This is a genomic window from Nitrospiraceae bacterium, from assembly GCA_020632595.1.
In the GTDB taxonomy this organism is placed as follows: Bacteria; Nitrospirota; Nitrospiria; order Nitrospirales; family UBA8639; genus Nitrospira_E.
This window is the reverse complement of sequence record JACKFF010000009.1, coordinates 57,672-115,342: the sequence shown is the minus strand read 5'-3', so window position 1 is coordinate 115,342 and position 57,671 is coordinate 57,672. Positions and strand designations below refer to the sequence as shown.

Below are 57,671 nucleotides of genomic sequence, written 5' to 3'. Positions count from 1 at the left end.
TTGGAATACCTTCAGGGACCACTTGATATTGGAGTATGAAATCCCCAAGTACGATGGGGATGTCGGCACACCAAATTTTTTCTCTCCAATCGACGATTTAACCGCCAAGAAAAAAATATGCCATCTCCTTACGAACTTTAAAACACAACATTCCAAGCCTTGGTTTACTGTGGAAACCTTTCAGGCATTACTGTGTTTGCGGGGTTTAGAATCTGGCGGACAGGAAAGGTACGCTGAGGCGTTTTATTCTCGAAAACTGCTTTGCCAATGGTAACGCAGCATCAATCAATATTTGTGGTGTCAGCGTAGTAGGCAATGCTCCATCAGGAGGAACACGCATGAGAGTAATGGTCACTGGCCATAAAGGATTTATCGGGACGGTGATGGTGCCGATGTTAAGGTCCGCTGGTCATGAGGTGGTTGGCCTCGATAGTGATCTCTATCGAAACAGCACGTACGGTAGTGCTCCAGCCCCCGTTCCAGAGATTATCAAGGACATACGTGATGTTGAGAAGGAGGATCTTCAGGATTTGGACGCCGTTGTTCATCTCGCCGCATTATCCAATGACTTGCTTGGCGATATCGATCCTCAAATGACTTACGACATAAACCATCTCGCGAGTGTTCGTCTGGCTGAGATGGCTAGAGAGGTCGGTATTTCCCGATATGTTTTCGCTTCTTCTTGCAGTAGCTACGGAGCTGCGGGAGATAACATTCTTAATGAATCTGCAGAATTCAATCCAGTAACGCCTTATGCAATCTCAAAAGTCCGAGTCGAACAGGATGTCAAGCAACTCGCGGATTCCGATTTCAGTCCGACGTTCATGCGTAATGGAACGGCTTATGGAGTTTCACCACGAATTCGTTTTGATGTCGTGCTGAATAATCTTTTGGCCTGGGCGTTTACCACAGGGAAAGTACATCTCAAAAGCGATGGAACACCCTGGCGCCCTATTGTGCACATCGAAGATATCTCGCGTGCAGTTCTGGCTGCCTTATCGGCACCGCGCGAATTGGTTCATAACGAGGCTTTTAATGTCGGCTTAAATGCCGAAAACTATCAGATTAAGCAGCTCGCAGAAATAGTGCTAAAAACGATTCCTGACTGTCAATTAGGGTTTGCAGCGGATGCTGGAGGTGACAAGCGGAATTATCGTGTAGATTTTTCAAAGTACAAATCTACATTCCCGGATCATCCGTTGCAATGGAATGCACGAAGCGGTGCGGAAAATATCTATCAGTCTTTTCGAAGTATAGGCCTCAATGCTGACGATTACGAAGGCCCCAAATACAAACGAATTTCTCAGCTCAAACATCTACTCGAAACTGGTCAGTTAGATGACACTATGCGATGGAAGTTAGGATCAACGTGATTCCCCTGTGTCACCAGCAAATGGTTGCCTTGCTTATAACACTTTGTCGGAAATGTGGATCGGAGGCCTTGGTGGACAATTGCTTTAGTGCCATTATAATTGAAAGGCCTTTGTGTGTGTTATTGGCTAATCTGCCGGCTCACCTGACCGAAGTTTCTCTTTACAAACCTGAAATGCCATTGCAACGATGAACCCTCGACCGTCAGACAAACTTCTCGAGGGCGGACGCGGTGAACAGATGCACGCGCTGATGCGGGAATTGTTTCCTCTGCATCGTAGCCAAACAGGGACTGGTGTGCGGCAGACACTCCAGCTGTTACAAAGCATTGTTCCGCTGAAAGTACATGAAGTCGATTCGGGAACTCCCGTTTTCGGGTGGACTGTACCCAACGAGTGGACAATTCGAGACGCCTGGATTAGTAACGCACAAGGCAAACGTTTGGTCGATTATCAACGCAACAATTTGCACGTGGTGGCATACAGTCAGGGAATCCGAGAAACAATGACTTTCGCTAAGCTGCAACCTTTTTTGCACTCGCTGCCGGAGCATCCTGACTGGATTCCATACCGCACGAAGTATTTTCAAGAGGGCTGGGGATTTTGCTTGAGCGACTCTCAGCTTGATCAATTCCGTCAAGCAGGCCCAGATGCTGAGTATGAAGTATGCATTGACGCCGATTTGCGGCCCGGATCTCTTAGCTATGGTGAACTGTTTCTACCGGGCGAAACGGACGAGCAGGTGCTTTTCTCGACGCACACTTGCCACCCATCGCTGGCCAACGACAATCTGTCGGGAATCGTAGTGGCCGCGTTTTTTGCAGCTCAGCTGCATCAGACTCGGCAGCGGCTTTCATATCGATTCCTATTTCTCCCAGGGACGATCGGTCCGATCACTTGGCTAGCGATGAATCGGGAGACAATCCCTCGCATCCACCATGGGTTGGTGTTGGCCTGCCTTGGTGATGCGGGTCCTATGACGTATAAGCGGAGCCGGCAGGGTAAGGCTGCAATCGATCAGGCCGTCGAACTGGTGTTACGCGACCGAGGTGCCCAGCACGAGATTAGGGAATTTTCACCGACTGGCTTCGATGAGCGACAGTACTGCTCGCCCGGCTTCAACCTACCGGTCGGTCGGTTGACGCGAACAGCGGAGGGTGAATTCGCCGAGTATCATAGCTCGAGTGACAATCTAGAACTTGTCCGACCAGAATATCTGGAGAACTCGCTTGAATGCTGCATGGAGATCTTTGCGGCTTTAGAGGCAAACATCCTATACCAAAACCAACACCCTTGGTGCGAGCCGCGATTGGGGTCAGCCGGTTTGTACGATACGTACGGTAGCGAGAATCCTAAAAGGGCGGTAATGCAGGAGGCGGCGCAATGGATATTGAGTTTTTCCGATCAAAACCATTCGTTGCTTGATATTGCCCAACGAAGCGGTCTCCCGCTGGCTGAGATGCGCGAGGCTGCTGAGAAACTGGTAGCCTGCAATTTGATCCTCCCATGCAACAAGTCTCAAGTCTGATGCGAACCAAGAGATTATCCCAGTTTGACAGGTGCAATGATTGTCCGCAAAAAAGTCAACAACAAAAAAGCTTTTATTTGAGGAAGTTAAGTAAGGAATCCATCCATGGCTGAATTAATGACATCTTGCATAGAGAACTCTGGTGGGCCGGCCTCGGGACGGCTGCCCAAAATTGGAAAGGCTAAGGGGGACTGCATTTTCTGCGGCCACGCGCTGCGCTATACACTTGTCGATTTGGGTTTGTCTCCGCTCTGCGAGAACTGGCTCTCCGAGCCAGATCTTCACAAACCTGAGATTTTCTATCCGCTACACGCGTTTGTGTGCGAAAAGTGTTTTCTCGTACAGGTTGAAGAATACGTGCATGGTGAAGATATATTCGGTGGCGACTATGGCTACTTTTCTTCGTTTTCAACATCGTGGCTTGAGCACGCGGCGCGGTATGTCGAGATGATTACTAAACGGTTGAATCTGGACAGCTCGAGTCTGGTGGTGGAGTTGGCTTCGAACGATGGCTATTTGCTGAAAAACTTTGTGGCTCGGGGAATTCCAAACCTGGGGATCGAGCCGGCTGCCAACTGTGCCGCCGAGGCGACCAAGTTGGGCGTGAATTGTCTAGTGAAATTTTTCGGCGTCGAAACGGCACAAGAGCTGAGAGGTCAAGGGCGGCGGGCCAGTCTATTGATCGCCAACAACGTGTTGGCGCATGTGCCAGATCTAAATGATTTTGTCGCTGGCATGAAGATCTTGCTAGCCGATGATGGGGTGTTGACCGTAGAGTTTCCGCATCTGGTACGACAGATGGAAGAGAACCAGTTTGACACGATTTATCAAGAGCATTACTGCTACTACTCGCTGTATTCTGTGGAGCAGGTCTTCGCAGCACATGGCATCACATTGTTTGATGTAGAAACCCTGCCGACACATGGCGGATCGCTGAGAATCTACGGGAAACATATCGATAATGAAGCGCGGGCGGTGACCGAAGCCTATCGCCGGACAATGGAGGTGGAGTTAGAGGCCGGAATTAATGATTTGGCATTCTACGCAGGATTTTCCGATAGGGTAGCGGAGACCAAGCGAAAACTGTTGCATTTTCTGGTGGAGGCAAAACGGCAGGACAAAACGGTTGTTGGTTACGGCGCCCCAGGCAAAGCGTCGACGCTCTTGAATTACTGCGGCGTGCGGACCGACATGATCGATTACCTGGTCGACCGTAATCCATACAAACATGGTCGTTACATGCCGGGTGTGAGGATACCGATTCATAGACCAGAGCAGATCGATCACACGCGGCCCGACTACATTTTGATCCTGCCCTGGAATCTGAAAGATGAGATCAGTGAGCAATTGGCTTATACACGAAAGTGGGGAGCGCAGTTTGTGGTGCCGATACCAGAAGTAAAAGTTTTTTGAGCTCTGGTTGTGGTTGCCCCTAAATCAGGCGGTTTGGAACACCTGACCTTTGTCCTATGCTAGTTTCTGTCTCCTGATCTCACATTTCGATAACGGCCTGAACAGTGCCCATACTATAATGGCTAGGAGTTATAGTTGAAAGTGGTGTTTGGGTGCGTTGAAAAGACGCGGCGTCTCGGGTTGAAATGGGTGTTGCGAGACATCCTTAGATCAACCGCCAAAAAGGAGAGACGCCACGATGCCAGAGAGTAGCAAAACACCATCAAAAGAACCAGTGAGCCGAGATACGTTAACCGAGTTAATTCGAACCGGTGCCCGGCAGCTTCTAGCCCACGCCTTGGAGGCAGAGCGAGCCGAATTATTAGCGCAGTATGCGGATCAGCAGGATGAGCAGGGGCGAGCTATGGTTGTTGGCAGTGGGCATCATCCTGAGCGGGAGATTCAAACAGGCCTGGGCCCGGTGTCGGTCCAAGTCCCGACGGTGCGCAGTCGTCAAGGGTCGCCGGTCACCTTTCACTCCGCGTTGGTACCGCCGTATGTACGGAAATCGGCCACGCTGGAAGCGGCGATTCCGTGGCTCTATTTGAAAGGCATTTCGACCGGCGAGATGCAGACGGCCTTGGAAGCCTTAGTGGGTCCGGAGGCCAAAGGCCTCTCGGCCAGTACGGTGGCGCGGTTAAAGCAGACCTGGCGAACGGAGTACCAGACGTGGCGCCAGCAACGCCTTGATGAGGAGACTTGGGTGTATGTCTGGGTTGACGGGATTTACAGCGGGCTTCGAGCTGACGAACAACGGCTCTGTGCGTTAGTGGTCATCGGGGTCACGAGCCAGGGGGAGAAGCAGCTTTTAGCCATCGAAGATGGGGTGCGGGAGTCGACGCAAAGTTGGCGAGAGGTGTTGCTCCAACTCAAGGCCCGCGGCATGAAGGCCCCGACTGTCGTCATTGGCGATGGGGCCCTGGGATTCTGGGGCGCATTGGAGGAAGTCTACCCCACCACTCAGCCGCAGCGCTGTTGGGTGCATAAAACTCGGAATGTCCTCAATGCCTTGCCGAAGAGCGTGCAGCCCAAAGCGAAACAGGCGCTGCACGAGATCTGGCAGGCAGAGACCAAAGCCGATGCGAACCGAGCGTTCGGGGCGTTTCTGACGACCTATGAAGCGAAGTACCCGAAGGCGACGGCCTGCCTTGAGAAAGATCGAGAGGCCTTATTCACGTTCTATGCGTTTCCAGCGGCACACTGGCAAAGTCTGCGCACCACGAATCCCATTGAATCAATCTTTGGCACGATCCGGCACCGAACGAAGCGCACCAAAAGCTGTCTGACGCGGGATGGGATGTTACACATGATGTTCAAGCTCGGCCGCTGTGCGGAACAAACCTGGCGACGACTGAGAGGATTCCGGCAGTTGGCTTTGGTGATTAAGGGGGTGCAATTTACAGATGGAATAGAAGTCACAATGAACGAACCCGTCGCCGCGTAACTAACGCCCCAGACACCAGATTTAATGGTATGGACGCTCCTCTAAAAACAAGATGGCGAGTATACTGATGGCCATTACTCATCATTCAGGGGAGAGGCAAATGAACAACATCACCACCATTGGGCTGGACTTGGCAAAACGAGTCTTTCAAGTGCATGGCGTCGATCAAGATGGGGGCCCGGTCTTGAAAAAACAATTACGGCGCGGACAAGTCGTAAAGTTTTTTGCGACGCTTTCGCCGTGTTTGATTGGTATGGAAGCCTGCAGCAGTGCGCCCTATTGGGCGCGAGAGCTGCGAACCTACGGGCATGACGTGCGGTTGATTCCTCCACAATATGTCCGGCCCTTTCTGAAGACGAACAAACATGATGCCGCCGATGCCGAAGCCATTGCGGAAGCCGTGGTCCGGCCCAACATGCGCGTTGTTCCCATCAAGAGTCCTGACCAACAAGCGGTACTCATGCTCCATCGATCACGAGAACTCCTGGTGAAACAACGCACGATGCTCATCAATGCCCTGAGAGGGCATTGCAGTGAGTTTGGGATCACCGCCAGCCGAGGTGCGTCGCGTATCGACGATCTGTTGACAGTCATTACTGACCTAGCAGATATCAGACTGCCGGCTTGGGCTCGGGAAGCCTTACGCGTGCTCATGGCTCAGCTCCAGGGTGTGAAGGAGGCCATCCGACACGTGGAGCGCCAACTGCAGGTTTGGCATCGGTCTCAGCAAGGCAGCCAACGGTTAACGACCATCCCTGGCGTCGGCGTCATCACGGCTACTGCCCTCATTGCCACGATTGGCGATGGGAGGCAGTTCAAATCCGGTCGCCATCTGTCGGCCTGGCTGAGTCTTGTCCCTCGCCAACATTCATCGGGCGGTAAAAGCCGGTTAGGACGGATCTCGAAGCGTGGCGATGGATATGTCAGGCGTTTATTAGTTCACGGATCCCGAGCCGTGCTTCGCTGGCAGCGGGGAGCACCGAAGCAGCCCGTACCTTGGATCACAGCATTACTGAAGAGACGGCCGACGAATGTCGTCCTGGTGGCCATGGCCAATAAAACAGCCCGGACGGTCTGGGCGATGATGCGAGACCAGCAACACTTCAATCCAGTTTTCCGGTAAAACGGGAGGTTGCGACGAGAGGTACGTGACAGGACTTGCGAGGGTGACACAACAATGAAGGCGAGACAGGAAGCCAGGAGAGATTCAACCCGAGTTATTGTCAGAGCGATCAGCTCGCAGATTTGACTGGGCATCTCTCCTCCGCCAGGTCGGCGGATTCCATCAAGGCCAGCGGGCATGGTTCCCGCAGAAACAGGCCGGATACATGACGGCAAACCTCACGCCTTTCATTCGTTTCAGCATCCTTGCATTTGAAGGAGCGTCCATACATGACAATAGCTCAATGGCTAGCGGTCAGAACCAAGTTTACAACTAATTGTTGACTCCCATGGGTGGCGAGTTTACATATCAGTTGGGAAACATGGTTTTAGCTCTATCGGGTTACTATGCTCAACAGATAAATCCTGACGAGGCCATTGAGGGTCGGAAGGATGTGAGAATTCTCGATTTCGCTTGGGATGAGGACGGGCAAGAAAAGGTGCCATTTAAGGAGCCAAATCGAGCAAGAAGTAGGACTTGGCGGTATGATCGCACGAGACCGCAACACCTGCTGCTCTCATCATGACCGGAGCTTGGCGAAGCTCGGACCGTATATTCGGTATGATCATATTTGACTGTATAGAAATTTGATCAATGGGCATTTGCGAGCCAGGTACAGCTTGAATTCGGTCTCACCTTCATTCAGAGACACCAAATCGAAGTGATGCATTGAAATTTCCTTATGACTATCTCTGAACCAGTAATAACGGTGGGCATGCCAGTCTATAATGGCGAACGCTACATTGAAGAAGCGATTCGGTCGATACTAGGGCAAACTTTCGAGGATTTCGTCTTAATTATCTCGGATAATGCTTCTACGGATAGGACCGAAGAAATCTGCCGCGACTTTACCTTGGAAGACAAACGCATTACGTACTTACGTAATCAGGAAAATATGGGTGCTAGCAACAATTACAACCGACTTTTCCGGCTAGCTCAAAGCAAATATTTTCGATGGTTCAATGCAGATGATCTATGTGCACCTGAGTTACATGAGAAATGTGTTGCTGTATTAGAAAGTAACCCAGACGCAGTTCTCTGCTATGGAAAAACATGTCTGATCGATCAAGATGGTAAATATATCCAACATTATGATGACAATCTCAACTTGCAACAGTCAACGGCCTATGAGAGGCTTTCGAGATTTTTTCAGGCGGTTGGTCAAACGAATGTCATATACGGGCTCATGCGCACTTCAGCCGTCGCACACACCTCGCTAATGGGAAACGGCAGTTACCCTGCTGCAGATACAAATTTCATGGCAGAACTGACACTCTATGGCAAATTCATTGAGATTCCAGAGCAGCTGTTTTACCGACGAATGCATTTTGAGGCAAGTAGTTCTGAGCGAGGGGATGAAAGTAAACAGCAACTTTTTTGGACAGGCAATAGCCGTTCGAACTTTACAATGCCGACTTGGAAAAAGAATATCGCAATTGTTAAGGCTGTCCACTCTGCGCCGCTAGGCAAGTGGGATAAATGGAGGGTTCAATATTACAATCTACGCCGCTTGATAAGCTCTCGACATGACTTGATGAAAGACCTCGCAGGTTTTTTGCAAAATCTTTTTCAGAAAAAAGACCGAGCTGGCACTTTGCCGAATTGAAATGTTGACAAACTAGTGTTGTGAAGGCCGTCGTTTGCTTAGATTGTACCTTGAGCAAGGGAGATAGTCTCTTCATGGATTGAACCAGAAGGAATTGTCCTTCGAGTGGCATCAATCATGATAGTTGGTTATTCCACGCCTCGCTAGTTAATCGACCAGCGACAGGAGTTCGGATCACTTATGTCTTCAATGTTCATATTGAACTCGAAAGACTGACTTTTTCCTAAATTTCTTTGTTCTACACTTAGTAACCTTCCGGCCCAACTCGTATTTAAGCCTATAGGGTGCGTCGAAAAGAAGATGTCATCGTCAAAATTAACAGTGAAATAAATAGCATATCCATCTAATAGAGGCGGTCCCAAGAAACTGAACAGCGGGCTAAGTGGAGACGCTCCGCCAACTGTGGCATGATAGCGCCACTGCTGAAAGGAGTGTAGGCCATGGCAAGACGACCTCGACGGAATCATTCGCCTGCGTTTAAATCCAAAGTGGCCTTGGCCGCGATCAAGGGTGAGCGAACCCTAGCCGAACTGGCCCAACGATTTGATGTCCACCCGAATCAAACCACCCAATAGAAGACCTTGCTGCTGGAACGTGCGGCAGGGGTGTTTGAGGGAGGAGAGTCACCTCCAGCCCCGGTTGATGTGAAAAGCCTTCATGCAAGATTGGTGAGTTGACGTTGGAAAATGATTTTTTAGAAACTGCGCTCACCAAAGCGGGCGTGCTGAGCGCAAGCCGATTGACCGCCCGCACCAGTTATCCATTACGAAACAAGCTCACGCCTTGGGGGTAAGTCGTGGCAGTATGTATTATCAGCCTAAGCCGGTCTCTGAAGTGGACCAGCGGCTCATGAACCGGATTGACCAGTTACATCTGGCATGGCCCTTTGCCGGGGCCCGGATGCTCCGGGAGCTCTTGCGGGAGGAAGACTTGCTAGTTGGACGCAAGCATGTCGCCACGCTGATGCGACGGATGGGCGTAGAAGCACGCTATCGCAAGCCGCGGACGACACAGCGGCACCCAACCCACAAAGTGTATCCGTATTTGTTGCGGGATTTAGTGATCACTCGAGCCAATCAGGTGTGGGCCATGAATATCACGTACAGCCCACAGACCAAAGGCTTTGTCTATCTGGTGGCCGTGGTGGATTGGTCTACACGCCGCGTCTTAGCCTGGCGTGTATTGATCATTATGGACGTCCAGTTCTGCCTCGACGCCGTTGCGGACGCCCGGAGCCAGTATGAACCCCCAGATTTCATGAATACCGATCAAGGCAGTCAGTTTATGAGTCATGCATTTACCGAGCTTATCAAGGCGCAAGGGATTCGCCTGAGTAGGGATAGTCGAGGGGCGTGGCGGGACAATATTTTTGTCGAACGCCTCTGGCGATCGGTGAAATACGAAGAGGTGTACCTCCATGCCTATGAGTCAGTCGCTGCGGCACACGCAGGACTCACTCGCTATTTTCGGTTCTATAATAGCCGGCGCCCTCATTCGAGCCATGGAGGTAAGACGCCGGATCAGAAGTATGTTGATAACCCGCTGCCTATCAAAGCAGCTTAACTCAACCGGGAGCGATCCACTTATCGACAACCATTGCGTCGTTCAAAAAACTGGGGCCACCTCTCTCTGCCGGGGCGATGGGTCAAAGAGGCTCAAGCTAGAGAGGGCAAATCTTTCAAGGCAATGGTCGATTGACAGGCGAACAGGAAGAACTTCGTCGACTCAAGGCGAAAAATAAGGGCCTGAAGATGGAGAAAGAAATCTTAAAAAAAACGGCATTGAGTTCGACCCGTCATTGCGACATTGGTTTGTAGTGTCTCCACTGGTGTCTGAAGCGCTAATGTTTTACGAGGGCCCTGATTCACTCGTAGGGCCATTTTTTCTATGTCCGCTGTGCGTACCTCGCCAAACCCGTTCCCTTGGGAAAATACTGCCGAAGCAACCGGTTGGTATTTTCATTCGTGCCCCATGGCCAGGGACTGTGGAAATCGCAAATATAGTCTTTTCCTGCTAGACATTTTTCCCGCTAGTCATTGCGAAAGCCTAGTTCGACGAACATTTATTTGATGCCACTTTCACCTCCGCCCCAAAAAATTAGCCGATTGCGAAGGGAATCAAAAAGTCCGCACATCCAGCCCGCTGGGTGCGGCTGGGGGGGTAGTGTCTGTAGGATTAGGAATTTGCCCAGTTATCTGCTGAGCCACTTCGTTCAAATAGACTTCTATGTGAGCGTAACCGCTGGAATGAATTTGTCGGGAGTCTTGGGCGTTGCTCGAATTCAGTCCGTGAGAGGATTCCCATCCATCGGGGATACCGTCCCCGTCGGAGTCAGAAGGCGGGGCAGGGCCCGTGTTGGTATTCAACGGGTCATTCAATTTGCCAAGGGTGCCGGTGCCTGCCTTGGCCTCATTGATGGTGCGGGTTGTCATGGCGTCCCGGGGCCAGGAGCCGACCCAGGTGAACACATCGTCATAGGCCTTAAGAGCGGAGGTCGTAGTGATTGAAGGAAAGGAATGGGGCTTTGTGAGATAGGTGGGATTTGAGTAGACGGACATAATGGACTGACCCGGGTATAAGTTGTCGTTCATGTAAATCGTTCCATCCAATCCAAACATCATGGAGTTCGCGGGGGTGTTGGGCCCGCTCTTGGCATAGTTGCCAATCAAGTTATAGTTCACCCCTTCGGCAGGCGGAAGCTCCTGCCGATAAATCTGCTGAAACGCGCAGTTATAGAAAATGTTGTTGCGGATGTCGAGATTTGCACCACCCGCTGGCACAGACCCTCCGCCAGCCCAATGGATATTGGCGCCGCAGCGGTTAAAGTGGTGCGCACTGAAGTTGTGGTGAAACGAAATGTTGTTGGTCGGCCGGTACGCAAGGAGGATGCCGTAATTTTGGCTGTTGGCTCCACTCATGCTGTTCAGAATTGTCGACCATTGCACGGTATAATCGTGACTGGCGTCTATGTCGAACGTTTCGTCCGCCGCCCCCGAAAAGTCGGAATGATCGATAACCAGATTGTACACGGGATTAAAGGCGATGGTGTCCTCTGCCTGCGCGCGCATACGAATGAACCGGATGATTACGTCATGAACATTGGTTTGATAGTTTCCAATGGACCCATTAATGAAAGTGATGCCGCCAGGGCTACTCTGTCCCAAAACCGTCACGTTACTATGGGCCTCTGTCAACTGGATTGGGCCGCCTAAGTCAATTACACCTGAAACCCGAAAAACGATTATTCTCGGTCCGGTGGTCAACATGGCTTGCCGAAAAGAGCCGGGACCGGAAGAATTACGGTTGGTCACCACTAGGACTGGGCCTCCTCGCCCGCCTGGGGTTTGCGTGCCAAAGCCTTCTGCTCCAGGAAAAGACGGTAAAGCGTGGACGGATTCACCATTAAAAAAAGAAAGAGAAACCGCAAAAAAAAGTAGCCGAGCAACCATTGATCCATTTATTTTTTCCATAATAGAAGATTCTCCTGTTCTTATTGTAATTGAATCTGAAGACCTGTTGGTGGAGCGGGAGGGGTAGTGTCGGATGAATTAGTATCAGAATAGAGCGCAGGACGTTTACTGCCCACCCATGATGGATGATGACCCTTCCCGCTCTTATCTGAGATATCTGTCGGTGTCGGGTTCATGTTCAGATACCAAATAGTGTTGGCGCCAGCGGCAGTAGAAAGTGGGGCATTGGCTTCGCTCAACATCTCATTCTTGGTCAAGAGACTCGAGTAGACTTGTATGCCACGAAGGATACCGTTCCACACCTCGTTGCCGGGTTGCCACGGCGCATCCCCCCAGGTTAGCGCTGGAGCAGGAGGATTGACGTTACCCCAATCGGGTGGTGAGGTACGGGTAACCACATGACTGGAATCAATATTCGGGAGGTCCCAATAGAACTCATGGTGCTTGTTACCGTTCGCGTCTGCCCAGACGCGGAGCGCTTGGGTGTGCCAGCGGTTATACACCACCGCACCGTTTGTGAAATCCTGCTGTTCCACGGAAACTTCCCAATTGTGTGTATTGCCGTTTGGCGGATTTTGGGGATATGGGTGAGCCCCATAATAAGAATCGGCTCCGCCGTTACTTGTCCACAAGAATGTGCTGAGATCGCCACGCCCATCATCATTTCCCCAGAAAAACGCTGTATAGTACCCCGATTGTTGTCTTGGGTAGGCACGCCAGATGTAGGTAAGGCCATTCCCCCCTGGTCCGTAAATTGGGAGACCGTTGTTTTGGGGATTGGTAAACTTAAAGCGCATGGTTGTTGAGTTGGGTACAGCGTCACTCCCTGGGAAGTCGAGACCCGTACTGGTCTCTCCCAAAGCCGTCCCCAAGCCTATTTGTGGGGTCACTAAAAAAAGGTTGCACCATAGACCGATTAATATTATATAAACTGTATTTCCTTTAAATTTTTCACATTTTTGGTACATGGTTTTCCTCCCTTTGGTAATTATCATCAAATGGCTTGGGGAGATTCTGTTTTTTCTCTGAACAGAGGTCTTTCGGGGGTTGCAAGTTACCTCTTAAGGCACCTCTCCGTAACTTCTTTGATGTCGGTGAAATAAAGAATTTCTTTAGCTGGATAAAAAATCCGCCGCAATCTGAGGGGGAATTTTCAGTAGAGAGTGTCCGTTTAACATGACAAATAGGGTCATTGTGTCAGATTTAGGGACAGGTTTTGTCGAAACACTGCTTCTAAAAAAAACCAATGTTCTTGTTGGTTTCGAAACTCTACAGGATTAACGGTAAGAAAATTTTTTATAGGGTTTTCAAATTGAAAAAATCTCCTGAGATGTCTTTCCAGATCACTACAGAGGGTACTAGAAAGAAGAACGCCTTCATTTTGTCTCCTGCCTCCTTGGCATAATCCTTATGTTGCTTTGCCGACGGAGCAAAGAAAGGATACTCATAAGGTTTTGGGGACAATTTACTGTCCTTCAGGACAGAGAATATAGAATTATTATTCAAGCAAGAATTGAGCCATTGTGAAGCTGGGGAAAGGGGGGATCATTAAGAACTTATGGTTTTGGTCTTAGAGGTTTAGTATATGTAGGATTAATCTTAGTTGGGGTTTTTTCATCGAAAACGCCGCTCGGTTAATGCATCGCACTTTTCCTCCCGATTCTCGGATAACGTGGTTTTTTGTGAAGCCGGGTTTCGCTTCGGTAGGTGAGGGGGGGTACCAAAAGGACTCAAAAAATCCTGAATGGACTTATTCGATGGGCGCATTTTCGCTAGGAAAAGAGGGGCCAATTCTCTCCGTTCAGACAAGGTCCGCAATCTTTTTGAGCGTTTGCCCCTCGAGCAAGATAACAGGCCTCGACCATGGAAGACGAAACTTTCGGTGCCGCACTTGCAAGGGACAGGGAATCTTATTTTTTTAGCCTGACAAGGCACTATTGGGGAAAACCTATTTATTGCCGATGATACGAAAACGAGGAGCGTTCTTCCTAATTGTGAGTTGGGTTAAAAAAATATCATGAAATATTGGTGTAGGAATTCTAAATATACTGCATGCTTTATAATACAGTGTTTGTACGTAAAAGGCCAAATGAGAAATTTCGGCTCTGTCGGAACTAAGTCGAAACTAACTTGAGTTGTTACCCTGCGCCATTTGAGGGGGAGCTCATTATGCTAACAATAAACTTTAAAGGTTTCCATTTTTCTAGAAACGCATGAATCTACAATCCATACGCTGATATCTGCAGTCTGCCCCAGTTAATAAGACATCGAAAAATTGATGCATGAATGTGGGTTCTCTATTGAGCATAGCACCATTAATCGCTGAGTCCTCCGGTACTCTGCACACAACTGGAAACTTGAGATTTTAATGGAAACGCGTTTCCATTTGATGGAGAATGGCTGAAACATATACCAAAGTGAAAGGCAGATGGATCTATTATTTTCGAAGCCTCGATAATAATAAAGGGTAGATGAACGACATTTCCTTAACAGCCAAACAAGATACACAGGACTCCTTACGTTTTTTAAAGAGGCCTATTAATGAAAACGGAAATTTGACTTTCTCCGAATCGGGAGAGGAACGGCTGCTCGTTTCATTGACAGCCTGGGAGGGTACGGTAGGACGAAGGAGCGAGGTGCCGAGGAGTGCAAACAAGAGGCGGTCACGCAAGGTATCGAGTCGGGAGACGCGGTTGGTGATGGGGGGAAGCGATGGAGGAGTTCCGGACGTGGATATTATGCGAGAGTGGAACGCCCCCGTTTCAGCGGTCGCAAGAGGATGATTGCCTGTGGGGTCTGATTTGGCGAGCGCATGAGGTAAGGGGCCACCGCGATAGTGCCCTTGCGTACTCGGCGATCTGCGTGAGGTCAGTGAGTGCGTGAGCAACCATTGCCTGGGCAAGCTCATGAAGCGCCACAAGAAGATCCGCGCGCACCGCGGCTCCAAGCCGCCAGGGGGTGGCGACATCAAGCCGGCCGTGGCCGCCCCGAATCAATGGGGGCAACCGGGTACGGTGGACAGACCGGATTGGGCATGGGGGACCGACCGTGTCTCTATTCGGCCCGACGAAGGGGGCTCTACCGGGCGGGGGTGATGGCTCTTGATGCGCGGAGGATTATTGGTGGGTCGATGAAGGCGAGGTTGGCCAAGAAGCTGGGGGTGGACGCCGTATTGCTGACAGTGGGGCGACGCCCGCCCGAGCCTGTCGAGAGAATCCACTCATATCCGAGGGCGCCGTTACGTAACGATGTATGGAAGCGATTCTGCCAGGCGTATGGGTGTTTCCCTGCAGGAGCCGCCGAGGGGAGGATTACGAGCATGCGGCGGTAGGGGCTTCTGCGGAAGCCGGAAGAAGAAGAAAATCCGTCGCCCAATCGTTAAAACCCGTAAAGCGGCGCGACCAGAAAGCTTCGATGATAGGGAGGTGGTGTCTAATCGGACGAGACGCCATCAACATCTGGACAATAGCAGCCCAATAGAATAGGCGCATCAGATGACAAAACTCGGCCGCATGTCTAAGGAAACGATGCAAGTCCACTCGCTTGCTGCGAAGGAAAAAGGGACGGTTATAATTTCTAATATTTGAGGCCCTACTATGAGATTCATTTTCCCAAAAATCACATACCTTACGGTCCTTGTTGTATTTATAACTGCGACTAGCTGGGCGGAAGTGAAGGAAATCTTTCCCGGCAATAGTTTTAAGGGGGCCTTTGAGTCGCTTGGTCCAGGGGATACGCTAATTGTGCACGAAGGCACGTACTCGGAATCCGGAGCACGTATCCGGATCAGCGCCAAAGGCACCGAAACGCAGCCGATTATTGTCAAAGGCGCTAACGGTGAAGCACGACCGTTGATCACGCGGCCTGTGAGCTCCACGCCGCAGAACACAATCAACATCGAGGGAGCTACCTATGTGACAATTCGGCACCTCGAAATCACCGGTAACGGTGATGGGATTAACCTGAGCGGAGGGCCGCATCACATCTCTATAGAAGACAACGAGATTCACAACATCGATGTGGGTATCAACTTCCGCAGCTCGATGGATTCTATCTTTGTTCGCCACAACCATATCTACAATACTTCTGGCACCGCTGAGGGTATGTATGTTGGCTGCAACTACGCCAGTTGCGCGGTCTCAAACTCTATCATTGAACAAAACTGGATACACGACACGCGTGGCAGCCAAGGAGATGGCATTGAGATAAAATACGGCTCCTGGGGCAACATCATTCGAGACAATGTCATTCACGACGCAAACTATCCATGCATCTTGGCATACGGTGTTACGGATGCCAACATAGATCGCCCAAACATCATTGAGGGCAATGTGGTGTGGAATTGCGGGCAAGGCATTGTTGTCATAGCCGATGCCATCGTTCGCAACAACATCGATATAGGTACCCTTGAAACCCAGAGCCATGAACAAGTTCCGGTTATGCGAAACGTGACCATCGTAAACAACACTGTGAGGGGAAGTATGCCTCTGAGGGGCTGGGGAGGCGGCAACATTCCGGCCAGTCTTAGCGTCGCCAACAACGTGCTTTACGGAGGCTCGATCACAAATCAGCCCAGCGCAGCCACCTTTTCTTCCAACCGCCAATATAGTTTCGGCACGGGCGGTATATTTGTGGACCCCGACAACTGGGATTTTTGGCCTGCGTCTGGCTCTCCATTGATTGGTGCCGCTGACGCAGCCTATGCTCCGAACAAGGACTTCAATGGAATGAGCCGCCAAGGTCCGTTCGACGTAGGTGCCTATGAGACGGAAAGCCTCATGAGTAATCCGGGCTGGCCCATTCAGGACAGCTTCAAAGATAGCGGCAGTGAGAAGGATGTAACCCCGCCTTTGTCTCCCACCGGGCTAAACATCAAGGCATTATAGGATTTTGGCTCTGTCGAAAATAGCGTGATGTGTTACCTTGAGGCTATTAGTGGGGGAGCCTATCATGGCAGGCATTTCCTCTAAAGGCATTTTCAGTAAGACATGATTCTGCAAAGCATATGTTGGTGCCTCGCACGCTCCCTCAGTTACCGGGCAGTCGAAGAATTGATGCAAGAACGTGGCTTCTCCAGCACATTAATCGACTCTAAGCAATTCGTGGTTTTGAAGGAGCCAAGCATTTCTAAACGATGCAGGGTTAGCATTTCTTCCATGTTTTCTGCAAGACTCCGGGATTCCGATTGGTTGCGGTCTTCCAGGCCCTGCCTCAGTCGACACAGGGCAGCCGTCGCTCCCCATATACGTAGGGCGTGGATAGGGTGGTTGAACGCGCCTGTGCCATGCCGTAATTTCTTCTTTGGGGAAATGCTTCTCCACATGCTCCCGCTTGTGCCATTCGCACCGCTGTATCACCGCTAAGTGCCCATATACTGCTCCCCTTGAAAGTGAGACCACCTTTAAGGCATCACCCACATCTTAAAGGAGGGCATCTATGGGCCAAGGACAAGAAGGACCAATTGAACGATGGACCGCCAAACGACGAGCCGCGCTGGTCTTGAGTGTGCTCAAAGGGGAGACGTCGGTGGCCGAAGCCGCCCGGCAACACGGTCTGCGAGTAGCCGAAGTGGAGAGTTGGCAAGATCAGTATCTGCGGGCGGCAGAGAATGGCTTGCGGCGACGGCCCAAAGATGAGGAAGCCTTGAAAGATGACCAGATCAAAAAGCTCCAACAAAAGATTGGGGAGCTGGTGGTGGAGAATGATGTGTTACGGGAGGCCATGAAACCGTACCCTTTAGCGCGAGAGATGTCCGACGCGTGAGAGCCGTGAGGCCGGACATCTCTGAACGAACCGCCTGTCGTCTGCTCCAGGTGAGCCGATCGGCGCTGCATCGGTCGACCAAAGGCAAGCGGGCTCATGCGACGCTCTCGGAGACACTCGTGGCCAAGCTTGAGCCACTGATTCAGGCCTATCCAACCTATGGGTATCGCCGGCTGTGGGCCCTGTTACGCTTTCGTGAGGGACCGTTCCCTAATCGCAAAGCGGTCTATCGGGCCTTACGCCTGAAGCGGTGGTTGGTACATCAGCGGACAGCGACCCCACGCCCGCGTGTGCAGTCTCGGCGAAGTCGAACGACACAGAGGAATCATCGCTGGGCCATGGATGTGACGCATATCCCCTGTGGGCAGGATGGCTGGGGGCATTGGACCGCCGTGATTGATTGTCAGGATCGCGAAGTGATTGGCTATGAGTTTGCGTTGCGCGGACGGGCGCAGGAAGCGGAACGAGCCATCGAAGCGGCCTGTCTCACCCGATTCGGCACACTTCGTCCCGTGGGTGCCACCCCCGTCCTTCGCAGTGACAACGGGTTAATCTTTCAGAGCCGCCGTTTTCGACAAGCCTGTCGAGACTATCGCTTAACTCAGGAGTTTATTACGCCGTACACGCCGCAACAGAATGGGTTAATCGAGCGGTTTTTTCGGAGTCTCAAAGAGGAGTGCATCTGGCAATATCGATTTGGCAGCTTCAAGGAGGCGCAACACCGGATCAATGGATGGATGCGATGGTACAACGAAGGACGACCCCATCAAGCCTTACAGTATCGGAGTCCTCGTCAATATCGGCAGAAACAAGGCTTACAGGTGGCTTGATTTCGGGGGAGCACTACACCCAAATGCTTTTCTTACGGCAGCCTGCAAGCCTTTGCTGTCATCAGTTATCACCAAGGGTCCTTCAGCGAGGTTTAATCCCTGGGCACCAACCGACAGGAGATACCGGGTCGAGACCTGTTCGTTTTCTGGACTTGGTTTCCCAAATCCCAGCATGTGTTTGTCGTCACCTATCCTAATGCCCACGGCCCCGACCATCGGCATTTCCGCAAATTGCATCCCATCAAGATACATGGTCACTACATTCAATGGGCGTAGGTCCCGGTCTTAAAGAGCCTGCAACTGCATCCTACTGGCTGGCTATAGGTGCGCAAAACTGTGAAACTGGATAACCCAATTGCTCCTTGGACCGCCGCGGCGGCGACCTTATAATTACGGCAGAAAATGCCATATAGCAGACGCTTTTGGAGCCGGCCATCTAGCTGCCGGCGGTTTTCGATCCCGGTCCATATACTCTCAGGAAATTTCCCCACCCGTCTTATGGTGAACACGCCGAAGAAAAAGCGGATGCCGTTGCCCCGCTAATTGATCACTACCAGGATTGCTCGCATGGCCGCAGCCAGGGGAGTTGGAGGCTGGTCGGCCTTCCTTTTCTAGGCCAATTGGTGAGCGAGATTCCTGGCTGGTTGGATTTTCTCCGGTATGTCCTTTTCCACAGATCCACCACACGCCTCGTATATTCGCTCCCGTTGGTACCCTAGAGTTTTTGGAGAGCCTCTCGCTCCTTCAGATGGGGATTGCGGACGGCTAGGACGTCGTCCCCGCCTAACCTCGTGCCCGCGTGAATCGCGATGGAGTGCTCCCCGAAATTTGGACCATTTGATATGTTAGGTTTTCCTCAACCAGAGGAGGCTCGACATGAAGAAGAAACGGTTCACCGAAGAACAGATTATCCGGATTTTGCGGGATGCAGAAGCGAAGACGATTGATGCTGCAGCTCGGCAACATGGCGTGTCGGAACAATCCATTTATCGGTGGAAACGCCAATTTGGGCAGATGGAGGTGGCTGAAGTATGGGAACTCCGGCACCTGCGGCAAGAAAAGGTCCGGCTCAAGAAAGTCTTAGCCGAACGAGACTTGGAAGTGGAAGTGATGAAGGAACTGCAGGGAAAAAAGTGGTAACCCCACGGGCACGGCGGCAAGCGGCGCGAGTGGCGGGTGCGCGTGGGGTGAGTCAACGGCGGGCGGCGTGGCTGTGTACGACAGCTCGCTCGGGGATCCGGTATGAGGCCAAGGGACCCCGACGGGATGCGCGTCTGGCGCAAGCGCTCCGGGGGGTGGCACACCGCTATCCCCAGTGGGGTTATCGGCTGGCCGGAGGCTTTCTCCGGCACCGCGGGGGGCGGGTGAATGTCAAGCGGCTGTACGGGGTGTGGTGCCAATGTGGGTTACAAGGGCCTCGTCGGAAGTCTCGGAAGAAAGTGGTGACGGGGGCCACCCTCCAGCCCCCTGCCACGCATAAGAATGCGGTGTGGAGTTGGGATTTCGTGCATGATGCCACGACGGCGGGGGACGCCTTCCGCTGTTTGACGGTGAAGGATGAAGCCACGTGCTTCTGTTTAGCCATTGAGGTGAGACGGGCCTTCTCGCATCAACAGGTGCTGGCCGTCTTGAAACGGCTGGTGAGCCTCTACGGGCCACCCCGCTTTGTCCGGAGTGACAATGGGCCTGAACTCCGGGCTCAGCCGTTGCTCACCTTTTTTGAGGATCGCAGAATGACCCCCAGTCGCATTACCCCGGGCAAGCCCTGGCAGAAGCGCGGGTCGTGATCGAAGATTGGCGCCGCTTGTATAAACAGCAGCGGCCTCATAGCACGCTGGGCTATCAGACGCCGGCCACTGCCTATTGGGGAGCGGCGAGTCCACGAGCCGGTTCCGGGAAGCTACGCAGGGACCGCGTCGGAAAAATCGCTGCACACAGTTGACTATCAAGGGACGATCGAGGACCCACCCGACTCAGCGGTCGAGGGGGAAACCGCCCTGCAAAAGCTGAGAACAAAACATGATCACTCGGAAAACCTAACATGCCAAGTGGCCAAAAAACAGGGGCAGCTCAGCGAGCCATTCTGTGGTGTAGACATCCCGCACCGGCAGTGCCCGCAAGCGCTGCCCATTCGCGAATAGCTCGGCACGTGCAATTGCATGAGGCCCAAGGGGAGAATGGCTCTAATACCTTCGACTTTTGTTTCCACATCAAACATTTCCTACTACTCTGAGCGAAGGATTTACACGGGTCCAAACCAGCGGGTCTTTTAGCTTCGCTTTTTTGTTTCCGTAGTATTACTCGTCACGGTGCTCTTAACTGTTGTTGGGAAAGATGGGGCTTTTTCGTCGAAGGCTGTTCCACGGCAGGGGGGAATCGCTTAAATTCCAACCAGCCTACTTACCCACCTACAACACATTCGTAGAAACCCTTTCCTACTCTTAGCCTGACGAATTAAAAAATGTGGGCCATTTCTCCGGATTTGTAAATAATAACCAGTGCCTGTGAGGAAGTTCATGGGACCCCAAATCATCACATCCATTACCTAGGGGTCATGTAGAAATACATAAGAATTCATCCCTCTGCGAGATAATTCAAGCTAGTTGCGGCAAGATTTTGAGCAGATTGTGTCGATCGAAAGGAGCAAACGCAATCGTAGCCAAAGTCTAGGTTGAGGATCATCCAAATGAAGATCGAACCAAGATATTGGTTTTCGTGCTCTACAGACATTGGATTCCAATTGTTTTTAATTTTTCTTGGTTGCCGACCGACAAAGCAAAATGGACCTCAATTAAATCAGTCATTATTCCTTGGATGAGTTATGGAAATTCGTGCCCTTTCACATGAAGAGTATAAGCAATGGGATGATTATGTTCTGGCAACCCATCAGGGCTCGTTGTTTCATATGATTGCGTGGAAAAAAGTTCTGGAGAAAACCTTTGCGTATAGGTCTATTTTTTTAGTCGCACATGATGCGGGAAAAATCCATGGAATATTGCCTTTGTTTGTTGTTCCCAAACCCCTGAAAGGCCATGTGATGGTGTCGGTTCCCTTTGGAGTCTACGGGGGAGTGGCATCGGAAAGTCCCGAGGTTACTAAAAAACTTTTGAATGTTGCCAAAGAGTTGGCGGTAGAAAATAAAGTAGATTCTCTCGAATTTCGCCAAATGGAAAAAAATGATGAGGCACTTCCGACTAAAGAGCTGTATTTTACTTTTATTCGAGAGATCTTTGACTGTGAAGAAAAAAACATGTCAGCCATTCCCCGGAAACAACGACGGATGATTCGGCAGGGCATTAGCCATGGCTTGCAATCAAAAGTGGGAGGGGCTGAATTACTCAAAGACTTTTATTTTGTGTATTCCTCAAGTTTAAGGAATTTGGGAACCCCGGCCTTTCCTTTTGTCTACTTTAAGCATTTGTTTCAGGAATTAGGAGAACAATGCAAAATTCTCACGGTCAGTTATGAATCCAAAATTGTGGCGGCTGTCATGACCTTTTTCTATCAAGATCGCGTGATGCCCTATTATGGGGGGGGACTTTCGGAGTATCAGCGTTACGCTATTTACGATTTTATGTATTGGGAGTTGATGCGTTTTGGATGGGAACATGGGTATAAAATCTTTGATTTTGGTCGAAGCAAGCAGGAGACTGGACCATTCCATTTTAAGCGTCATTGGGGATTTGAACCCCAGGCTCTGCCCTATCAATACTTTTTGCCCAAAGGGGGAGAAATTCCTAACGTCAATCCTTCAAATCCCAAATTTCAGCCATTTATTGCATTGTGGAAGCGACTGCCATTATCAATAGCCAATCGGTTGGGCCCCTTTCTTATCAAGTACCTTCCCTGAGTGGTCGATTCGGATACAATAAGGAGAATAATGTTCAAAGAGTTGTTAGCGTATAAACCTCATATCCTGGGCCTGTGTGGTAGGTGTTGTCTTCCTTTTCTTTAAATATGAATATTTTATATCTGTGTCACAGGATTCCGTATCCTCCTGATAAGGGCGACAAAATACGATCCTATCATCACATTAAATATCTATCGCAACATCATGCAATTTATTTAGCCTGTTTAATTGATGATCCTGAGGATTGGCGGTATGTTGATACCTTGCGTTCCATGTGTCGTAGGGTGGAGGTGGTTGGCCGGAAAGGGTTTTGGGAGGGGTGGAGAATCGGAAAGGCATTACTTGTTGGTCAGCCACTGTCCCTTGGGGCGTTTTTCGTTTCTGCTCTGCAGGAGAAAGTGAATGTTATTTTAGAGCGGGAGTCCATTGATCGCATCGTAATTTTTTCATCTCCCATGGCTGAGTATGTGAGGCATGTGTTCTCGATACCCAAGATCATAGATTTTGTCGACATGGATTCTGAGAAGTGGAGGGCCTATGCCAAAATAAAATCATTTCCACTTTCTTTGCTGTATGGGATCGAAGCGGATCGTTTGGGTCAGTATGAATTGGAGATGGCAACTACATGTCAACAATCTCTCGTCATTTCACAAGAGGAAACTCATGTACTTCGGGAACGGTCAAAGCAGAGAGTTCGACCGAAGGTTATTCCCAATGGTGTGGACTCTGAGTATTTTTCCCTCGCCTCTGATGTACAACGAAAAAAATCGATAATTGTCTTCACCGCAGCCATGGATTATTTCCCAAATATCGATGGAGCCATATATTTTTGCCAAAAAATTCTTCCACGAATTCATCAAGCCATGCCCCACGCACAGTTTCTTATTGTTGGTCGGAATCCGGTGGTTGCTCTGCGACGAATGGCGGAACGAATACCACAGGTTCAGGTGACCGGTACCGTGCCGGATGTTCGTCCGTATCTGTCGAAGGCCATGGTGGCGGTGGCCCCGTTGCGAATTGCCAGAGGAGTCCAGAATAAAATTCTCGAAGCCATGGCAATGGAATTACCCGTGGTTGGTACGACTTCTGCTTTTCAGGGTTTGGCTGTGGCCACCGCGCATGGGATGCATGTAGCTGACGACCCCGGTGAATTTGCGGATGCGGTTGTGAGGCTTTTAGATAATCCTGAACTTGCCAGAGCTTGTGGGCTTTCAGCAAGGCAGTTCGTGACATCGCATTACGATTGGTCCAATATCCTTCAAGAATTTGAACACATACTTGAAGGAGTGACGGTATGAAGATACATTCCCAACGAGAAGGAGTGGCTAACTTTTTGGATACCCCGATTGGGCTGTGAACATTAGATTGATAGGCCTATGAGCTCGTCGTCCTCCCCTCCATTAGTCATGCATGTTATCTACCGTTTGGCGATGGGAGGCCTGGAAAACGGATTAGTCAATCTCATTAATCATATGCCCTCTGGGCGTTACCGGCATGCCATTGTATGCTTGACTGATTTTACGGATTTTCGAGAACGGATTTGTTCCCCGGAGGTTTCTGTGCTAGCTCTCCATAAACAACCTGGAATGGATTGGTCAGTCTATGGGAAGTTGTGGACCATCATTCGTGACATGAAACCGATGATTGTGCATACACGAAATTTACCAACTCTTGAAATGGCGGCCATTGCGGTTTTGGCACGCGTGCCGAATCGAATTCATGGGGAACATGGGCGCGATCTTCATGATGCCTATGGAACCAGCAAGAAATTTCTAATCTTTCGAAAGATTCTAGATCTTGCGGTTCATCATTATGTGGCTGTGAGTCGAGATCTTGAGCAATGGCTTCAGAATATGGTGACAATTGTCCCCAGTAAAGTGAGTCAAATTTATAACGGAGTTGATACCGAAATTTTCCATTCCAATACGCGGAAAGGACGGGAAATACTCCCAGAGGGGTTTGCCAGTTCGGATAAGGTGGTGATTGGAACCGTGGGGCGATTGGAACATGTGAAAGATCAGGCCACGTTGATTCGGGGTATAACCTCTCTCGTAAAAATGGACCCGACAATAGTCGATAAGGTCCGCGTCGTCATCGTTGGCGACGGGTGCCTAAGGCAGGAACTTGAACAATTGGTTCGCGACTCTAACTTAATCGGTATGGTATGGATGGCTGGTGCGCGAACCGATATTCCTCGTTTGTTACAGAGCATGGATGTATTTATCTTGCCTTCTGAAGCTGAAGGTATCTCTAACACCATTTTGGAAGCGATGGCCACTGGACTTCCGGTTATTGCCACACGGGTTGGTGGAAATTCCGAGCTGGTGGTGGAGGGCGAAACTGGCCGGCTTGTTCCTCCAAAAGATCCCGAAGCCCTGGGCTTGGCATTATTGGCTTATCTTCAAGACCGAATGACGATGCGGAATCATGGGTTCGCAGGGAGGAAGCGAGTCGAAAAAGAATTTTCAATGCAGGCCATGGTGGAGAGCTACCTTCAGGTGTATGACGGGTTGATGGGAAAATCACAGTCTCCTTTCTTTTCCCAACCTAAGGTGGTGTCGGTGTAGGGTTAAAATGGAGTCCGTGGTTAAGGACACCACGTATTCAACCAATTCGTCAGGCTTGGAGAGGCGGACATCCAAATAAGCAAGAAAGGCACGGGGTTCCCGTTTTTATGGGAATGAACAATTTGGAGAACTATAGCCTTGTTGTCTTCTAAGCTTCGACTCCTTAGTAAGTTGAATTCCATTAAGGCTTAAACTGGGGGAACGGGTCGTTATGTGCGGGATTTGTGGATTGTTCAATGTTGGATCAGGAGAATCTGTTTCTGCCTCCATCCTGAAAAATATGGCGGATACCCTTGTGCATCGGGGCCCGGACGATGAAGGGTTCTTTTTCGATGGGCCCGTGGGCCTGGCACATCGGCGTCTTTCTATTATTGATGTGAAAGGCGGGCACCAACCCCTTTGCAATGAGGATCAATCTATTTGGGTAGTCTTTAATGGTGAAATTTATAACTTTCGTGAACTGAGAGATTATCTGGAGAAGAAAGGGCATGTTTTTAAGACCCGCTCTGATACTGAAGTCATTGTGCATCTCTATGAAGAGCAAGGGGAGGCGTGTTTTGGGTCGTTACGGGGCATGTTTGCTTTAGCCATTTGGGATCGTCCAAACCGATCGGTGATTTTGGCCAGAGATCGTGTTGGGAAAAAGCCGCTTTATTATAGTTTTGACGGGGCTCAATTGGCATTTGGCTCCGAGATGAAGGCATTATTGGCTATCCCTGGTATTAACAAGGAACTCGACCTTGAGGCCTTATGTGATTATTTTTCCTTGCTTTATGTCCCTGCCCCCAAATCCATTTTCAGGTCTTTCCGGAAGGTGCGGCCAGGACATTTTGTGGTTGTCTCTCCGAAAGGTTTTCGCGAGAGCGAATACTGGGATATCGATTTTTCCCAGCCAGAAGAGCGGTCCGAGGCTCAATGGTGTGATGAGATCGTGGAGGTTCTTCGGGAGGCCGTTCAACTCAGATTAATTAGCGAGGTGCCCTTGGGTGCCTTTTTGTCAGGGGGAATTGATTCATCCTCCGTCGTGGCCTTGATGTCGCAGATTTCTGGGGGAGGGGTAATCACCACGTCAATTGGATTTCAAGAAAAAGAATTTAATGAAGTTGAGTATGCCCGAGAGGTGGCCCAGCAATACCATACTCGGCATTATGAGGAAAGGGTTAACCCCGATGCGGTGGGTATTTCTGAAAAATTAGCCTGGTATTACGATGAGCCGTTTGCAGATTCCTCAGCGGTTCCTACTTACTATGTTTCCAAGTTGGCTCGGGAGCATGTGACTGTTGCGTTATCAGGTGATGGGGGAGATGAATTTTTTTGCGGATATCGGCGGTATATGTTTGACCATCGAGAGGAACAAATACGTGGGTTCCTTCCTGCTAGCATGCGAACCTTGCTTTTTGGAACGTTGGCATCCTTATATCCCAAAGCCGATTGGGCACCAAGGGTATTTCGTGGCAAGGCCACCTTTGAAAATTTAGCTCGGTCTCATATTGAGGGATATTTTCGATCAGTTTCGGCAGTTTCACCGGAAATTAAACAGACCTTGTTGCATCCAGATATCTGGAAAGAGTTGGGTGGCTATGACACAGCCAACGTGTTTCGAAACTACTATGACAAGGCTGGTGGCGCCAATCCCATGGCACGGATTCAATATGTGGATGTGAAGACCTATTTGACCGATGATATTTTAGTAAAGGTGGATCGAGCGAGTATGGCCAATTCATTGGAGGTGCGCGCTCCCATGCTGGATGGGCAATTTATGGAACTTGCAGCTCGGATTCCCACGTCATTGAAATTAAAAGGAGCCAGTGGGAAGGATATTTTAAAGAAGGCGTTTTCTCCTTTTCTTTCCCATAACATTCTGTATCGAAAAAAAATGGGATTTGCGGTTCCGTTGGAACGATGGTTCCGAGTGGAGTTGAAGGACATGGCTTACAGTATGTTATTTAATGGCCCTGGGGACTCCATCTTGAATGGTCCTACCATTTCCAAGCTCTGGAATGATCATCAATCTGGCTTGCATAATCGGGCGACTGAATTATGGACGTTATTGATGTTTCGTATGTGGCAAAAACAATTTGGTTCCTCGGTGAATGTGGTGCGGTAATTAATAATGAAAATCCTTGTCTTTACCAGCTTATTTCCTAATAACCAATTTCCCAATCACGGAGTTTTTATTCATCAACGACTGAAACATAGTATGGCCCGGCACGGATGGAGTGTGAAGGTGGTGGCGCCGGTTCCGTATTATCCACCAGGGTTAGGGGGATGGCGTGCCACGTATCGAAAGGTCGCCAGCCATGAAGTGCGTGAAGGCATGGAAGTGTGGCATCCCCGTTATGTCATGATTCCTAAGATCGGGATGATCTTGCAGGGATTCTTGTTGTTTGTATCGGTTTGTTGGAAGATACGGGCACTTCAACGGTCATTTCCCTTCGCGCTTATCGATGCCCATTATGTGTATCCGGATGGGTTTGCGGCTGTTCTGCTAAGCTTTATCACTCGTGTTCCGGTTGTGGTGTCGGCTAGGGGGACAGATGTGAATCTGTTTAAGAACCTCCCGATTATTCGCCAACTTATAACCTGGACCCTTCGAAAGGCTAATGCGGTCATTGTGGTCTCAGAGGCCCTCCGGCAAATATCTATTAAGTTGGGTGTCGATGAAAAGAAAATTCGTGTTATTCCAAATGGAGTGAATCCGGAAAAGTTTTTCTTCATCCCTCGAGTGGAGGCGAGAAAGAAAATCGGTTTTATCAGAGAGGGCCAGTCATTGGTTTTATCGGTGTGTCGTTTGAATGCAAATAAAGGCCTTGATGTTTTATTGCACGCTCTTGCTCTCTTAAGTAAAAAGTCTTCGACCCTTCTTTGGTCCCTCTATGTTGTTGGTGAGGGGGTAGAGCGTGAGCGTTTGGAATGTCTTGTGCAATCTTTAAATTTGAGCGAACGTGTTAGGTTTTGCGGAGAGGTGCCTCACGAACAGTTGGTCTGGTTTTATAATTCCGCGGATGTGTGTTGTTTGCTGAGTGAGCGGGAAGGATGGCCTAATGTGATTATGGAATCGTTAGCCTGTGGGACTCCCGTGTTGGCCACTTCGGTAGGAGGTATTCCGGAAATTGTTAAGTCTCCCAAGGTGGGAACGCTGGTGGCACGAAAACCGGAGCACGTGGCCAAGGCTCTGAAGACCAGTCTAGAGCGTACTTGGTCTCAATCAGAAATTTTGGATTATGCCCAGCAATTCCGATGGTGTCAGACCGCTGATGCGGTCAAGGAAGTTTTTCAGTCTGTGTTACCTCTCAAAGCTAGTGGGGAGGACCACGGGGCGTGAGCCCATGGGTGAAAGCGCTCCCTTCCTAAGGCAGGGGATTCCCTGCCACATGAGGGATTTTTGATGGCACTAGAGCATGAAAGTTTGCCTCAGTGCTCATGGCGCCTTTCAGCACCAATATCATGTGGTGTGGAGCACTAAATATTGAAGTGGTCTAGTTGAAATGGACACCTCGAAAAGAGCGATAATCGCCAAAGGAGGTGGGTCTTGGGAAGTCATGGACGAAAACAGTATGCGGTCGACTTTAAACGGGACGCTGTCGCTCTTGTCATCCAACAAGGATATTCCGTGGCCGAGGCGGCCAAGAATCTCGGGGTGAACGCGGGTTTGCTCCGTCGCTGGAAAAAAGAGATGGAGCGGACGGGGGCGAGTGCCTTTCCGGGAAAAGGCCATCAAACGCCGGAACAGGCGGAACTGCATCGCCTGCGGGAGGAGAATCGGCGGCTCCGGCTGGAACGGGATATTTTAAAAAAAGCCACGGCCTTCTTCGCGAGCGAACCCCGATGAGGTACGCGTTTATTCACTGGGAACGGGCGCGGTACCCATTGACCGTGCTCTGCCAGGTGTTGCAGGTCAGTCGCAGTGGGTATTATGCCTTTCTAAAGGGGCGCTTCACGGCCCCCGATCATGCGATGTGTGCTCAGGTGCGTCGTCTACATGCTGCGTCTCGTTGCACCTACGGGCAACGGCGCTTGTGCCAGGCGTTGCGAGCCGAAGGGGTGTGCGTGGGCCGGTGGCGCACCCGCACCCTGATGCGGCACGCAGGGGTGAGTGTGAAGCCGAAGCGGCCCTGGGTCCCCCGCACCACGGACAGCCGGCATGGGGAGCCGGTGGCCCCCAACCGTTTAGATCGGCAATTTACGATCGAGAGGCCGAACCGGGTCTGGGGCAGTGACATCACGTATTTGTCCACCCAAGATGGGTGGCTCTATCTTGCGGTGGTGGTGGTGGATCTCTTTTCTCGGAAGATTGTGGGCTGGGCCATGGCGTCCACCATGGAGACCTCGTTGGTGGCAAGGGCCTTGACCATGGCCATTGGACGACGGCACCCGCCGCCAGGACTGCTACATCACTCGGATCGCGGGAGTCAGTATGCGAGTCAGACCTATCAAGCGCTGCTACAACGGCATCACATGATCGGCAGCATGAGTCGGCGGGGCAATTGTTGGGACAATGCGGTGGTGGAGCGCGTGTTCCGCAGTGTGAAACACGAAGGGCTCGGCGACACGGCCAAAGAACAGCCCTCTGAAACCGTCAAATCCACGGTCATCGACTACATGGAAATGTTTTATAATAGTCACCGGTTACACTCCACGTTAGGCTATCTCAGCCCGAATGCGGTTGAGGCGCAGGCCCAAGGCCTGACACCACAGCCGGTGGGAACACGAGGGGGGGACCTAAGTATGCCCGACGAGGAGATCGTTCGATAAAGGGGAATTATGGAGGCCGATATTCAGAAGGAGCCGGGGAAAACTCTGAGACCGAGAAATTATTCACGCGCGTTTCTTTCTGTCCTTTTTTACTGAACCACTTCAATATCGTCGACCTATATTGGGGGGCGATCCAGCTCTTTGTCTAAGAGCATTTATCCCAGGTTCAGCACGATCCCCCAATTTAGAGCTACAACGATGGAGCGTACAATTCGTTCATATTCATGTCGTGCTGGTGATTCCTCCGAAAGATGCGTTTTCGAGTATCGTGGGCATGATGAAAGCGAATTTAAGTTGGCAACTTCGGCTTCGGTATCACGAGCTGAAGGGGACATACTGGGGAGCGGTGTTGTGTTCTCCAGGGTTCTTCTCTGCGATCGTTGGGTTGAATAAGGCGGGAATCCGACAGTAGGTGGCTCAACAAGGACTAGTGGACAAAGGGCAGAATTAAATATCCCCGTGGCAAGACCACGGGGTAACCAAAGAATATATGATTGGTTATGACGCACCACGGTTTCTCAAGCACTTTCCTTTATTGGGAAACCCCGCGGGGAATAGAGTTGATTCAACTCGAGTTTTAATTTTAAGGGCCATGTGGCGTAAGCCCGTGAGGATCTACCGAAGAGCCATTTTTAGAGTTCGGTGGGCTTAATAATAAGGTCTGCTTGGTTGGGTGTGTCGCTGTGACATGATTCATATAGGAGAATAGGCCCAGTCTTGTTAGGGTAAGGCTAGGATACTAGTTGTATGGAAATTCTTTATCACCATCGGACTCAATTGGGAGATGCCCAGGGAGTCCATGTCCATGAAATAATTAAGGCCTTTCGTGAATTAGGTCACCAGGTTCGAGTGGTGGGATTGGTGAATTATCAAAGTCTCAATTCGAAGTCTGCGGCAACTGGATTATGGGGTTTGTTGCGGAAAAAGGTCCCACATTTTATCTATGATCTCATGAGTTTGGGATACAATGTTATAGGGATATTCATGCTTGCTCGTTCCGTAATCCATGAAAGACCTGATTTTATTTATGAACGATATGCTCTTAACAATTTCTCGGGAGTAGTTGTCAGCCGACTCTGGAAAATTCCCATTATAGTAGAGGTCAATGCCCCTTTGTATGTGGAACAGGCCGAACTCGGCCAGCTAGCCATCAAGTGGGTTGCGAGAATTCTTGAAAAGTGGATTTGCTCCCATGCAACGCAAGCCTTGGCTGTGTCGGGTGTTTTGAAAGAAATTTTGGTTAGTCAAGGTGTGCCTTCTCATAAAATTACGGTTATGCCCAATGGTATTGATTTTGGGAATTTCAATCCGGATGTTTCTGGAGTGGAGGTACGCAAGCAATACGGCCTGAAAGATAGTGTGGTCATTGGTTTCGTGGGCTGGTTCCGTCCATGGCATGGGGTGGAAATGCTCCTGGATATTCTTCAGGACCTTCTTTCTGCTAACAAAGATGTTAAGTTTTTAATGATTGGAGATGGGCCAATTTATGACGAGCTAGTGCAAAAGGCAAAAGACCTTGGCATTTGGGATGCTGTCCGATTTACAGGGTCTTTACCTCATGAAAAAATCCCTTCCTATATTGCGGCAATGGATATTGCTGTTCAACCTAGAGCACCTCGTTACGCATGTCCAATGAAAGTTTTGGAATATATGGGAATGGGTAAATGTATTGTTGCACCCTTCCAGCCCAATATTTGCGAAGTTCTTGAGGATAAAATTTCAGGATTTCTTTTTTTGCCAGAGGACAAAAATAATCTCAGACAGGTCATGCTTACGCTTATAAATAACAAGAAGTTGCAGGAAGAAACGGGCATGCAAGCTTTTTCTGCTGTTCAATCAAGGAAGCTTTCTTGGAAAGGCAATGCAGAAAAAGTGATTATTCTGGTCTCGCAGGGAAAAGAATATTGCTCTTAATGTTCGGCAATTCCTTCCTATAAAAGCTCCTCTATCCAGTAGTATCCTTTCATTATGTCTCTTGTGGACTTTGTCTTTTCCGGGTTTTTAAGAGGATTTTGGGGATGCCATACATGGGTTGTAATTAATGTGTGGGCCCGTCAAACCACTATACACAGCGTTTTTTAACCATATTCTCTGTTTTTCTGCCAACGTGCTAAAGACCATTTTCATGGCTTATCGGGGAATAGGACCTTTCCCTGCTTACGGGAGCATTTCTCTCAAAGCTTCGAAAATCTGCAAACTTCACATCTACTAAATATTGGCTATAGTTGGAATTAGTTATTGTTCCGGCCAAAAACGAGTTTATATTTCACTAATGTCGACCGATATCTTTTTGAGGTACGTGCTCCTTTGTTGAATTTTGATCTTGTTGGAATTTTACTCTTAATACCCCTCGATCCCGTCTGGACTAACATGTCTTGAAAAAGGCCACAGACGGTGGGGCTTTCAACAATTTGGAATAGCCCAAGTACCAATAATGTGGTGATAATCACTTCAAAGTATCTCCAGGAAAATTTCTTTGAGGATGCGCTATATCGGAAGAAAGGTAAAGGCGCCATTATCAAATCTCCATGGCGATGAAGCTTCATTGTGCTGTGAGGTTTGAAATCCTGATAGGGATTTGCGGGCTGACCCAGAACTTCTCAAAAAAATCTCGGTCTTTTTATCCGAGATGGAATTTTCCCTGAACATGTCAATGATTATGGGGCGATCAATTAGTAGATCGAGGAACATCAAAGGGAGTCAAGAACATTATGAGGGCATATCTTGGCTGATATTATTGGGGTTGGGTTGGAAGTTTTGCCTGAATGATAATGTGACAGGAGTGTCATTGTAAATATATCTGCATAGGAAGTTCGATTCAGTCAATGACTGAATTTCCTGCACATTGGGCTCTGGAATTTATGTATTAAGTACTAGTCATGAACGGTTTTGAGGAAAAATGAAATGGGTGGTATTTGTGGAATCGTGCAAGACAGTCAATACGGGCAAATTGATCCCAAGCTCCTTTCTCCCATGGTCGCTCAAATGCACAAGACCCACCAATGTTCTAGTTCGGTCGATAGCTGGGGGACGATGTGTTTGGGCGTGTGCCACACTCCGACTTATTTAGCCGGCACAGCTACGATCAGGGTTCATGGGGAAACAGTTGGACTGGGACTCTATGGGAATGTCTATAACTTGAAAGAGCTTGGCGGCAACGATATAACCACTGATCCTTTCGACTGGCTGCTCCATCTCTATCTTCATGATGGGATGTCATTGTTATCCCGTCTTCGTGGTGATTTTGTCATCGTGGTATGGGATGGAAGGGAGCAAATCTTTTTCTTGGCTACTGATCGATTTCGAGTTCATTCCTTACTGTATTCCCAACAGGGACCGCATCTTGTTTTTGCGTCTTGTATGCAAGCGTTACGGGCTTGCCCTTTGCCCCTAGAGTGGACGATTAATCCTGAAGCAATAATTGACATGACCTGTAACTCCGTGGTTCCCACGCCCAAATCAATTTTTCGGGAAGTTCGAAAAATACCACCAGGGCATGTGTTGCGGTATCAGCGTGGACAAGTCACATTGGAACGATACTGGGATATGAATTATTTGACATCAGATCTAAGCCCGCAGGATATCCTCATCGAGAAATTACATTCCGGTTTTCAGGATGCGGTTAACTGTCGGTTGGGGGATGAACTTCATGGGAATTACGTTGGCTCATTTCTGAGTGGTGGCATTGATAGCAGCACGATTACTGGCATTTTGGCACAAAACTGTTCTTGGCCTATTAAGAGCTTTTCCATTGGTTTTGATGTTCCTGGATACAATGAAATTAATTATGCACGGATGGCGGCTCAAGCGTTTAAGGTGGAGCATTACGAGTATTTTGTTTCACCCGAAAATACGTTTGATGCCATTCCTCTATTACTTGAGTCTTTCGATGAGCCCTTTGGAAATGCCTCTGCAGTTCCCACCTATTTCTGTGCAAAGCTAGCCAAGGAGCATGGGGTTGATATTTTGTTTGCTGGTGATGGAGGTGATGAGCTATTTGCAGGAAATGAACGGTATGCGACCCAACGTGTTTTTGATTACTATAAAAAAATTCCATCTTGGTTTCGAGAGCATGTATTACAGCCGACAGTTTTTTTCTTGGCGAACTATCTAAAGGTTGGCCTTTTTCACAAGGGTAAAAAATATATCGAGCGAGCTAATATACCGTATCCTCTTCGACTTTCTTCTTGGGGTCTTCTTGAGATAATCCCCATGACCGATATCTTCAATGATGACCTGGTAAAGAACTTAGCCCACCAGTACAACCCCGATGAAATGTTATATGAACACTATCGCCGGGCATTGGCTGAGGATGAATTAGATCGGCAACTCTATGTGGATCTCAAGGTCGCCATTGGAGATAATGATGTACTCAAAGTTACCAGGATGGGGCAGGCTGCCGGAGTCAATGTGCGTTTCCCATTTTTAGATAGTCGGCTAGCGGAATTTTCCGCAACGGTGCCAGCCAATCTCAAAATGCGAGGGCTCAAGCTTCGGACCTTTTTCAAGCAAGCATATGCTCCCCTATTGCCCCAGGCCATACAAGGAAAAGTCAAGCATGGCTTTGGTCTTCCTATACCCGTATGGCTTCGAACAGACAAACGTCTTAACCAGATGATGCGAGATGCGGTTCTTGGTCCGGAACTAGCCAAACGTGGGTTCTTCCAAAAAAAAATGCTTGAATATTTTGTGGACCAACACCAATCCGACCAGACCTCGTTTTTTGGAACCGTGCTTTGGAATATTATGATGCTCGAACTTTGGATGCGACGTTATAGTCAATCGTAAAAATTTGATCTTTGTTGTTCGATAAGTCCGATGGCCTGTACAGTTATTTCTATAAAACGTTCCTTCAAAAAGTTTTCAAAGCCCAGAATAGGAAAAAGCAACTGTATGGGGTGGAAGCAAAGAATACTAATCGTATTCTTAAGAATCCTGGATGGATTGAAGCTATTCAAAACGCTGATGGGGTTTGTGGGACGATGGACTCCCGCTTACAGCCAAAAAGGTCGATGTGTTTGGCCGTATATTAAACGGAGGCGAAATGCCAATGTTCATTTACTTGCCTACCATCGGGTAAGTGATGCATGTGATTCATTTTTGCCGCCGATGCCTATCAAGATGTTTGAAACACAAATGACCTATTTGGCTACTTACTGTAATGTCCTGAATTTGGATGAAGCGGTTGAGCGTATCAAGGCACAAGATGTGCCAGATGATGCGGTGGTGGTCACTTTCGATGATGGCTACGCCGATAATTATATCCATGCCTTTCCCATTCTGAAAAGACTGTCCATCCCAGCTACCATATTTTTGCCAACGGATGTTATTGGGACGGGGAGGGTTCTCTGGCATGATCAAGTTTTTTCTGCCCTGTCAAAAAGTAAGGTCCCATTGATTGAGGGTTTCCCTGAAAACGGGTCTCGGTTTTCTTTAAGGACCTTGCAAGATAAACGACGGGCACAAGATTCTATCTCGTTATATTTTCGTTCTTTAGATGTTCCTCGAAGATGCCACGAGATTAAGCGCCTATTTGGGCTCCTTGCCTTTTCTATGAATTTTGGATCTTCAAGGGTGTATTTAGATTGGTCTGAGGTGAAAGCTATGCAAAGTCATGGTATTGGATTTGGTTCCCATTCGGTGACCCATCCCATACTTTCCTTTTTATCCGAAACCGAGGCACGGGAAGAGATTTGGGAATCAAAAAGCTTGATGGAAAAAATGTTAGGGATTCGAGTGAAGTCTTTTGCTTACCCCAGTGGAAGAAGGCAAGATTTTTCAGAAGCCACAAAGGCTCTCTTGCGGGAAAGCGGTTATGAATGTGCGGTTTCCATGATTCATGGAACGAACTTTGTCGGAACCGATCTGTTTGAAATGAGAAGAACGCAGTATCAGGATGACAATCTTCATATGTTTGGGGCGAGATTGACCTATTATAAATGTACCTCGTGATAGTTATGTTAAATCTGTAAGGCAAAGAAACAAATGGCTTGGTCTTTTAAGCTTGCTTCGGAAGCTTTTCCTTACCATCAAGAAATGTGGGATGACCTTAACCGTGCTAACGGGAATCATCTGTTATTGGATTCAATGTTTCTTGGACCTCTTTTGCGACATTTTGGAAATTCCCATACGCTGCTAGGTGTCTGTAATGATAAAAGGAATCCAGGCATGGTTCTTATTGAAAAGACCAAATTTGGATTCTGGCAAACCTTTCAACCTTCCCAGGCACCGCTAGGTCCGCTTGTATTGGGAAATCACGAAGGTGTATTAGATCAGATTGAAAGGCTTCTTCATGACCTTCCAGGATTTGCCTTGGCTTTTTCTGTAACTCAGCAAGACCCAGATTCTACCCCATTCAATGTTCAGGAGAATGGAAAGGTAAAGTTTTTAAATTATATCACCACTTCAAAAATAACATTGGAAGGGATGTTTGAAGAATATTGGAAAAGGAGAGGGAGAAATCTGAGGCAGAATCTTGCCAAACAGCGGCGTCGCCTTGAAGAAGCAGGAACCAAAATGAATTTGCTGGTAACCCGTGACTCGAGGGGAGTTGCCGAGTGTTTGCGTGAATATGGACGATTAGAAGAAGCTGGGTGGAAAGGGATTTCAGGGACTGCTGTGGGAGCGGAAAGTCAACAAGGTCGATTTTATAAGGAGGTTTTTGAAAATTTTTGTCAAAGGAATGAAGGTGTTATATATCAGTTGACCCTGAATGGAAGGGTAGTAGCCAGTGATTTGTGCCTTGAAAGAGGAAAAGTCATGATCGTATTAAAAACTACCTACGATGAGACTCTTGAGAAGTTTTCGCCAAGTTTTTTGATGAGATATGAAATTATCAAGACACTTTTTGAGGAAGGGCACATAGCAGTTCTTGAATTTTATGGCCGTGTTCAGGATTGGCATCGGAAATGGACTGATGAACTACGACCTATGTTTCATGTTGATTTTTATAGGAACAGCTGGATTCCTCGGGTTCGGTTGATTATTAAATTAATCCACATTAAGAAATGTTAAAGGATATTCTTGGATCTTTCTGTTCGAACAGCTGATCTGGAAGCGGATAAGCCTGCCATTATTGAGACGCTTTATCACTATCTGACGCCTGCTTCTAATGATGAACGGTTTGAGTGGCTTTACACAAAAAATCCTTTCGGTCCGGCCTTAACCTGGCTGGGGTTCGATGAAGCCAATGGAACTGTTTTTGGAGTGGCGAGTGCGTTTCCCCGACGAGTGTTCATCAATGGAAAAATCAAAGACGGTTGGGTGCTTGGGGATTTTTGTGTTCACGAACAATATCGTAGCCTTGGACCTGCCATCAAACTCCAACGTGCGTGTCTCGCCGGCCTTGACTCTGACCAATCCGGAATGTGGTACGACTTTCCGAGTTCGAGTATGATGGCCATATATCAGCGTCTTCGCGCTCCATTCTTTCAAAACTCTATTCTTCGCTTAGCTAAACCCATTCGGGTCGATCGAAAAGTTCGTGCCTATCTTAAGGTACCTCTTCTTGCTACCGGGGCGACGTCTATTGCAAATTTCATTTTAAAACAAATGCATAGGGCAGAATCCCTTAAGCGGAAAGATGTCACGATCGAGGTCCATGCAGACGAATGTGGTGAGGAGTTTACTCAGCTGTCTTCTGAAATTGGCCAAAAACATGAAGTATGTTTGGAGAGATCAGGTAGCTATCTGAACTGGCGTTATGTTCGAAATCCACTTTGCCGATATGAACTAATAACAGCAAGGAGAGGTTCATCGCTGAGGGCTTATGCTGTGTATCGTTGTACGGAAGAGGATGTGACCGTTGTCGACATATTTGGATATGAAGATGTCAGAATCATTCAATTACTCCTTGACTATATAACTGAACGCAGTCGTGCAAAGGGCATGATGACACTGTCTATTCCGCTTCTTGGAAATCATCCTTGGCGCTTTCTTTTCCAGCAGTTGGGGTTTCAAGTTCGCGAAGCCAGTCCGTTTGTGCTTCAGATATTAACAGGGGGGGCTGATGCCGTTTGCAATTCAGATGCTGAGGGAAAGTGGTTTGTGGTTGAGGGTGACCGTGATGGTTGATAAGGCGGGCAATGCTATTTGGGAAGGCAGAGGACATGGTGAATAATGCCATTGAAGAACGTGTAAGAGAAATTATTCTTGAACGAGTGCCAAAATCTAGAAAGGAGGGGTTAGGCAGCACTGATCAACTTTTGAGTGGTGGCCTCTTGGACTCCTTGGGGATTTTGGATGTCGTAACGATTTTGGAACAAACATTTGACCTCACTGTGGATGATGAAGAGTTGGTTCCAGAAAATTTTGAATCAATTGAAAGTATTTCTGCCTTCATACATAAAAAGCGTGGTGCGGCAGAGTCAGGTCCGAGCAAAGACGTGTGAAAGACAGGAACCTGTTCGAAAATATTGACCCGCACGAGGTTCTATTGACTTGATTCATGTTGTCCCATGGTTTAAGGCGAACCATGGGACTCTTTCACGAAAAGGGTTGGAGAATCTGGCTAATTCCGCGCAATCGTGGTCGGTCAGCATATTTTTGAACGGGCGCCTAGGCCAACGTTTATTCAAAGATATTTTCGCACTATCGCCACAATACTTGGTTCTCTCTTGTCTTGTAATTTTATTAGTTGGGTGTCAATAGAATGTGAGGGAGCATGGATTTTCTAATTAGCCATTTACTTCATTCACGCGCACGATGTATTCCGGATAAAGAAGCGTTAGTGTGTGGGAATGAGCGATTGAACTATGCCGAAGTGGCGGGAAAGGTGTCAAGGCTGGCTGGTGGTTTGTCCAAGTTGGGTGTGCAACGAGGAGACCGGGTTGGTGTATGGCTCCAGCCGTCAATTCCTCAAGTGATTTCATTTTTCGGCATTGCTCAAAGAGGTGGAGTGTTTGTCCCAATCCATCACCAGTTGGTGCCTGACCAAGTTGTACATATAGCCAATGATTGTGGGATGAAAGCGCTGATAATGGACCCAGAAAAATTTTCCATACTGTACGATGTGATACAAGAATTTCGATATCTTGAACTCGTTATCCTTGTTGGAAAGGGATGCTCGGCAAAATTCCAGCTTCGCTTGATAACCTTTGACGAGTTGTGCACCAGTTCAGGAGATGAGGCAGGTCATTATGAAGGGACTGACCGGGACTTGGCGGCGATTATGTATACATCCGGTTCCACAGGAAAACCGAAGGGAGTGATGTTGAGTCACGCCAATGTTGTGGCCGGAAGCTCAATTGTGTCTGATTATCTTTCGATTACGCACACTGACCGTATTTTGGCTGTTCTTCCATTTAGTTTTGATGTTGGATTGAACCAGTTGATGACGGCGTTTCAGCAGGGTGCCACACTGGTCTTGATGAACTTTGTGTTTGCCAAGGAGATAGTGCGGAAACTGATCACAGAGCACATTACCGGTCTGGCAGGAGTTCCCACGCTATGGAATCTTCTCACGCAGCCCAAGTCCACTTTACACAGCCAAGTTCTTCCACATCTGCGTTATATCACAAATACTGGTGGGGCTATGCCACAAAAGGTGTTGGCCATGCTTCGCCAGGTCCTTCCTGGAACAAAAATTTTTCTGATGTATGGACTCACAGAAGCGTTCAGATCAACGTATCTTCCACCTGAAGAGCTGGATATTCGTCCCAATTCCATGGGAAAAGCCATACCTAATACCGAAATTTTGGTGCTCAACGAGCAAGGAGTGCGCTGTCAGGTTGGGGAAATCGGAGAACTTGTTCATAGAGGGCCCACCGTTTCTATGGGATACTGGGGGCAACCAGACCTCACAGCCCAAATCTTACGTCCTAATCCCCTGCTTCCGCCAGAACTCGGTGGCCGTGAACTCGTTTGTTACTCTGGAGACTTGGTAAAAACGGATGAAGAGGGATTCCTATATTTTATTGGCCGCCGGGATTCAATGATTAAATCCTCCGGGTATCGTATTAGCAGGACGGAAGTTGAGGAGGTGCTTCACCACATTGAAGGGGTACAGGAAGCGGCCGTTATCGGGATTCCTGATGAGTTTCTAGGCCAGGCTATCAAAGCTTTTGTTGTTGGAAAAGATGGGGGACATGTAGATTCCTCTGATTTGATCACCATTTGTCGGGAACGACTTCCAGGATATATGGTGCCTAGGACGATTGAAATCGTCCCTACATTACCTAAGACCCCTCATGGAAAAATTGATTATCCATTCTTACAAAACAAACTGGGGCAGCCAATTAATGGATAATTTCCTCAATCAGATTTTGCAAGAATTTTCCATTGCAGAAGGAGAATTAGAAATTGGTGGAGTTCCAAGCTCACTGCTGGCCACAGATTTTGGGACACCATTATTCGTCTATGATAGGGGAATTCTTGAGAGCCAATGGAAGCTCTTGCGGAGGACCTTTCCTCCAGAGTTTGGAATTTATTACTCCGTGAAGGCCAATCCATCACGCGCAGTCATTCAGTTCTTTCTTGCGAAGGGTTGTGGGTTAGAAATTGCTTCCTCAGGGGAGTTTTTTCAGGCAATTGATGCTGGATGTTCACCCTTGGATATTCTTTTTGCGGGACCAGGTAAAAGCGTATCCGATTTGGAGTTAGTCCTAAGCAAAAATATCGGAGAGATCCATGCAGAATCTTTCGTGGAAATTGAGCGCATTGGAGATATCAGCAAGAAGCTTGGCGTGACGGCCAAGGTTGCCATCAGAGTTAATCCCAATCATCAAGCTCAAGGCGGTGCTATGAGAATGGGTGGGAAGCCGACCCAGTTCGGAATTGATGAAGAGTTGTTAGACCGTGCCCTTGAAACAATAGAAAATACTCCGCATATTGAATTTCAAGGAATTCATTTATTTTCGGGCACACAGATTCTAGACCATATGGTATTGCTCAACCAATACAGAAAGGGGATAGAGCTTGCCAGTTCAATTTCCAGCCAACTGCAACGCCCACTACAGACAGTTGATTTTGGCGGTGGCTTAGGGATTCCCTATTTCGCGAATGATCATGCTTTGGATATGGGAGCGCTTCAATATGGGCTTTTGGATCTTATGGCACAAGTTAGATCAGATAAAAATTTTGAGGGAACTCGGTTTCTGATAGAACCCGGCCGTTATCTGGTGGGAAATGCGGGAGTGTATATCGCCAGGGTTATTGACATAAAGGTTTCACGCAACAAAACATTTGTCGTAATTGATGGTGGAATGAATCATCATTTGGCCGCTTCGGGCAACTTGGGCCAAGTCATCAAAAGGAATTTTCCCATTGCAGTCCTGACTAAATTTAATCAACCAGCAGAAGAGGTTGTGAATATTGTCGGTCCCTTATGTACTCCTTTAGACACGATTGCTAGGGATATTCGTATTCCGGTTCCACAAATAGGAGATTTGATCGGGGTATTCCAATCTGGAGCCTATGGCCGGACTTCAAGTCCAATGAGCTTTTTAAGCCATTGTTCACCACCAGAAGTCCTCATTGAAAATGGGATTCCCCGCCTAATTCGTCGGCGAGGAACCATTGATGATTTATTTATTGATATGCAGTGATATTAAAAATTGAGGGCATTTAAATTCTGGTTGTAGGGGGCGTCCATTTCAACATGTTACCTAACACACGTTTTAAGCTTCTTCTGGTATTTGGTTTTACCGTATTTGGTATGATTTTCTCCGCAAACAATGCATTTTCAGACAATTGGGAGATAAATGATTTTGAAAGAAAGATTAAATTAAAAATTCTGCCTGAGTATTGTGCATATATGCAGGGAGGTTCACGGGCTGGTAGTCCCAATGCTCATAGGTATAAGGAATTTCTCGGGGAAGGTTGGAAGCATACCCATCACTATTGCTGGGGACTTGATAAAATGCTTCTAGCTACCCTTAACATCGCTGATGACCATCAGTATAAATATTATCTTGGTAGCGCACTTACAGAGTTTGATTATGTTTTGAAACGCGTATCCGATAGCTTTATTTTAAAGCCCGAAGTTCTTTCAAGGAGGGGTATGGCATTGTCTTCACTTGAAAGAGATGCTGAAGCCACTCATTCTTTTTTGTCGGCCATTCAACTAAAGCCAGATTATGTCTTTTCATACATTGAATTAAGCAAGTTATATTCGAAAAAAGGAAAAATGAAACAAGCACGGGAAGTACTTAATCGTGCTCTAAAACATTCCCCTAATTCTCCACGTCTTAAAGAAGCTCTGGCGAAACTTGAGTGAAAAATTATAGAACTCTGTAATATGCAACCCCTGCAATTTTGGTGAAGTGGTTGGAATCTAACGTGATGGCTGACAAGGGAGACCCGTTTTGATATGGAGTCGCATGGCTCTTTGGCGTCAATGGAAATACAGAGCAGAGCTATCAGGGGGGTAGACTGTATGCGAGGTTTCCAGGGATTTGAAAAAATCGGCTTCATTTCGCCATATCGGATCTCCCCCTCAGGAAATAAGTATCCAGATATGCGGTGTTTTAGCCAGAGATTCCGGGTGCCGTGGATGCCTGCCTCTGCAGGAACACCACTATGGACTTTCTCTTTAGTGAGGGTATTTCTTATTTTGATATCCCTTCCTCCCCCACTCCCCTAGCGATGGAGGAGCGTAAAATGTCTGGAAGTTTTTCACATTTGATTAATAGAATTGCAGAAGAACCGCCTTTTCGAATTTTGTCTCAGAAATTTGTGAAATACTTTATTGGCTCTCTTCGACAAAAAGCTAGATGGGAGGCGGTGGAGCGTCCTAATTATTTAAGTGGCCTTTTGAAAGCTGCAGATCAAGCCATGTCCCAAAACATAAAGGAAATTGTGGCGATTGAATTTGGAGAAGCTGCAGGAGGGGGACTTGTAGCTTGGATAAGTATGCTGGGCAAATTGAACAGGAAGTTGGGATTAAGGTGCGTTTATTTGGTTTTTCGATTCTGGCTCAGGTCTTCCTTTGCTTCTTCCAGACTTTCGGGATCACCCGGATCAATGGCGAGCTTGTGATTATCCCATGGCTGAAGAAAAATTGAGGAAGCGTCTTAGTGAAAGAACCGATTTAATACTTGGAAATGTTAAAGAAACCGTTCCAAAATTCCTAGCCAAAAATACTATTCCCATCGGTTTTGTTTCGTTTGATTTGGATTTGTATTCTTCAACTGTGGACGCAATGAAAATCCTTTCTGAAAATCCTCATAAGAACCTTAATAGGGTTATTTTATATTTTGATGACACTGATTTCTTTTTTAATCATAAATTTGCAGGAGAGTTGCTAGCTATTTCGGAGTTTAATGATGCTAATGAAAATATTAAAATTGATAGATGGCGTGGTATTCACCGAGACCAAGTCTTTATTATCGTTTATGGCTGAACCGAATGTATATTGCTCATCATTTGAATGCAATTTCAAATGTTCAATTGCAACGAGTCCATCATTGAAGGCTAGCGCAAGTCTTAATTGATTGCCATTCTGAGATCAATCGCAATCTGGGTGGAGTGGTTGGAAATTTGACGTGATGCCTGACAAAGGAGACCCGTGTTGATATGGATTCGCATGGCTCTTTGGCGTCAATGGAAATACAGAGCAGAGATATCAGGGGAAGACTGTATGCGGGTTTCGAGAATTGCAAAAAAACGGCTTCATTTCGCCTATCGGATCTCCTCCGGAAATAAGTATGCAGATATGCGGTCTTTTCCAGAGATAGCAGGTGCCATGGATGCCTGCCTGGTCCAGGGAATAACACAAAAACGGGTTTGTGGAACTCAATCCACCACAATTGGGATTGATTATATTATATATGGGTGGTAATGCTAGTCGATGGCGTTCCCTCCACGAAACACTGTTCAGTGAATATGTTCCCTTAGTAACAAATATTTCTAATTTGTAAAAAGCACTGCAAAAAGAGGTCTGGCCAGTCTGGCGTGGAGTTTATAGCGGACCGAATGATTTGATGTACAAACCTAACAATTGCTGTGCCATCTGTCATCAGTCTTGTGGACCAAAAAAATTTGCGAAGTTAGTGCTTGGGTTAAATCAAAGGTATGATACCGCATAGGAATCGAGCCATGAATTGGAGTTTTGCGCATACAGTAGTGCCCCCAAAGATGCTCTGGACAGTTGGCATAAGCTCAATATTCAAGTAACGAAAACGTTCCGGCTCTTGACCACAAATTTCTTGGTCCGCTTTCAAATTATTTCGGAAACGGATCAGAATTACTTGGCATTGCTCGGACAAAGACGAGTGTATTGCAGCCGCCCTGGTCAGGCCCTTGCATTTTGGTATCTGGACTATGTTCGCTACCAAACGCCGTGCAGTCATCTTTCACGGCACACAGGCGAAAGCCGAGGGTGATGGCCAGGCATCCATTTTCTGTCTTGACAATGGGTTAAGAATCACTTTAATGGGAGGCACGTGGAGCGTCCTAATTATTTAAGTGGCCTTTGAAAGCTGCAGATCAAGCCATGTCCCAAAACATAAAGGAAATTGTGGCGATTGAATTTGGAGTAGCTGCAGGAGGGGGTCTTGTAAGCTTGGATAAGTATGCTGGGCAAATTGAACAGGAAGTTGGGATTAAGGTGCGTTTATTTGGTTTTGATTCTGGCTCAGGTCTTCCTTTGCTTCTTCCAGACTTTCAGGATCACCCGGATCAATGGCGAGCTTGTGATTATCCATGGCTGAAGAAAATTGAGGAAGCGTCTTAGTGAAAGAACCGATTTAATACTTGGAAATGTTAAAGAAACCGTTCCAAAATTCCTAGCCAAAAATACTATTCCCATCGGTTTTGTTTCGTTTGATTTGGATTTGTATTCTTCAACTGTGGACGCAATGAAAATCCTTTCTGAAAATCCTCATAAGAACCTTAATAGGGTTATTTTATATTTTGATGACACTGATTTCTTTTTAATCATAAATTTGCAGGAGAGTTGCTAGCTATTTCGGAGTTTAATGATGCTAATGAAAATATTAAAATTGATAGATGGCGTGGTATTCACCGAGACCAAGTCTTTAAGGATCGTTTATATGGCTGAACCGAATGTATATTGCTCATCATTTGGATGCAATTTCAAATGTTCAATTGCAACAGAGTCCATCATTGAAGGCTAGCGCAAGTCTTAATTGATTGCCATTCTGAGATCAATCGCAATCTGGGTGGAGTGGTTGGAAATTTGACGTGATGCCTGACAAAGGAGACCCGTGTTGATATGGATTCGCATGGCTCTTTGGCGTCAATGGAAATACAGAGCAGAGATATCAGGGGGTAGACTGTATGCGAGGTTTCCAGGAATTGAAAAAAACGGCTTCATTTCGCCTTATCGGATCTCCCTCCGGAAATAAGTATGCAGATATGCGGTCTTTTAGCCAGAGATAGCGGGTGCCATGGATGCCTGCCCGTCCGGGAATAACACAAAACGGTTTGTGGAACTCAATCCACCACAATTGGGATTGAACCAATTATATATGTGTGGTAATGCTAGTCGAAATTTAAAGGCGTTCCTCCACGAAACACATGTTCGAGTTTGTGTGAATATGTTCCCTTAGTAACAAATATTTCTAATTTGTAAAAAGCACTTCAAAAAGAGGTCTGGCCAGTCTAGCGTGGAGTTTATAGCGGACCGAATGATTTGATGTACACAAATTTTATCCTGAGTACCCAAGTTAGAATTGCTGTGCCATCTGTCATCAGTCTTGTGGACCTAAAAGAATTTGCGAAGTTAGTGCTTGGGTTAAATCAAAGGTATGATACCGCATAGGAATCGAGCCATGAATTGGAGTTTTTGCGCATACAGTAGTGCCCCCAAAGATGCTCTGGACAGTTGGCATAAGCTCAATATTCAAGTAACGAAAAACGTTCCGGCTCTTGACCACAAATTTCTTGGTCCGCTTTCAAATTATTTCGGAAACGGATCAGAATTACTTGGCATTTGCTCGGACAAAGACGAGTGTATTGCAGCCGCCTTGGTCAGGCCCTTGCATTTTGGTATCTGGACTATGTTCGTTCCGGGACAAGCCTGCCTGAGTCCATTCCTTATTTCTCCTGGAATAAACACGAAAGAGGTGATGGCCAGTTTGATGAGCGCATTGCCTGGATTTTGCTGGTTGTTAAGAATTCCAAAGGTTGACCCACGCTTACAGCCCTTTGATGAGCTAGTGGAGCTTGGCACGGCCGATGTTGATCCCTACGGTACGACCTATTCGATTGACTTAAGGCAGAGCTTTGACGATTATTGGGCCAGCCGGTCTAAAAATTTGCGCCGACAGTTACGAAAGGCAATGGAATCCATCGAGGCGGAGGATGTCCAAGTTAGTGTTGAGTTCAATACTGACTGGGACACTATCTGCGACGCCATTGTTTTACATGGCCAACTTGAAAGCCTAGGTTGGAAAGGGGCGGCTGGAACAGCGATACACAGAAATAATCAGCAAGGGGAATTCTATAAACAACTTTTAAAGAAATTTTCGGCTACAGGAGATGCGATTACTGCTCAGCTATATTTGGATAAGCAACCCGCAGCGTCGCTCATTTGTGTCGGCGGGGACCGTACAGTCATTGTACTAAAAACGACTTATAAACAGGAAATGTCAAAACTGAGTCCTGGACGTTTGTTGGATTATTTCTTCCTAAAGAATTACTGTGGTAACGGAAAATATAAAATTGCAGAGATGTACACCAAGGCGTCTCCAGCTGATCTCGGTTGGGCGACAAATTGTCGGGAATGGTATGATATCAATTTGTATCGCAGCGAAATAATCAAAAAGACCGTCGATATAGCGAAAAACGCAAAGTTATTTACAAGAAAAATTATCCAAAAGAATTCCACCTGATCCATTTTGAAAACTCTTGGGAATTAAAAAATGGTTAGCCTTGCCCCTACCGATCGGGATCTATTGGTCCTCATTATCAGTTCAGCGATGTCCGTCCAAGCTCAGATAGTGCCTTTGTTCACTCAAAAATAAGTATCGCCCCTTTGATTACACCCAGAATCTTGAACTCAGGGAAGGACAGCCCCTCGTTGAGACCGGAATTTCAATTCCTATGGCGCTAATCTTAAAGGAGAGAGGTATCCCGGGGTCAATTGTGGACGAACTCCGATACCCGCTGCGGGCCTTTACAAACTAATCCTTGAGTACTCTGGGTAATGGCGCAATTGCGTCTCCGGGGAAGCAGCCGATCATGGTGACCGATCACGGCAGTCAAATGCCCCCAGCCGTCCCGGCTGCGGGGAATGTGCGTCACATCCATCGCCCACCGCTGAATACTTTGGAATGCTTGGCTGCGCAGACGCTGTGCCAGCGGGCGGGGCGTCCAAGGCTGTTGATGGACCAACCACCGTTTGATCCGTAAGGTCCGGTACACCGCCTTCCGATTGACCCCGAAACCCTCTCGGTACCGCACCAGCGCCTATGGACGACGATATCCATAGGTTGAATGCTTGGCGATGAGCTGGTGCAGTTTTTCCAACAAATCCTCCCGAATTAGAGCGACTGGGCCTGCGTGGCACCTGGCCGATGTAAGGCGGACCATGCCACACGTAAGACTCGACAGGCATGGTGCTCCGAGATGTCCGGGACCTGCACCTTCACGCGGCGGACATCTCTCGCCCCAAAGGGTAGGGCTTCAACGCCTCCCGTAAGACATCATGTTTAACCATCAGATCCCCAATCTTCTGTTTGAGTTTCTTTATCTGTTCTTCCTTGAGAGCGTCCCATCTTTCGGCTGCCGTCGCAAGCTATTCTTTGCTCCCCGGAGAACTGGTCCTGCCAGCCTTCCACTTCCGCCACCGTCAGCCCATGCCGCCCTGGCTGCCTCAGGGCCCGGTGTTTCTCCTTTGAGAATTTGCAATACTAAATTGGCCCGTTGTGTCGCCGTCCAGCGTTCAATCGGTCTGATTGGTTCTGTCCCATCCCATGTCCTGCCCCCTTTCAGCTACTGCTGTGTCTTAAAAGTGGTCTCACTTTAAAGGGGGGCAGCATAATGCTTATTTGGCGTGTATTTGGACCGTGCCGGAGTAATTGACGACGGACTCGAGAACTATAAGGCGTCAATTATGCTGGACGATTCCAATGGGGAATTACACACAATAGCTATACAATGTTTGCAGTGCTGGGGCAACTTCGTCAGAGAAAGGACGGTGATCGGGGTCCAGATGTGGTGAACCGAGAGAATAAAAAGATACAGTTCGCACCAAGTGAAACCAGTTAATTCTCTCAAAGCCAGCTGGGCTTGGGAATGGCACACCATGGAAATTCATGCCGTATTTTTCAAACTCTACTGAGAGACTGATGATGAAAGGACTCGAATTATTCCGGAACGCACGGCGTTCTGAAAGCCGACGCACAGAGCCGATGTGGATTGCTATTGTTGGATACAGTGACGTCACGGACTTATACATGATCATGTTGGGCGAGTACGTCGCGCTCCGGCTTACTGGAGCTTACGACAATCAGGCCGAGGGGCTCTCGGCATTTGCAAAATTCCACGGTGCGAGGCTTTTAGAGCTTTCAAGAAGGCAACTGTTGCCCCTCCATCGAAACAGTCATTGACCTCGCCAATCCACACAGCCGCTTTCACTTGACCAAGGGGTATTGGCGTCAGGCAAACATGTCTACTCTGAAAAGCCGTTTGGGATGGATACGATAAAAGCACCGAACTGGTACTAATCGCAAAGGAGTGCGGTCTCGACATTGTGACTGCTACTTGCAGCATGCTGAGTGAAACGGCGCAAAGTATGTGCAAGGCCCAGAGAGTTAATTTAGTCGGTCAAGTTCGATTCTTCTATCCAGCCTTGGGCTAGGGTATGGTCCTCCGCATGAATCCGACATGGTGGACGACAGTATTCGGTGCACACTATGATCACATTCACTGCCATCCCGAAACCCTCAAGACCTCCCCCCCCTTAAGGCTGCTATCTTTTATACCGACAAACACATTGGTGGAATATTTCAACCCAGATCCGCTCGTAATGTTCTCTTAATGAAACATTCCACGAAAACGTCTTGAATGCCTTAAAAATCTCGGTGGATGTTGCCGGCCATATTCGATGGATATTTTTCGTTTCAGAGAATCACAAAATCTGTCATCTTTTTGAGCATTCTTGAAGAAGTCTCGGAAATAGCGGGTTGAAAAGCGGCCTATAAAAATATGGATTATCTTTTTCCAAATGACCCTATTTTGCCTTGGAGCACACTCTTTTCCCTTCCCAAACAAATTATACTGCCGTCCCCCATTCCTACTCATCCAACCTCTTATTGGTTTTTAGCGAGAAATGCTCTCTATCAAGGTCTAAAAGCACTTCGACTACAACCTGGGGATGAGGTACTTGTTCCTGCCTACCACTGTAATACGCTCGTTGAGCCGATCATTCAATTTGGCTTAAAGGTTGTTTTTTACAATATACGTCGAGATTGTCAGGCTGATGTCGGAGATCTGGAATCAAAAATTCATACGAAAACCAAAGCCATTGTCATGATTCATTATTTCGGATTTCCCCAGACTCTGGCACCATATTTAAACCTGACCAAGCGCCATGGCCTCTATTTAATAGAGGATTGCGCCCATGTCCTGGTCGGTGAAGATGACGGAATTCCTTTGGGAAGTACTGGCGATATCAGTATTTTTAGTTGGAGGAAATTTCTTCCTATCAAAGATGGCGGTATGCTTGTGATTAACAATTCCAACATTACGGCAGATCTTCTGGAGGAACACAGTAATAATTTTACCCAAGCTAAAGTGGCCATCAATCTTCTTGAACAATTATTGGCCGACCATGTTCCTCGCTTTCAAAAACTGATTGTTCGTGTGTTTAATATGTTATCTTCAGCATGTAAAGCTATCATCAGATTGGGAGAAGTTTCCCTCCAACACGTACCTGCCAGTTATGACAGCCCATCTTTTCAGATCGGATCTGTAAACCAAGGCATGTCGAAAATCTCTAAATACCTCTTAAAACGGATAAATCTAACTTCAATAATACAAAAGCGACATTTAAATGCCGCCTACCTGCTTGACGCAATCACGAAAGGAGCGCTGCCAGGAGTAATCCCATTTTTCAAGGAAATTCCACCTGGGATGTGTCCATGGGTCGTTCCAGTTTTGGTACCAGGTCGGACCGATTTTCATATCCTCCTTCGCTCAAGAGGTGTACCCGCTTTTACATGGGGTGGTGTCATACACCCGTCTTTAAATCTTTATAATTACCCTGACGGAAAATTTCTTTATGATAATCTGATCCTTCTTCCTATCCACCAAAGTATGAATGAAAAGGATATGAATTGCATGATTACTACCATGAAAGACCTTTTGTGAGGCTTTCGCCGAATTTTCTGCAATGTTACCCATACACGTTACGGGTGCATTGCTTCCCCGAACACTCAACGCTCCTAGCTATGACAATGTTCAAATTGAGCAGAGATCCCCGTGGCAAAACCATGGGGTATTCAGAGGAGAAAATGTTTACAACTCTTCCTAACTTCCTTTCCCAGAGGACAGAGCTACGCGACAACCTCTTAGAAGGTCAAAGGGAATAGCAAGTTTGAGGATCAATGAGAAATGAGGGATATCATCCTGATTGCCATTGTCATCTCTTGTGCCTTCTTAGCTCTTCGTCGTCCTACCTTTGGAATTCTTGCATTCATATGTGTATCACTTCTGAATCCCAATAGTATGACTTGGGGATTCGCCCGTTTTTTTCCTTCAGCACAGTATATTGCCATAGGGACATTTTTAGGCATTATATTCTGGAATGAGTCCAAGAAAATTCCGTTATCTTCAGAATCTGTGCTGTTATTTGCCTTATGGGGAATCTTTGGAATATCGACCGTTTTTGCGATTTACCCCGATGCTTCCTTAGAAAAACTCATCTATATATCAAAAATTCTGTTGATGGTGTTTTTGTCCACTATCCTGATTAATTCAGAACACCGGCTACGATTACTAATTAGGGTGATAGCGCTTTCCCTGGGATTTTATGGTCTAAAAAGTGGCTTCTGGGCCATAACCAGCGGTGGACAATTCATGGTTTGGGGACCCGAAGAAAGCTTTCTCTATTCAAACAACGCTATAGGTCTGGCCTTGTCCCTCAACGTTCCAATTTTGTTTTACCTTGCCAAGACAGAAACGAATATATGGCTACGAAGGCTGATGATGGTCATGATGGTGCTTTCCTATCCTGCCATCATATGCACGTTCTCCCGCGGAGCCTGGTTGACTCTGGCCGCTATGACTGGCCTAATGGCACTCTATTCCGATCGCAAAGTACTCACAGTGTGCGGTGGAGGTATTTTGGTTGTTGGTGTGATTGGGTTACTCGCGACGGGACTCATGTCAGCACCCGAAAGAGTGCAAGGACGGTTTGATGACCTTGTGGGATGGGAAAATGAAGGGTCTGCTGTAAGCCGATTTTGGAACTGGGAATTTTGTCAGCGAGTTGGACTCGCTCGGCCCTTTGGTGGAGGTTTCAATTTCTACGAACCCGAGCTCTACCCCATTTACTTCCCAGAGTTTGTAGAAAAATACGGAACAGACAAAGTATGGTCTTGCCATAGCATGTGGTACACCATTCTCGGTGAGCATGGAATTATCGGGTTTATTCTTTGGATCCTCTTGTTTCTTTCATGTTTCATCAGTCTTCGCAAACTTCGTCGTTGGGGGAGAGCCAATGACTGGATAATTCCCTACATCAACATGGTACAACTTGGCCTTATCGCGTACATGATTGCCGGAACATTTTTAGACACGGCGTATTTCGATCTTTTCTATCAGTTGGTGGGTATCATTATTATTATGAAAAGCATTAAGACGCGTTCGGCTTTGACCCAACACCCCTCCGAGGTTTCATTCTCTATTAACCATCACAATCCCTCCCTACAAGGACGGTAGAAAACTTGGTTACTTCTGATCCTTCACCAGTAAAGACAATTTATCCGCCACTGGTTTCCAGTTAACCTTTACGGAAGAGCCTTATACTATTTATTGAGGTAGATTTGAAAAAGCTCTTGATGATCGCATTTCATTACCCTCCTTCTTTTGGAAGTAGTGGTATCCAAAGAACACTTACTTTTTCTCGGGAACTTCTTAACCATCATTGGCAACCATTAATTTTAACTGCCCATACACGTGCTTACCCTCGCATCTTGCCCCCAAGTTTAAGTGAGATTCCTCAGGCTGTTCCTGTTTTTAGGGCTTTTGCTTTGGATTCATCTCGACATCTGGCATTTCGCGGTTCGTATTCTAAGTGGCTGGCAATTCCTGATCGGTGGGTAAGTTGGTGGCTTGGCGGTGTATATGTAGGGTTGCAGATTATACGCAAACATCAGCCGGATGTTCTCTGGTCAACCTACCCTCTCGCCACAGCCCATCTGATCGGCCTGACATTATCTTCTCTCTGTCGAATTCCTTGGATTGCAGACTTCCGAGATTCCATGACCGAAGACAACTATCCCACTGACCCTACAATACGAAAGGCCTGCCAAATAATAGAACGCATGACGATAAAACGCTGCCAAGCGGCTGTTTTCACAACTCCAGGGACACGTCGAATGTACGCAGATCGCTTTCCATCTGTACCTTCCAACAAATTGGTGATTACTGGTAATGGGTATGATGAAGAAACTTTCCACGCCATTGAAAAAGCGTTTGTTCTCACCAACCGTTCCAAGACACCTCTGGTTCTCGTCCATAGCGGGCTACTTTACACATCTGAACGAAATCCGCTTCCCTTTTTTTCCTCTTTGGCTGATCTCAAGCAAAGGCAAATAATTTCCCGATCGAATTTAAAGATTATCCTACGGGCCAGTGGTAATGAGGAGTTTTATCGTTCCCATGTGCAGAACCTTGGAATTGATGATATCGTACTATTTGAATGCGCCGTACCCTACCAGGATGCTCTCCATGAAATGTTGCATTGTGATGGATTATTGTTATTTCAAGGATCAAGCTGCAATCATCAAATTCCAGCCAAACTTTATGAATACCTTCGGGCTGGTCGCCCTATTTTTGCGCTAACTGACCCAAGAGGGGATACTGCAAATGTGTTGGCCGACGCTGGTATCAGAACGATTGTTCCCTTAGATTGCAAGGAGCAAATTATGCACGGGCTTGCGGAATTTCTCTCTTTGATTAGCGAAGGTCACGCCCCAATCCCAAACAAAATGGAAGTCATCAAACATTCTCGGCAAGCCAGGACTGCGGAGTTTGCCAAACTTCTGGATTCGATTGTTGAATAAGGTTTAGACACGCCGATCTTAAGTCTAACCGATCAGTGCCACACCATGTTGAAACTTTTTGCTATAGAGAGTGTAGGGTAGGGCCCAAGTAGGCTGTTCCGAATTGTCAGCGGCGCAGAAAGCCACGGTTGGGGAACCATGGAAATAGGGCCAGTCCCTTAGCGCATCGGACGGAATCGGGACAAGCCTGCGGGGTCGGTCCACCCGGGCGTCTTCGGTCATGGCAGAACTTTTCGGTGCCCCGACGCCGATTTCGTCGGGCTCTGAGCATGGCGGAGCAGGAGGAAAGATCCCGAGGCCTGATCGCTCATTATTCATTCCTGCATACAGAGGTGGCCCCGGACAATTTGACACCGTCTTAAGTGGATAAGTAAACCTGTTTCAATCATTTTCACCTCATTCACAGGAGCTTATCATGAGTCGACGAATCAGACGCAATCACAACCCCGTGTTCAAGGCGAACGTGGCGCTGGCGGCCCTGAAGGGTGATTTAACCACCGCCGAGTTGGCGAAGAAATTTGAGGTCCATCCAAACCAGATCGCGCAATGGAAAGCACAGCTCCTGGAGCATGCCCCCGGAGCCTTCGATGAGAAGCGGCGCGAGACGCCTCCTGCCGTCGATATCAAAACCCTGCATGCGAAGATCGGGCAACTGACGCTGGAGAATGATTTTTTAGAAGGGGCGCTCGGCAAGGCCGGACTGCTGAGCGTAAAGCCATGATCGACCGGACCCACAAACTCCCCGTCTCGCACCAAGCCAAGGCACTCGGATTGTCTCGAGGCTGTCTTTACTACCAACCCGTGCCATTCAATGAGAATGAACTGTCCTTGCTGCATTGTCTGGATAAACTGCATCTGGCACATCCGTTCGCTGGTTCGCGGATGTTGAGAGATTTGCTGCGATTGGAGGGCTTCCGCGTTGGGCGGAAGCATGTCAGAACACTGATGAAGCGTATGGGCATCGAGGCGCTCTATTGCCCGCTCAGGACGACTCAGGCGCATCGAGGACACGCGGTATACCCGTACTTACTCAGGAATTTGTCCATTACGCGCCCCAATCAGGTGTGGGCCTCAGATGTCACCTACATCCCGATGGCCCATGGATTTGTCTATCTGACCGTGATCCTGGACTGGTATAGTCGCCGAGCCCTGGCATGGCGCGTATCGGTGACGATGGATGTGGAATTTATCATGGATGCCTTGGAGGAGGCGATTGAGCAATATGGCTGTCCAACCATCATGAACACCGATCAAGGCAGCCAATATACCAGTGAACGCTTTACTCAAGCGCTCAAGGATAGAAGTGGACCCTGATTTCTGGACAGGTCGATAAGTGAAATTTCTGTCTTTCGTTATGCCACCTGCTTCGTCTTGAAATCAGCAAAATAGACCGCATTGGGTGTTTGGCGGTTCAATGTCTGATGAGGGCATTCCGCATTGTAGAATTGAAAATACTGTGTCAGACCCGCCCGCAGCATGGCGGGGGTCTCATACGCTCTTAGATACACATCCTCGTACTTCACGCTACGCCAGAGGCGTTCCACAAAGACATTGTCCACCTACGGACCTTTGCCATCCATACTAATCTGCACTCCATGGGCTTTGAGCACTGTGGTTAAGGCCTCGCTGGTATATTGGGCTCCTTGGTCGGTATTAAAAATCTCTGGCACTCCATAACACCTGAGGGCTTCTTGCAAGACCTCCCTGCAGGCCTCAGTGTCCAACGTATTCGAAACGCGCCAGGTCAAGACGCGTCGCGAATACCAGTCCATGATCACTGTCAGGTACATGACCCCCCTTCGCCATCGGGATATAACAGATGTCACTCGCCCAGACCTTATTAGCACGATCAATGCTCAGACCGTTCAGTAAGTAGGAATCAATCTTGTGCCCTTTGCCAGCCTGACTGGTCCGTGGTTTGGGAAAGACCGCTCGGAGCCCCATCTGTCGCATGAGGCGCGGCACGCGCTTCCGATTTACGCAATAGTCTCGGTGTTGAAGTGGTCTTCCCCTGATTTTACGGACACATCGAAAAAGCCTCATACTAGGCAAGGAGGTGTGTCATGGAGCAACGGAGAAAGTACAGCCAAGAGTTTAGGCAGGAGGCCATCAAGCTCACCAAGCAGGGTGGAAGCGCCCTTACCCAAGTGGCGAAGGATTTGGGCATCAATGCCGCGATGTTGAGGCGGTGGTGCCGAGAGGCAAACCAGCGAGGGTGCAAAGCCTTTTCTGGACCGGGGACGCCCCACGATCAATGTCCAGTTTTTTCTCAATGAAACAAAATGAGCGTATGTGGTGAGTCCTTAGTGGGGGAGATTGCTCCCTCTTGCTGAAATGTGAATTTTTGCTCCTTCTCTTTTTGCAAATCGTCTTCCATCTTTGCCCGAGATTCCACGATCGCCCCCTGGTCCATACTGAACCCTTCGTTCGTTTCACCGTCTTGAAGGGGGTATGGGGTCTGAAGCCAGTAGGCGCGGCGTCTGTCTCGCGCGGTCTGCTTGAGTGCCTGTCGTTCCTGGAATACCCGTGTTTTATTATTGATTTGATGCACATACGCGGGCGTAAAGTTCATCAACGCCTGATGCGGGCGGTCATGATTGTAGCGGGCAATATACTGCCCAATCTCGTGGTGGGCGGCGCGCTCATCCGGATAATTGCCGACGATATATACTTCTTCTTGTTTCAGACTGCCGTAAAACCGTTCCGTGATGGCATTGTCGGTGGGCCGGCGTACCCGGGCAAACGAGAGGTCCGCTGCAAGTTGCTGAAAGAAGGCTTGCGTCACCCAGGCCATATTCGGCGACCCCCGATCCACCCGGAGCGCGGGTTTCTGGGCGGCATGCAACGGGATTCCCTGCGCCCGTAACCCCTGCCGATAGAGTGCCTGAACATGGGAGGCGTTGACGGTGGGCACCACCGCGAAGGCAATGAGATAGCGAGAGAAGAAATCAATGATCGTCAGCAGATACCACCGCACATACCCAATGCTCAACCTCGTCCAATCGCTGCCCCACAAGAGATTCCGCTGCCGGACTTCGTAGCGCGGCTGCTTCCAGGGGGCTTCCCGCCGGCTATACGGCTCCACCTGGTCCCGTTTTTTCAGATGAAGATAAACCGTGGACGCGGACACAGAGCGCCCCGCCGCCTGCAACACCCCCTGTATCCGCCGATGTCGATAGGTGGGATGCGCCGTTTTCACCTCGTCAATCCAGTGCTGCTCTGTCGGGAGTACGGAAGACACCCGACGAGAGGAGGAGGAAGAAGAAGATCCCTGGCTCGCCCTCTTCTTCCATCGATAAGAGGTCGCCCGTTTGATCCCTAAGGTCGCCAATACGTCGCCCACTCGTCGTCCGTTCCGTCGGGCCTCCTCCACCGTCTCAAGAGTCGCCATTTTCTGCGTGTCCATCAGTCGTCCTCTCCCCTTCAGTCCCAGTTCATCTCTTTTTTTAACTCACTGATGATCAAGGACTGCGTGAGGACGATCGCCTTAAGCGTCTTGTTTTCGGTCTCTAGATGCCGAAGGTCCGGAGCTTTCAGCGGTTTCGTGTTCCGCAGGGAGGCTCGCACGCCCACCGCCAATTGTCGCTTCCATTTTTGATACACCGAGTGACAGAGTTGGTGTTTCTCCAACCCCTCCTTGACGGTGGGACACAGCTCAATGTCTTTCAACATTGCAAACTTCTGTTTCGGGGTGAAGACTCGGCGACTGCGCTTCTCCATGTCGTTCCCTCCTTGTGAGAACGACTCACCTTATAGCCCATTTTTGTCTCACTATCAAAAAACAGGTCACAGAACTGGTCCGCCTCAAACGAGAATTAGCCCTCGTGACTCGAGAGCGGGATTTTTTAAAAGAAGCGGCAGCGTTCTTCGCCAAGACCTCACGGTAAGAGATGCCATGATCCAACGTTGTCGCACCATGTTTCCCCTGCGGGTGATGTGTCGGTTGCTTCGGGTTTCCCCAAGTGGCTTTTACGCGCGGCAGCGCCGTTCTCCTAGTCCGTGGGCGCAAGACTGTCAACGTCCGACGGCGGCTATTCGCACTCTGCATGCGGCGAGTGATGGGGTCTATGGCAGCACAAAGATCTGGCAGATCCTGCGCCAACAAGGCGAAGGGTGTGGCAAACATCGCATTGCTCGGTTAATGCGCCGAGAGGGCTTGCGGGGCATTCCCGCTCCCAAGTGCTGGAAGCGACGGAAATCCGGAGAGCGCCCGGCTGGGATCACCAATCAGCTCGCTCGGGACTTCACCGCACCGATTCCAAATACCAAATGGGTCACCGATATTATTTATATTCCCACGCAAGAAGGCTGGCTCTACTTGGTGGTGGTCATGGATTTGTTTTCTCGACAAGTCATCGGTTTGTCGATGCAACCCCGGCTCACGCGTGACTTGGTCATGCAAGCCGTCCTGATGGCCGTGTGGCAACGACGGAGTTCGGAGACGGTGATCCTCCATTCGGACCGTGGCACACAGTATACCGCCCAGGAGTTTCAAGCCTTCCTGCAGGCAAATGGGATTGTGAGTAGCATGAGCGGCGTGGGGAACTGTTATGACAGTGCGGTGGCGGAGAGTTTCTTTGGCTTATTGAAACGCAAACGGGTTCATTGACGGCAATACGGAACTCGGGCGGAAGCTCGTGTTGATGTGTTTGATTACATCGAGCGTTTTTATAACCACCGAC

Annotated in this window: 51 protein-coding genes and 2 pseudogenes (2 of these 53 cut by a window edge); 45 read left to right on the top strand and 8 right to left on the bottom strand. The window is 48.4% G+C overall.

The window, feature by feature from the left end; all coding sequences use genetic code 11:
* The 8 genes and pseudogenes from H6750_15495 to H6750_15460 form a co-directional block, all read left to right on the top strand.
* On the top strand, positions 1 to 274 hold the 3' end of the coding sequence (locus tag H6750_15495) for a PIG-L family deacetylase (protein ID MCB9775712.1). It extends 389 nt beyond the left edge of the window; only the last 274 of its 663 coding nucleotides appear in the window; the start codon falls outside the window, past its left edge; its stop codon occupies positions 272 to 274.
* Between the two features lie 64 nt (positions 275 to 338).
* Positions 339 to 1,373: an SDR family oxidoreductase gene (locus H6750_15490; GenBank protein ID MCB9775711.1), complete on the top strand. Its 1,035-nt coding sequence runs from the start codon at positions 339 to 341 to the stop codon at positions 1,371 to 1,373.
* Between the two features lie 187 nt (positions 1,374 to 1,560).
* Entirely contained in the window at positions 1,561 to 2,898 is a 1,338-nt protein-coding gene (locus tag H6750_15485) for a DUF4910 domain-containing protein (protein ID MCB9775710.1), read from the top strand.
* A gap of 117 nt (positions 2,899 to 3,015) precedes the next feature.
* Complete coding sequence (locus H6750_15480; protein MCB9775709.1) at positions 3,016 to 4,311, top strand: methyltransferase domain-containing protein; 1,296 nt, start codon at positions 3,016 to 3,018, stop codon at positions 4,309 to 4,311.
* Positions 4,312 to 4,549: 238 nt separating this feature from the next.
* A complete protein-coding gene (locus tag H6750_15475) occupies positions 4,550 to 5,794 on the top strand; it encodes an IS256 family transposase (GenBank protein ID MCB9775708.1) in 1,245 nt (414 codons plus the stop codon).
* A gap of 100 nt (positions 5,795 to 5,894) precedes the next feature.
* Positions 5,895 to 6,917, top strand: a complete 1,023-nt coding sequence (locus tag H6750_15470; GenBank protein ID MCB9775707.1) for an IS110 family transposase — start codon at positions 5,895 to 5,897, stop codon at positions 6,915 to 6,917.
* A gap of 721 nt (positions 6,918 to 7,638) precedes the next feature.
* Positions 7,639 to 8,562 (top strand): glycosyltransferase family 2 protein, encoded by a 924-nt coding sequence (locus H6750_15465; GenBank protein ID MCB9775706.1) that lies wholly within the window; start codon positions 7,639 to 7,641, stop codon positions 8,560 to 8,562.
* A gap of 440 nt (positions 8,563 to 9,002) precedes the next feature.
* Positions 9,003 to 10,125, top strand: a pseudogene (locus tag H6750_15460) (IS3 family transposase).
* 554 nt (positions 10,126 to 10,679) lie between these two features.
* Here H6750_15460 and H6750_15455 read toward each other — a convergent pair.
* Positions 10,680 to 11,873: a hypothetical protein gene (locus H6750_15455; protein MCB9775705.1), complete on the bottom strand. Its 1,194-nt coding sequence runs from the start codon at positions 11,871 to 11,873 to the stop codon at positions 10,680 to 10,682.
* 179 nt (positions 11,874 to 12,052) lie between these two features.
* Positions 12,053 to 12,922, bottom strand: coding sequence for a hypothetical protein (locus H6750_15450; protein MCB9775704.1), 870 nt, complete (start codon positions 12,920 to 12,922; stop codon positions 12,053 to 12,055).
* 1,985 nt (positions 12,923 to 14,907) lie between these two features.
* Here H6750_15450 and H6750_15445 point away from each other — a divergent pair.
* The 4 genes from H6750_15445 to H6750_15430 all read left to right on the top strand — a co-directional run bounded on the left by H6750_15445 (position 14,908) and on the right by H6750_15430 (position 18,625).
* Entirely contained in the window at positions 14,908 to 15,363 is a 456-nt protein-coding gene (locus H6750_15445; GenBank protein MCB9775703.1) for a hypothetical protein, read from the top strand.
* Between the two features lie 265 nt (positions 15,364 to 15,628).
* Positions 15,629 to 16,918 (top strand): right-handed parallel beta-helix repeat-containing protein, encoded by a 1,290-nt coding sequence (locus H6750_15440; GenBank protein MCB9775702.1) that lies wholly within the window; start codon positions 15,629 to 15,631, stop codon positions 16,916 to 16,918.
* Positions 16,919 to 17,468: 550 nt separating this feature from the next.
* Positions 17,469 to 17,795 carry a transposase gene (locus H6750_15435; GenBank protein ID MCB9775701.1) on the top strand — a complete coding sequence of 109 codons (327 nt, stop codon included), beginning with the start codon at positions 17,469 to 17,471 and terminating at the stop codon, positions 17,793 to 17,795.
* Positions 17,792 to 18,625 (top strand): IS3 family transposase, encoded by an 834-nt coding sequence (locus H6750_15430; protein ID MCB9775700.1) that lies wholly within the window; start codon positions 17,792 to 17,794, stop codon positions 18,623 to 18,625. The genes H6750_15435 and H6750_15430 overlap by 4 nt, the downstream gene beginning before the upstream one ends.
* Here H6750_15430 and H6750_15425 read toward each other — a convergent pair.
* Positions 18,611 to 18,892, bottom strand: a complete 282-nt coding sequence (locus tag H6750_15425; protein ID MCB9775699.1) for a transposase — start codon at positions 18,890 to 18,892, stop codon at positions 18,611 to 18,613. The genes H6750_15430 and H6750_15425 overlap by 15 nt on opposite strands.
* Before the next feature lie 609 nt (positions 18,893 to 19,501).
* Between H6750_15425 and H6750_15420 the strand changes: the two genes are divergently transcribed.
* From H6750_15420 to H6750_15275, 30 genes and pseudogenes are all read left to right on the top strand, one after another.
* A complete protein-coding gene (locus tag H6750_15420) occupies positions 19,502 to 19,765 on the top strand; it encodes a transposase (GenBank protein MCB9775698.1) in 264 nt (87 codons plus the stop codon).
* Positions 19,759 to 20,412: a transposase family protein gene (locus tag H6750_15415; protein ID MCB9775697.1), complete on the top strand. Its 654-nt coding sequence runs from the start codon at positions 19,759 to 19,761 to the stop codon at positions 20,410 to 20,412. Before H6750_15420 ends, H6750_15415 begins: the two co-directional genes overlap by 7 nt.
* Positions 20,397 to 20,480: pseudogene (locus tag H6750_15410) on the top strand (transposase). Before H6750_15415 ends, H6750_15410 begins: the two are co-directional and overlap by 16 nt.
* Positions 20,481 to 21,446: 966 nt before the next feature.
* The gene (locus H6750_15405) at positions 21,447 to 22,475 is read left to right on the top strand and encodes a FemAB family PEP-CTERM system-associated protein (protein MCB9775696.1); all 1,029 of its coding nucleotides are present in this window, start codon (positions 21,447 to 21,449) and stop codon (positions 22,473 to 22,475) included.
* 86 nt (positions 22,476 to 22,561) lie between these two features.
* Positions 22,562 to 23,773 (top strand): TIGR03087 family PEP-CTERM/XrtA system glycosyltransferase, encoded by a 1,212-nt coding sequence (locus tag H6750_15400; protein MCB9775695.1) that lies wholly within the window; start codon positions 22,562 to 22,564, stop codon positions 23,771 to 23,773.
* 78 nt (positions 23,774 to 23,851) lie between these two features.
* Positions 23,852 to 25,042: a TIGR03088 family PEP-CTERM/XrtA system glycosyltransferase gene (locus H6750_15395; protein MCB9775694.1), complete on the top strand. Its 1,191-nt coding sequence runs from the start codon at positions 23,852 to 23,854 to the stop codon at positions 25,040 to 25,042.
* A 211-nt stretch (positions 25,043 to 25,253) separates the two neighbouring features.
* Positions 25,254 to 27,149, top strand: a complete 1,896-nt coding sequence (asnB, locus tag H6750_15390; GenBank protein ID MCB9775693.1) for an asparagine synthase (glutamine-hydrolyzing) — start codon at positions 25,254 to 25,256, stop codon at positions 27,147 to 27,149.
* Positions 27,150 to 27,155: 6 nt separating this feature from the next.
* Positions 27,156 to 28,367: a glycosyltransferase family 4 protein gene (locus H6750_15385; GenBank protein MCB9775692.1), complete on the top strand. Its 1,212-nt coding sequence runs from the start codon at positions 27,156 to 27,158 to the stop codon at positions 28,365 to 28,367.
* A gap of 207 nt (positions 28,368 to 28,574) precedes the next feature.
* A complete protein-coding gene (locus H6750_15380) occupies positions 28,575 to 28,874 on the top strand; it encodes a transposase (GenBank protein MCB9775691.1) in 300 nt (99 codons plus the stop codon).
* Positions 28,871 to 29,797, top strand: a complete 927-nt coding sequence (locus tag H6750_15375) for an IS3 family transposase (protein ID MCB9775690.1) — start codon at positions 28,871 to 28,873, stop codon at positions 29,795 to 29,797. Before H6750_15380 ends, H6750_15375 begins: the two co-directional genes overlap by 4 nt.
* 121 nt (positions 29,798 to 29,918) lie before the next feature.
* Positions 29,919 to 30,209, top strand: coding sequence for a transposase (locus H6750_15370; GenBank protein ID MCB9775689.1), 291 nt, complete (start codon positions 29,919 to 29,921; stop codon positions 30,207 to 30,209).
* Positions 30,210 to 30,544: 335 nt separating this feature from the next.
* A complete protein-coding gene (locus H6750_15365; protein ID MCB9775688.1) occupies positions 30,545 to 31,711 on the top strand; it encodes a glycosyltransferase family 4 protein in 1,167 nt (388 codons plus the stop codon).
* Positions 31,712 to 32,701: 990 nt separating this feature from the next.
* A complete protein-coding gene (locus H6750_15360; protein ID MCB9775687.1) occupies positions 32,702 to 34,585 on the top strand; it encodes a hypothetical protein in 1,884 nt (627 codons plus the stop codon).
* A gap of 30 nt (positions 34,586 to 34,615) precedes the next feature.
* Positions 34,616 to 35,749 (top strand): polysaccharide deacetylase family protein, encoded by a 1,134-nt coding sequence (locus H6750_15355; GenBank protein ID MCB9775686.1) that lies wholly within the window; start codon positions 34,616 to 34,618, stop codon positions 35,747 to 35,749.
* A gap of 33 nt (positions 35,750 to 35,782) precedes the next feature.
* On the top strand, positions 35,783 to 36,811 hold the full coding sequence (locus tag H6750_15350) for a GNAT family N-acetyltransferase (protein MCB9775685.1): 1,029 nt from the start codon (positions 35,783 to 35,785) through the stop codon (positions 36,809 to 36,811).
* Between the two features lie 9 nt (positions 36,812 to 36,820).
* On the top strand, positions 36,821 to 37,870 hold the full coding sequence (locus H6750_15345; GenBank protein ID MCB9775684.1) for a GNAT family N-acetyltransferase: 1,050 nt from the start codon (positions 36,821 to 36,823) through the stop codon (positions 37,868 to 37,870).
* Positions 37,871 to 37,905: 35 nt separating this feature from the next.
* Positions 37,906 to 38,187, top strand: coding sequence for an acyl carrier protein (locus H6750_15340; GenBank protein ID MCB9775683.1), 282 nt, complete (start codon positions 37,906 to 37,908; stop codon positions 38,185 to 38,187).
* A gap of 272 nt (positions 38,188 to 38,459) precedes the next feature.
* Positions 38,460 to 40,043, top strand: a complete 1,584-nt coding sequence (locus tag H6750_15335; protein MCB9775682.1) for an acyl-CoA ligase (AMP-forming), exosortase A system-associated — start codon at positions 38,460 to 38,462, stop codon at positions 40,041 to 40,043.
* Positions 40,036 to 41,340, top strand: a complete 1,305-nt coding sequence (locus tag H6750_15330) for a type III PLP-dependent enzyme (protein MCB9775681.1) — start codon at positions 40,036 to 40,038, stop codon at positions 41,338 to 41,340. The genes H6750_15335 and H6750_15330 overlap by 8 nt, the downstream gene beginning before the upstream one ends.
* Positions 41,341 to 41,393: 53 nt before the next feature.
* Positions 41,394 to 42,011 carry a tetratricopeptide repeat protein gene (locus H6750_15325; GenBank protein ID MCB9775680.1) on the top strand — a complete coding sequence of 206 codons (618 nt, stop codon included), beginning with the start codon at positions 41,394 to 41,396 and terminating at the stop codon, positions 42,009 to 42,011.
* 302 nt (positions 42,012 to 42,313) lie between these two features.
* Entirely contained in the window at positions 42,314 to 42,772 is a 459-nt protein-coding gene (locus H6750_15320) for a hypothetical protein (GenBank protein ID MCB9775679.1), read from the top strand.
* Positions 42,773 to 42,779: 7 nt separating this feature from the next.
* On the top strand, positions 42,780 to 43,136 hold the full coding sequence (locus H6750_15315; GenBank protein ID MCB9775678.1) for a hypothetical protein: 357 nt from the start codon (positions 42,780 to 42,782) through the stop codon (positions 43,134 to 43,136).
* Between the two features lie 1,071 nt (positions 43,137 to 44,207).
* Complete coding sequence (locus H6750_15310) at positions 44,208 to 44,468, top strand: hypothetical protein (GenBank protein ID MCB9775677.1); 261 nt, start codon at positions 44,208 to 44,210, stop codon at positions 44,466 to 44,468.
* Positions 44,469 to 45,528: 1,060 nt separating this feature from the next.
* Entirely contained in the window at positions 45,529 to 46,590 is a 1,062-nt protein-coding gene (locus H6750_15305; protein ID MCB9775676.1) for a GNAT family N-acetyltransferase, read from the top strand.
* A gap of 349 nt (positions 46,591 to 46,939) precedes the next feature.
* Positions 46,940 to 47,110 carry a hypothetical protein gene (locus H6750_15300; protein MCB9775675.1) on the top strand — a complete coding sequence of 57 codons (171 nt, stop codon included), beginning with the start codon at positions 46,940 to 46,942 and terminating at the stop codon, positions 47,108 to 47,110.
* A gap of 1,797 nt (positions 47,111 to 48,907) precedes the next feature.
* Positions 48,908 to 50,071: a DegT/DnrJ/EryC1/StrS family aminotransferase gene (locus H6750_15295; protein ID MCB9775674.1), complete on the top strand. Its 1,164-nt coding sequence runs from the start codon at positions 48,908 to 48,910 to the stop codon at positions 50,069 to 50,071.
* A gap of 243 nt (positions 50,072 to 50,314) precedes the next feature.
* Positions 50,315 to 51,643, top strand: coding sequence for a putative O-glycosylation ligase, exosortase A system-associated (locus H6750_15290; GenBank protein MCB9775673.1), 1,329 nt, complete (start codon positions 50,315 to 50,317; stop codon positions 51,641 to 51,643).
* 119 nt (positions 51,644 to 51,762) lie between these two features.
* On the top strand, positions 51,763 to 52,989 hold the full coding sequence (locus tag H6750_15285; GenBank protein MCB9775672.1) for a glycosyltransferase: 1,227 nt from the start codon (positions 51,763 to 51,765) through the stop codon (positions 52,987 to 52,989).
* A gap of 415 nt (positions 52,990 to 53,404) precedes the next feature.
* Positions 53,405 to 53,710, top strand: coding sequence for a transposase (locus H6750_15280; GenBank protein ID MCB9775671.1), 306 nt, complete (start codon positions 53,405 to 53,407; stop codon positions 53,708 to 53,710).
* The gene (locus H6750_15275; protein MCB9775670.1) at positions 53,707 to 54,303 is read left to right on the top strand and encodes an IS3 family transposase; all 597 of its coding nucleotides are present in this window, start codon (positions 53,707 to 53,709) and stop codon (positions 54,301 to 54,303) included. The genes H6750_15280 and H6750_15275 overlap by 4 nt, the downstream gene beginning before the upstream one ends.
* Positions 54,304 to 54,341: 38 nt before the next feature.
* On the opposite strand, the gene H6750_15270 is transcribed toward H6750_15275, so the two are convergent.
* Genes H6750_15270 through H6750_15260 form a run of 3 tightly spaced genes read right to left on the bottom strand, consistent with a single transcriptional unit; the run spans position 54,342 to position 54,954 of the window.
* Positions 54,342 to 54,548 carry a transposase gene (locus tag H6750_15270; protein MCB9775669.1) on the bottom strand — a complete coding sequence of 69 codons (207 nt, stop codon included), beginning with the start codon at positions 54,546 to 54,548 and terminating at the stop codon, positions 54,342 to 54,344.
* The gene (locus H6750_15265; protein ID MCB9775668.1) at positions 54,549 to 54,761 is read right to left on the bottom strand and encodes a transposase family protein; all 213 of its coding nucleotides are present in this window, start codon (positions 54,759 to 54,761) and stop codon (positions 54,549 to 54,551) included.
* Positions 54,703 to 54,954 carry a hypothetical protein gene (locus H6750_15260; GenBank protein ID MCB9775667.1) on the bottom strand — a complete coding sequence of 84 codons (252 nt, stop codon included), beginning with the start codon at positions 54,952 to 54,954 and terminating at the stop codon, positions 54,703 to 54,705. The genes H6750_15265 and H6750_15260 overlap by 59 nt, the downstream gene beginning before the upstream one ends.
* Positions 54,955 to 55,052: 98 nt before the next feature.
* On the opposite strand from H6750_15260, the gene H6750_15255 reads away from it, so the two are divergent.
* Positions 55,053 to 55,265 carry a transposase gene (locus H6750_15255; GenBank protein ID MCB9775666.1) on the top strand — a complete coding sequence of 71 codons (213 nt, stop codon included), beginning with the start codon at positions 55,053 to 55,055 and terminating at the stop codon, positions 55,263 to 55,265.
* Here the strand turns inward: H6750_15255 and H6750_15250 are convergent.
* Together H6750_15250 and H6750_15245 are read right to left on the bottom strand one after the other, a co-directional pair.
* The gene (locus tag H6750_15250) at positions 55,259 to 56,395 is read right to left on the bottom strand and encodes a transposase (GenBank protein ID MCB9775665.1); all 1,137 of its coding nucleotides are present in this window, start codon (positions 56,393 to 56,395) and stop codon (positions 55,259 to 55,261) included. The two genes, H6750_15255 and H6750_15250, sit on opposite strands and share 7 nt — an antisense overlap.
* 17 nt (positions 56,396 to 56,412) lie before the next feature.
* On the bottom strand, positions 56,413 to 56,709 hold the full coding sequence (locus H6750_15245) for a transposase (protein ID MCB9775664.1): 297 nt from the start codon (positions 56,707 to 56,709) through the stop codon (positions 56,413 to 56,415).
* Between the two features lie 43 nt (positions 56,710 to 56,752).
* Between H6750_15245 and H6750_15240 the strand changes: the two genes are divergently transcribed.
* On the top strand, positions 56,753 to 57,598 hold the full coding sequence (locus tag H6750_15240) for an IS3 family transposase (GenBank protein ID MCB9775663.1): 846 nt from the start codon (positions 56,753 to 56,755) through the stop codon (positions 57,596 to 57,598).
* A 36-nt stretch (positions 57,599 to 57,634) separates the two neighbouring features.
* Positions 57,635 to 57,671: the beginning of a hypothetical protein gene (locus tag H6750_15235; GenBank protein MCB9775662.1), read on the top strand. Its footprint extends 83 nt past the window's final position; the window shows 37 of its 120 coding nt (coding positions 1–37); it begins with the start codon at positions 57,635 to 57,637; its stop codon lies beyond the right edge, outside the window.

Coding starts and splice junctions, on each gene's coding strand:
- H6750_15255 (MCB9775666.1), top strand. CDS start 55,053: ATGGAGCAACGGAGAAAGTACAGCCAAGAGTTTAGGCAGGAGGCCATC.
- H6750_15350 (MCB9775685.1), top strand. CDS start 35,783: ATGGCTTGGTCTTTTAAGCTTGCTTCGGAAGCTTTTCCTTACCATCAA.
- H6750_15250 (MCB9775665.1), bottom strand. CDS start 56,395: ATGGACACGCAGAAAATGGCGACTCTTGAGACGGTGGAGGAGGCCCGA.
- H6750_15465 (MCB9775706.1), top strand. CDS start 7,639: ATGACTATCTCTGAACCAGTAATAACGGTGGGCATGCCAGTCTATAAT.
- H6750_15440 (MCB9775702.1), top strand. CDS start 15,629: ATGAGATTCATTTTCCCAAAAATCACATACCTTACGGTCCTTGTTGTA.
- H6750_15285 (MCB9775672.1), top strand. CDS start 51,763: ATGATCGCATTTCATTACCCTCCTTCTTTTGGAAGTAGTGGTATCCAA.
- H6750_15480 (MCB9775709.1), top strand. CDS start 3,016: ATGACATCTTGCATAGAGAACTCTGGTGGGCCGGCCTCGGGACGGCTG.
- H6750_15420 (MCB9775698.1), top strand. CDS start 19,502: ATGAAGAAGAAACGGTTCACCGAAGAACAGATTATCCGGATTTTGCGG.
- H6750_15320 (MCB9775679.1), top strand. CDS start 42,314: ATGGACTTTCTCTTTAGTGAGGGTATTTCTTATTTTGATATCCCTTCC.
- H6750_15485 (MCB9775710.1), top strand. CDS start 1,561: ATGAACCCTCGACCGTCAGACAAACTTCTCGAGGGCGGACGCGGTGAA.
- H6750_15275 (MCB9775670.1), top strand. CDS start 53,707: ATGATCGACCGGACCCACAAACTCCCCGTCTCGCACCAAGCCAAGGCA.
- H6750_15315 (MCB9775678.1), top strand. CDS start 42,780: ATGGCTGAAGAAAAATTGAGGAAGCGTCTTAGTGAAAGAACCGATTTA.
- H6750_15300 (MCB9775675.1), top strand. CDS start 46,940: ATGGTGACCGATCACGGCAGTCAAATGCCCCCAGCCGTCCCGGCTGCG.
- asnB (MCB9775693.1), top strand. CDS start 25,254: ATGTGCGGGATTTGTGGATTGTTCAATGTTGGATCAGGAGAATCTGTT.
- H6750_15405 (MCB9775696.1), top strand. CDS start 21,447: ATGGAAATTCGTGCCCTTTCACATGAAGAGTATAAGCAATGGGATGAT.
- H6750_15435 (MCB9775701.1), top strand. CDS start 17,469: ATGGGCCAAGGACAAGAAGGACCAATTGAACGATGGACCGCCAAACGA.
- H6750_15335 (MCB9775682.1), top strand. CDS start 38,460: ATGGATTTTCTAATTAGCCATTTACTTCATTCACGCGCACGATGTATT.
- H6750_15375 (MCB9775690.1), top strand. CDS start 28,871: ATGAGGTACGCGTTTATTCACTGGGAACGGGCGCGGTACCCATTGACC.
- H6750_15325 (MCB9775680.1), top strand. CDS start 41,394: ATGTTACCTAACACACGTTTTAAGCTTCTTCTGGTATTTGGTTTTACC.
- H6750_15475 (MCB9775708.1), top strand. CDS start 4,550: ATGCCAGAGAGTAGCAAAACACCATCAAAAGAACCAGTGAGCCGAGAT.
- H6750_15280 (MCB9775671.1), top strand. CDS start 53,405: ATGAGTCGACGAATCAGACGCAATCACAACCCCGTGTTCAAGGCGAAC.
- H6750_15290 (MCB9775673.1), top strand. CDS start 50,315: ATGAGGGATATCATCCTGATTGCCATTGTCATCTCTTGTGCCTTCTTA.
- H6750_15365 (MCB9775688.1), top strand. CDS start 30,545: ATGGAAATTCTTTATCACCATCGGACTCAATTGGGAGATGCCCAGGGA.
- H6750_15245 (MCB9775664.1), bottom strand. CDS start 56,709: ATGGAGAAGCGCAGTCGCCGAGTCTTCACCCCGAAACAGAAGTTTGCA.
- H6750_15385 (MCB9775692.1), top strand. CDS start 27,156: ATGAAAATCCTTGTCTTTACCAGCTTATTTCCTAATAACCAATTTCCC.
- H6750_15295 (MCB9775674.1), top strand. CDS start 48,908: ATGGATTATCTTTTTCCAAATGACCCTATTTTGCCTTGGAGCACACTC.
- H6750_15355 (MCB9775686.1), top strand. CDS start 34,616: ATGGCCTGTACAGTTATTTCTATAAAACGTTCCTTCAAAAAGTTTTCA.
- H6750_15395 (MCB9775694.1), top strand. CDS start 23,852: ATGAGCTCGTCGTCCTCCCCTCCATTAGTCATGCATGTTATCTACCGT.
- H6750_15330 (MCB9775681.1), top strand. CDS start 40,036: ATGGATAATTTCCTCAATCAGATTTTGCAAGAATTTTCCATTGCAGAA.
- H6750_15265 (MCB9775668.1), bottom strand. CDS start 54,761: ATGGACTGGTATTCGCGACGCGTCTTGACCTGGCGCGTTTCGAATACG.
- H6750_15340 (MCB9775683.1), top strand. CDS start 37,906: ATGGTGAATAATGCCATTGAAGAACGTGTAAGAGAAATTATTCTTGAA.
- H6750_15490 (MCB9775711.1), top strand. CDS start 339: ATGAGAGTAATGGTCACTGGCCATAAAGGATTTATCGGGACGGTGATG.
- H6750_15305 (MCB9775676.1), top strand. CDS start 45,529: ATGAATTGGAGTTTTTGCGCATACAGTAGTGCCCCCAAAGATGCTCTG.
- H6750_15470 (MCB9775707.1), top strand. CDS start 5,895: ATGAACAACATCACCACCATTGGGCTGGACTTGGCAAAACGAGTCTTT.
- H6750_15360 (MCB9775687.1), top strand. CDS start 32,702: ATGGGTGGTATTTGTGGAATCGTGCAAGACAGTCAATACGGGCAAATT.